The sequence below is a fragment of the Streptomyces sp. CC208A genome (assembly GCF_030010625.1).
GTDB lineage: Bacteria > Actinomycetota > Actinomycetes > Streptomycetales > Streptomycetaceae > Streptomyces.
Genome location: NZ_JASCXN010000024.1, coordinates 1 through 56,226, shown reverse-complemented (window position 1 = coordinate 56,226; position 56,226 = coordinate 1). Strand labels below are relative to the sequence as shown.

The 56,226-nt window shown below is 71.7% G+C and carries 52 protein-coding genes, 1 tRNA gene and 2 pseudogenes (1 of these 55 only partly in view); 30 read left to right on the top strand and 25 right to left on the bottom strand.

Annotation, left to right across the window (positions count from 1 at the left end):
• The 3 genes from QK442_RS24065 to QK442_RS24055 all read right to left on the bottom strand — a co-directional run.
• Positions 1–58: transfer RNA gene (locus tag QK442_RS24065), tRNA-Pro, on the bottom strand (it extends 16 nt beyond the left edge of the window).
• Between the two features lie 38 nt (positions 59–96).
• Complete coding sequence (locus QK442_RS24060) at positions 97–780, bottom strand: Pr6Pr family membrane protein (RefSeq protein WP_282696124.1); 684 nt, start codon at positions 778–780, stop codon at positions 97–99.
• Positions 781–860: 80 nt separating this feature from the next.
• Entirely contained in the window at positions 861–1,799 is a 939-nt protein-coding gene (locus tag QK442_RS24055) for a metallophosphoesterase (protein ID WP_282696123.1), read from the bottom strand.
• Positions 1,800–1,873: 74 nt separating this feature from the next.
• Between QK442_RS24055 and QK442_RS24050 the strand changes: the two genes are divergently transcribed.
• The gene (locus tag QK442_RS24050) at positions 1,874–2,338 is read left to right on the top strand and encodes a GatB/YqeY domain-containing protein (RefSeq protein ID WP_282696122.1); all 465 of its coding nucleotides are present in this window, start codon (positions 1,874–1,876) and stop codon (positions 2,336–2,338) included.
• Between the two features lie 90 nt (positions 2,339–2,428).
• Here the strand turns inward: QK442_RS24050 and QK442_RS24045 are convergent, their stop codons facing one another.
• Positions 2,429–4,669 (bottom strand): transglycosylase domain-containing protein, encoded by a 2,241-nt coding sequence (locus QK442_RS24045; protein ID WP_282696121.1) that lies wholly within the window; start codon positions 4,667–4,669, stop codon positions 2,429–2,431.
• Positions 4,670–5,055: 386 nt separating this feature from the next.
• Between QK442_RS24045 and QK442_RS24040 the strand changes: the two genes are divergently transcribed.
• Entirely contained in the window at positions 5,056–5,400 is a 345-nt protein-coding gene (locus QK442_RS24040) for a WhiB family transcriptional regulator (protein ID WP_030749207.1), read from the top strand.
• Between the two features lie 24 nt (positions 5,401–5,424).
• Here QK442_RS24040 and QK442_RS24035 read toward each other — a convergent pair whose 3' ends face one another.
• Both QK442_RS24035 and QK442_RS24030 read right to left on the bottom strand, forming a co-directional pair.
• A complete protein-coding gene (locus QK442_RS24035; RefSeq protein WP_282696186.1) occupies positions 5,425–6,792 on the bottom strand; it encodes an ArsA-related P-loop ATPase in 1,368 nt (455 codons plus the stop codon).
• Positions 6,793–6,932: 140 nt separating this feature from the next.
• Complete coding sequence (locus tag QK442_RS24030) at positions 6,933–7,898, bottom strand: ArsA-related P-loop ATPase (protein ID WP_282696120.1); 966 nt, start codon at positions 7,896–7,898, stop codon at positions 6,933–6,935.
• A 123-nt stretch (positions 7,899–8,021) separates the two neighbouring features.
• On the opposite strand from QK442_RS24030, the gene QK442_RS24025 reads away from it, so the two are divergent.
• The 5 genes from QK442_RS24025 (at position 8,022) to QK442_RS24005 (ending at position 12,134) form a co-directional block, all read left to right on the top strand.
• Entirely contained in the window at positions 8,022–8,177 is a 156-nt protein-coding gene (locus QK442_RS24025; RefSeq protein ID WP_158821993.1) for a DUF4177 domain-containing protein, read from the top strand.
• Positions 8,174–8,644 carry a RidA family protein gene (locus tag QK442_RS24020; protein ID WP_282696119.1) on the top strand — a complete coding sequence of 157 codons (471 nt, stop codon included), beginning with the start codon at positions 8,174–8,176 and terminating at the stop codon, positions 8,642–8,644. The genes QK442_RS24025 and QK442_RS24020 overlap by 4 nt, the downstream gene beginning before the upstream one ends.
• A gap of 477 nt (positions 8,645–9,121) precedes the next feature.
• A complete protein-coding gene (locus QK442_RS24015) occupies positions 9,122–9,985 on the top strand; it encodes an NUDIX domain-containing protein (RefSeq protein ID WP_282696118.1) in 864 nt (287 codons plus the stop codon).
• A complete protein-coding gene (locus QK442_RS24010) occupies positions 9,982–10,812 on the top strand; it encodes an MBL fold metallo-hydrolase (protein WP_282696117.1) in 831 nt (276 codons plus the stop codon). Before QK442_RS24015 ends, QK442_RS24010 begins: the two co-directional genes overlap by 4 nt.
• A 437-nt stretch (positions 10,813–11,249) precedes the next feature.
• Positions 11,250–12,134: a prohibitin family protein gene (locus QK442_RS24005; RefSeq protein ID WP_282696116.1), complete on the top strand. Its 885-nt coding sequence runs from the start codon at positions 11,250–11,252 to the stop codon at positions 12,132–12,134.
• Between the two features lie 94 nt (positions 12,135–12,228).
• Here the strand turns inward: QK442_RS24005 and QK442_RS24000 are convergent, their stop codons facing one another.
• Positions 12,229–12,903: a Crp/Fnr family transcriptional regulator gene (locus tag QK442_RS24000; RefSeq protein ID WP_030495802.1), complete on the bottom strand. Its 675-nt coding sequence runs from the start codon at positions 12,901–12,903 to the stop codon at positions 12,229–12,231.
• A 548-nt stretch (positions 12,904–13,451) separates the two neighbouring features.
• On the opposite strand from QK442_RS24000, the pseudogene nth reads away from it, so the two are divergent.
• The 3 genes and pseudogenes from nth to QK442_RS23985 form a co-directional block, all read left to right on the top strand.
• Positions 13,452–14,255 (top strand): annotated as a pseudogene (gene nth, locus QK442_RS23995) (endonuclease III); the annotation flags it as partial.
• 64 nt (positions 14,256–14,319) lie between these two features.
• Positions 14,320–15,024: a CoA pyrophosphatase gene (locus tag QK442_RS23990; RefSeq protein ID WP_282696115.1), complete on the top strand. Its 705-nt coding sequence runs from the start codon at positions 14,320–14,322 to the stop codon at positions 15,022–15,024.
• Positions 15,025–15,207: 183 nt separating this feature from the next.
• Complete coding sequence (locus QK442_RS23985; protein ID WP_282696114.1) at positions 15,208–16,407, top strand: MarP family serine protease; 1,200 nt, start codon at positions 15,208–15,210, stop codon at positions 16,405–16,407.
• 17 nt (positions 16,408–16,424) lie between these two features.
• On the opposite strand, the gene QK442_RS23980 is transcribed toward QK442_RS23985, so the two are convergent.
• The 6 genes from QK442_RS23980 to QK442_RS23955 all read right to left on the bottom strand — a co-directional run bounded on the left by QK442_RS23980 (position 16,425) and on the right by QK442_RS23955 (position 24,625).
• The gene (locus QK442_RS23980; protein WP_282696113.1) at positions 16,425–16,616 is read right to left on the bottom strand and encodes a hypothetical protein; all 192 of its coding nucleotides are present in this window, start codon (positions 16,614–16,616) and stop codon (positions 16,425–16,427) included.
• A 160-nt stretch (positions 16,617–16,776) separates the two neighbouring features.
• Positions 16,777–17,721: an alpha/beta hydrolase gene (locus QK442_RS23975; RefSeq protein WP_282696112.1), complete on the bottom strand. Its 945-nt coding sequence runs from the start codon at positions 17,719–17,721 to the stop codon at positions 16,777–16,779.
• Positions 17,718–18,215 (bottom strand): phage holin family protein, encoded by a 498-nt coding sequence (locus QK442_RS23970; protein WP_282696111.1) that lies wholly within the window; start codon positions 18,213–18,215, stop codon positions 17,718–17,720. Before QK442_RS23970 ends, QK442_RS23975 begins: the two co-directional genes overlap by 4 nt.
• 36 nt (positions 18,216–18,251) lie before the next feature.
• Positions 18,252–19,640: a Na+/H+ antiporter NhaA gene (gene nhaA / locus QK442_RS23965; RefSeq protein ID WP_282696110.1), complete on the bottom strand. Its 1,389-nt coding sequence runs from the start codon at positions 19,638–19,640 to the stop codon at positions 18,252–18,254.
• Positions 19,641–19,902: 262 nt separating this feature from the next.
• Entirely contained in the window at positions 19,903–21,858 is a 1,956-nt protein-coding gene (gene acs / locus QK442_RS23960) for an acetate--CoA ligase (protein WP_282696109.1), read from the bottom strand.
• A 325-nt stretch (positions 21,859–22,183) separates the two neighbouring features.
• A complete protein-coding gene (locus QK442_RS23955; protein WP_282696108.1) occupies positions 22,184–24,625 on the bottom strand; it encodes a SulP family inorganic anion transporter in 2,442 nt (813 codons plus the stop codon).
• Between the two features lie 352 nt (positions 24,626–24,977).
• Here QK442_RS23955 and QK442_RS23950 point away from each other — a divergent pair, with 352 nt between their 5' ends.
• Positions 24,978–26,291, top strand: coding sequence for a hypothetical protein (locus QK442_RS23950; protein ID WP_282696107.1), 1,314 nt, complete (start codon positions 24,978–24,980; stop codon positions 26,289–26,291).
• Between the two features lie 49 nt (positions 26,292–26,340).
• Here QK442_RS23950 and QK442_RS23945 read toward each other — a convergent pair whose 3' ends face one another.
• Positions 26,341–27,327, bottom strand: a complete 987-nt coding sequence (locus tag QK442_RS23945) for an ATP-binding protein (RefSeq protein ID WP_282696106.1) — start codon at positions 27,325–27,327, stop codon at positions 26,341–26,343.
• A 102-nt stretch (positions 27,328–27,429) separates the two neighbouring features.
• Here QK442_RS23945 and QK442_RS23940 point away from each other — a divergent pair, with 102 nt between their 5' ends.
• Entirely contained in the window at positions 27,430–28,248 is an 819-nt protein-coding gene (locus tag QK442_RS23940) for a Fic family protein (RefSeq protein WP_282696105.1), read from the top strand.
• 359 nt (positions 28,249–28,607) lie between these two features.
• On the opposite strand, the gene QK442_RS23935 is transcribed toward QK442_RS23940, so the two are convergent.
• Positions 28,608–29,465 carry an HAD-IB family hydrolase gene (locus tag QK442_RS23935; RefSeq protein WP_282696104.1) on the bottom strand — a complete coding sequence of 286 codons (858 nt, stop codon included), beginning with the start codon at positions 29,463–29,465 and terminating at the stop codon, positions 28,608–28,610.
• A 450-nt stretch (positions 29,466–29,915) separates the two neighbouring features.
• Here QK442_RS23935 and ssd point away from each other — a divergent pair, with 450 nt between their 5' ends.
• From ssd to QK442_RS23900, 7 genes are all read left to right on the top strand, one after another.
• On the top strand, positions 29,916–31,061 hold the full coding sequence (ssd, locus tag QK442_RS23930) for a septum site-determining protein Ssd (protein WP_282696103.1): 1,146 nt from the start codon (positions 29,916–29,918) through the stop codon (positions 31,059–31,061).
• Entirely contained in the window at positions 31,058–32,275 is a 1,218-nt protein-coding gene (locus QK442_RS23925; protein ID WP_282696102.1) for a TadA family conjugal transfer-associated ATPase, read from the top strand. Before ssd ends, QK442_RS23925 begins: the two co-directional genes overlap by 4 nt.
• Entirely contained in the window at positions 32,272–33,144 is an 873-nt protein-coding gene (locus tag QK442_RS23920) for a type II secretion system F family protein (protein ID WP_282696101.1), read from the top strand. Before QK442_RS23925 ends, QK442_RS23920 begins: the two co-directional genes overlap by 4 nt.
• Positions 33,134–33,964 (top strand): type II secretion system F family protein, encoded by an 831-nt coding sequence (locus tag QK442_RS23915; RefSeq protein ID WP_282696100.1) that lies wholly within the window; start codon positions 33,134–33,136, stop codon positions 33,962–33,964. The genes QK442_RS23920 and QK442_RS23915 overlap by 11 nt, the downstream gene beginning before the upstream one ends.
• Positions 33,965–34,042: 78 nt before the next feature.
• Positions 34,043–34,177, top strand: a complete 135-nt coding sequence (locus QK442_RS23910; protein WP_282696099.1) for a hypothetical protein — start codon at positions 34,043–34,045, stop codon at positions 34,175–34,177.
• A 234-nt stretch (positions 34,178–34,411) separates the two neighbouring features.
• A complete protein-coding gene (locus tag QK442_RS23905) occupies positions 34,412–35,170 on the top strand; it encodes a hypothetical protein (RefSeq protein WP_282696098.1) in 759 nt (252 codons plus the stop codon).
• 115 nt (positions 35,171–35,285) lie between these two features.
• Entirely contained in the window at positions 35,286–36,884 is a 1,599-nt protein-coding gene (locus QK442_RS23900; protein ID WP_282696097.1) for a hypothetical protein, read from the top strand.
• 97 nt (positions 36,885–36,981) lie between these two features.
• On the opposite strand, the gene QK442_RS23895 is transcribed toward QK442_RS23900, so the two are convergent.
• Complete coding sequence (locus QK442_RS23895) at positions 36,982–37,458, bottom strand: NUDIX hydrolase (RefSeq protein ID WP_282696096.1); 477 nt, start codon at positions 37,456–37,458, stop codon at positions 36,982–36,984.
• An 86-nt stretch (positions 37,459–37,544) separates the two neighbouring features.
• Positions 37,545–38,462 carry an FkbM family methyltransferase gene (locus QK442_RS23890; RefSeq protein ID WP_282696095.1) on the bottom strand — a complete coding sequence of 306 codons (918 nt, stop codon included), beginning with the start codon at positions 38,460–38,462 and terminating at the stop codon, positions 37,545–37,547.
• Positions 38,463–38,563: 101 nt separating this feature from the next.
• On the opposite strand from QK442_RS23890, the gene QK442_RS23885 reads away from it, so the two are divergent.
• Positions 38,564–39,064 (top strand): ATP-binding protein, encoded by a 501-nt coding sequence (locus tag QK442_RS23885; protein ID WP_282696094.1) that lies wholly within the window; start codon positions 38,564–38,566, stop codon positions 39,062–39,064.
• Here QK442_RS23885 and QK442_RS23880 read toward each other — a convergent pair.
• The 4 genes from QK442_RS23880 to QK442_RS23865 are packed head-to-tail and all read right to left on the bottom strand — an operon-like array spanning position 39,022 to position 42,999.
• The gene (locus tag QK442_RS23880; protein WP_282696093.1) at positions 39,022–39,915 is read right to left on the bottom strand and encodes a glycosyltransferase family 2 protein; all 894 of its coding nucleotides are present in this window, start codon (positions 39,913–39,915) and stop codon (positions 39,022–39,024) included. The genes QK442_RS23885 and QK442_RS23880 overlap by 43 nt on opposite strands.
• Positions 39,912–41,147: a hypothetical protein gene (locus tag QK442_RS23875; RefSeq protein ID WP_282696092.1), complete on the bottom strand. Its 1,236-nt coding sequence runs from the start codon at positions 41,145–41,147 to the stop codon at positions 39,912–39,914. The genes QK442_RS23880 and QK442_RS23875 overlap by 4 nt, the downstream gene beginning before the upstream one ends.
• Positions 41,144–41,848, bottom strand: a complete 705-nt coding sequence (locus tag QK442_RS23870) for a hypothetical protein (RefSeq protein ID WP_282696091.1) — start codon at positions 41,846–41,848, stop codon at positions 41,144–41,146. Before QK442_RS23870 ends, QK442_RS23875 begins: the two co-directional genes overlap by 4 nt.
• Positions 41,845–42,999: a glycosyltransferase family 1 protein gene (locus tag QK442_RS23865; protein ID WP_282696090.1), complete on the bottom strand. Its 1,155-nt coding sequence runs from the start codon at positions 42,997–42,999 to the stop codon at positions 41,845–41,847. Before QK442_RS23865 ends, QK442_RS23870 begins: the two co-directional genes overlap by 4 nt.
• Positions 43,000–43,142: 143 nt before the next feature.
• On the opposite strand from QK442_RS23865, the gene QK442_RS23860 reads away from it, so the two are divergent.
• The 5 genes from QK442_RS23860 (at position 43,143) to QK442_RS23840 (ending at position 47,344) form a co-directional block, all read left to right on the top strand.
• Entirely contained in the window at positions 43,143–44,114 is a 972-nt protein-coding gene (locus tag QK442_RS23860) for a helix-turn-helix transcriptional regulator (RefSeq protein WP_282696089.1), read from the top strand.
• Positions 44,111–44,680, top strand: coding sequence for a peptide deformylase (locus QK442_RS23855; protein ID WP_282696088.1), 570 nt, complete (start codon positions 44,111–44,113; stop codon positions 44,678–44,680). Before QK442_RS23860 ends, QK442_RS23855 begins: the two co-directional genes overlap by 4 nt.
• A gap of 284 nt (positions 44,681–44,964) precedes the next feature.
• A complete protein-coding gene (locus tag QK442_RS23850) occupies positions 44,965–45,801 on the top strand; it encodes a hypothetical protein (protein WP_282696087.1) in 837 nt (278 codons plus the stop codon).
• Entirely contained in the window at positions 45,801–46,778 is a 978-nt protein-coding gene (locus QK442_RS23845) for a hypothetical protein (RefSeq protein WP_282696185.1), read from the top strand. The genes QK442_RS23850 and QK442_RS23845 overlap by 1 nt, the downstream gene beginning before the upstream one ends.
• Positions 46,775–47,344, top strand: a complete 570-nt coding sequence (locus tag QK442_RS23840; protein WP_282696086.1) for a hypothetical protein — start codon at positions 46,775–46,777, stop codon at positions 47,342–47,344. The genes QK442_RS23845 and QK442_RS23840 overlap by 4 nt, the downstream gene beginning before the upstream one ends.
• Positions 47,345–47,412: 68 nt before the next feature.
• On the opposite strand, the gene QK442_RS23835 is transcribed toward QK442_RS23840, so the two are convergent.
• Genes QK442_RS23835 through QK442_RS23825 form a run of 3 tightly spaced genes read right to left on the bottom strand, consistent with a single transcriptional unit; the run spans position 47,413 to position 51,556 of the window.
• The gene (locus QK442_RS23835) at positions 47,413–47,982 is read right to left on the bottom strand and encodes a DUF6262 family protein (RefSeq protein ID WP_282696085.1); all 570 of its coding nucleotides are present in this window, start codon (positions 47,980–47,982) and stop codon (positions 47,413–47,415) included.
• Positions 47,979–50,513 carry a tyrosine-type recombinase/integrase gene (locus QK442_RS23830; protein ID WP_282696084.1) on the bottom strand — a complete coding sequence of 845 codons (2,535 nt, stop codon included), beginning with the start codon at positions 50,511–50,513 and terminating at the stop codon, positions 47,979–47,981. Before QK442_RS23830 ends, QK442_RS23835 begins: the two co-directional genes overlap by 4 nt.
• Positions 50,510–51,556 carry a tyrosine-type recombinase/integrase gene (locus QK442_RS23825; RefSeq protein WP_282696184.1) on the bottom strand — a complete coding sequence of 349 codons (1,047 nt, stop codon included), beginning with the start codon at positions 51,554–51,556 and terminating at the stop codon, positions 50,510–50,512. Before QK442_RS23825 ends, QK442_RS23830 begins: the two co-directional genes overlap by 4 nt.
• Positions 51,557–51,739: 183 nt before the next feature.
• Here QK442_RS23825 and QK442_RS23820 point away from each other — a divergent pair, with 183 nt between their 5' ends.
• The 3 genes and pseudogenes from QK442_RS23820 to QK442_RS23810 form a co-directional block, all read left to right on the top strand.
• Positions 51,740–51,880, top strand: a complete 141-nt coding sequence (locus tag QK442_RS23820) for a DUF4244 domain-containing protein (protein ID WP_282696083.1) — start codon at positions 51,740–51,742, stop codon at positions 51,878–51,880.
• Entirely contained in the window at positions 51,867–52,226 is a 360-nt protein-coding gene (locus tag QK442_RS23815) for a TadE family type IV pilus minor pilin (protein WP_282696082.1), read from the top strand. Before QK442_RS23820 ends, QK442_RS23815 begins: the two co-directional genes overlap by 14 nt.
• Positions 52,223–52,492 (top strand): annotated as a pseudogene (locus tag QK442_RS23810) (Rv3654c family TadE-like protein); the annotation flags it as partial. The gene QK442_RS23815 and the pseudogene QK442_RS23810, both read left to right, overlap by 4 nt.
• Before the next feature lie 40 nt (positions 52,493–52,532).
• On the opposite strand, the gene QK442_RS23805 reads toward QK442_RS23810, so the two are convergent.
• A complete protein-coding gene (locus tag QK442_RS23805; RefSeq protein ID WP_282696081.1) occupies positions 52,533–55,148 on the bottom strand; it encodes a DEAD/DEAH box helicase in 2,616 nt (871 codons plus the stop codon).
• A 79-nt stretch (positions 55,149–55,227) separates the two neighbouring features.
• Between QK442_RS23805 and QK442_RS23800 the strand changes: the two genes are divergently transcribed.
• Both QK442_RS23800 and QK442_RS23795 read left to right on the top strand, forming a co-directional pair.
• The gene (locus tag QK442_RS23800) at positions 55,228–55,581 is read left to right on the top strand and encodes an STAS domain-containing protein (RefSeq protein WP_030749286.1); all 354 of its coding nucleotides are present in this window, start codon (positions 55,228–55,230) and stop codon (positions 55,579–55,581) included.
• Positions 55,582–55,595: 14 nt separating this feature from the next.
• Entirely contained in the window at positions 55,596–56,054 is a 459-nt protein-coding gene (locus QK442_RS23795) for an ATP-binding protein (protein WP_282696080.1), read from the top strand.
• Positions 56,055–56,226: the final 172 nt, after the last annotated feature.

Sequence of the window (56,226 nt, the reverse complement as noted above, 5' to 3'; positions counted from 1 at the left end):
TGAACCCACGACCTCTTCGTCCCGAACGAAGCGCGCTGCCAAGCTGCGCTACACCCCGATGTCGCTGCTCTGTTCTTCACGTCGCGGCGACATCGATTACTTTAGCCCACCCGCGCCCAGAGACGAAATCCGGTTACGGCGGCCCGCCACCGCAGGTCGGAAGCGGTCGGCCAGGACGAGGAGGAGGCCGAGGGCGGAGAAGGCGAGACCGAGGGCGAGGGCGTTGACCAGGACGCCGGCGTAGCCGTGGGCGGCGACGTCGAGGAAGGGGTACGTGTACCGGGTCCGGGCGTCGGCGGGCAGCAGGGCGCCGCGGGCGAGGGCGAAGAGCAGGTACGCGCCGGGGGCGGCGAGCCAGAGGGCCGCGAAGCGGGGGCGGAAGGCGCCGGGGTGGGTGAGCAGCAGCCAGTCCAGGGCGACGCCGAGCGGGGTGACGGTGTGCAGGAGCTGGTTGGAGACGGCCCGGGCGCCGGTGAGCGCGTCGACGGCGGCGGCCTGGTTGAAGGGGCTCGACGGGTTGGCGAGCACCAGGTGGAAGACGAGCCCCACGACGCAGATGCAGAGCAGCGCTCCGCCGCTCCACACGGCGGGCAGCGGCGGCCGGCCGGTCCAGGCGCGGGCGGCGCCCAGGCCGAGGACGACGGCGACGGCGGTGTTGGACCAGATCGTGAAGAAGCTGAAGACGACCAGCGGGTCGCCCTGGACGCAGTCGATCGTGATGCCGGTGGCCGCGGCCAGGGCGATCAGACCGCGTACGACGGCGGCGAGACGATTCGGCATGCCGCTCACCGTACGGGGGCGCCCCCACCCCCGTACGGAGTCACGGAGTCACGGATCACAGGGGCACGGGGCCATGGCGTTCAGGCGTGGGCCGTCAGGGTCAGCAGTGTCGCCTCGGGCGGGCAGGCGAAGCGGACCGGCGTGTAGCGGTTGGTGCCGCAGCCCGCCGAGACGTGCAGGTAGGAGGTGTGGTCGCCGGCGGTGTGGGTGGAGAGGCCCCTCGCGCGGTCGGTGTCCAGGTCGCAGTTGGTGACGAGGGCCCCGTGGAAGGGGACGCGCAGCTGCCCGCCGTGGGTGTGCCCGGCGAGCACCAGCCCGTAGCCGTCGGAGGCGAAGGCGTCGAGGGCGCGCAGGTACGGGGCGTGCACGACGCCCAGGGAGAAGTCCGCCGACGCGTCGGGGCCGCCGGCCACCCGCTCGTACCGGTCCCGCTTGATGTGCGGGTCGTCGAGGCCGGTGAAGGCCAGGTCGCCCTGGGGCAGCTTGAGCCGGCCGCGGGTGTTGGTGAGGTCCACCCAGCCGGCCGCGTCGAAGGCCTCCTTCATGCCCTCCCAGGGGTTGTGCACGGCGCCGACGACCGGCTTGTTGCCGTTGAGCCCGTGCCGGCCCTGCGCCTTCTCCAGCAGGTAGCGGGCGGGGTTGCGCAGTCGGGGGCCGTAGTAGTCGTTGGAGCCGAAGACGTACACGCCGGGGAACTCCATCAGCGGGCCCAGCGCGTCGAGGAGCTCCGGCACGGCGTCGGTGTCGGAGAGGTTGTCGCCGGTGTTCACGACGAAGTCGGGGCGGAGCCCGGCGAGCTTCTGCAGCCAGGCGCGCTTCTTGCGCTGGCCGCACACCATGTGGACGTCGGAGACCTGGAGGACCCGCAGGTCGTCCATGCCCGGCGGGAGGACGGGGACGGTCACCCGGCGGAGCCGGAAGGACCGGGCCTCGAAGCCCGCCGCGTAGACGAGTCCGGCCGCGGCGGTCGCCGCGACGCCCGCCGTGATCTTCAGGGGGATGCCGTACCGTGCGCGCATCCCCCCATCGTTCCAGACCCGGGGGGCGTAAATGCACGGGCGGTACGGACCCGGCACCTGCCACACTTGATGCCATGACCACGCTCAAGGCAAGGCTTCAGGACGACCTCAACGCCGCGATCAAGGAGCGCGACGAGCTGCGCTCCTCGACCCTGCGGCTGACCATCGCCGCGATCACCAAGGAGGAGGTCGCGGGCAAGACCAAGCGCGAACTCTCCGACGACGAGGTGCAGAAGGTGATCGCCAAGGAGGCGAAGAAGCGGCGCGAGGCCGCGGACGCCTTCGAGCAGGGCGGTCGCGCCGAGTCGGCCGAGCGCGAGCGGGCGGAGGGCCTCGTCCTCGACGCGTACCTGCCGAAGCAGCTCTCCGACGAGGAGCTGGAGGGGATCGTCGCCGCCGCCGTCGAGGAGGCGAAGGCCGCCGGAGCCGAGGGCCCGCGCGCCATGGGCGCCGTCATGAAGATCGTGAACCCGAAGGTCGCGGGCCAGGCCGAGGGCGGCCGGGTCGCCGCCGCGGTGAAGAAGCTCCTGGCGGGCTGAGCCCGGGACGCACGCGTACGAGAAGGGCGCCCCCACCGGATCCGGTTCGGTTTCCGGTGGGGGCGCCCTCTTGCTCTCTTCCCCGCCTCGCTAGTCGCGGCCGCCGCGGCCGTTGCCCGGCCGGGTGGCGTCGCCGCCGGTCAGACCGGGGAACGTGATGTCCGGGAAGGGGTTGGTCGGCTGGTCGCCCGGCTTGTCGTCGCCCCGCTTGCGCGGCTTGTCGTCGTCCCGCTTCTCGTCCCTCTTCGGGTCCTTCGGCTTCTCGGCCCGCGGGACGGCGATGTCGACGAAGGACGGCTTGTCGTCGCCGAGTGCGCCGGTCATCGCGATCCGCCAGATCGGACCGGGGAGGCAGCCGCCGCAGACCTTGTCGTAGTAGACGCCGCCGATGGTGAGGTTGAACATCTCCTCGCGCTCGCCGACGTCGTCGCCGACCCAGACGGCGGTGGACAGGTCCGGGGTGTAGCCGACGAACCAGGCGTCTTTGCGGCCCTCGGTGGTACCGGTCTTGCCCGCGTTGTCCCGGTCGCTCAGACCTGCCCGCGTACCGGTGCCGTCCTCGACCACACCCTTCAGCATCTGGTTGATCATGTCTGCGGTGCGGTCGGACATCGCACGCGTGCACTTGGTCTGCGGCACGTTCAGCTTGTCGCCGTTGGCGGCCCTGATGGAGTCGATGACCACCGGGACGCAGTAGATGCCGCGGTTGGCGAAAGTCGCGTAGACGTTTGCCATGTCGAGCGGGGTGCTCTCCAGGGAGCCGAGGGTCGCGGACGGGCTCTGCTCCATCGGCTTGCCCAGCTCGCGCTCGTAGCCGACCTTCTTCGCCATCGTCAGCGTCTCGCAGAGGCCGACCGTCAGCTCCAGCTTGGCGAAGTAGGTGTTGATGGACTTGCCGAGGGCGCTCGTCATGTCGTACGCCCCCTTCTCCGACTTGAGCTCGTTCTGGACCGACCAGTCACCGTAGTCCGCGGGCTTGCCGTCGCAGCGCTTGTAGTCACTCTTCTTCAACGAGATCTTCCACGGCGTGTCGTAGCTCGTGGCGGGGCTCAGCCCCTGCTCCAGGGCGGCGGCGGCCGTGATCGGCTTGAAGGTCGAGCCGACCGGGAAGCCGTACGTCGTGCCGCCCATCTTGCTGCCGACGGCGAGGTTGAGCGTCGTCTCGTGCTTCTTCTGGTCCAGACCGTACGGGCGGGACTGGCCCATCGACAGGATCCTGCCGGTGCCCGGCTGGACCTGGACGACGGCGGCGGCGACCGGGTCGTCCTTGTTGACCTTCGCGATCGCGGCCTCGTTGGCGGCGGCCTGCGCCTTCGGGTCGAGGGTGGTCCGGATGGTCAGACCGCCCAGGTTCCACAGCTTCTGCCGCTCCTCGACGGTCTTGCCGAAGACCGGATTGGTCAGGATCGTCTTGCGGACGTAGTCGCAGAAGAAGCCGGAGCCCTCGACGGCGGTGATGCAGCCGTTCCTCGGCGTCTTCACCTTCAGCTTGATGGGGGCGGCCTTGGCCTTCTCCATCTCGGCCTGGCTGATGTCGCCGACGTCCGCCATGCGCTGGAGGACGATGTTGCGCCGCTTGGTGGCTTCCTCCAGGTCGTTGATGGGGTCGAAGCGGCTCGGCGACTGCACCAGACCGGCCATCATCGCGGCCTCGCCCAGGTCGAGCTTCGCGGCGGGCTTGGAGAAGTAGCGCTGCGAGGCGGCCTCGATGCCGTACGCCTGCTGCCCGAAGAACGTGATGTTGAGGTAGTTCTCCAGGATCTTCTTCTTGCCCAGCTCCTCCTCGACCTGGATCGCGTACTTCAGTTCGCGGACCTTGCGGCCGATCGTCTGCTGGGTGGCCTGCGCGACCTTCTCCGGGTCGTCACCGGCCTCCTCGACGAAGACGTTCTTCACGTACTGCTGGGTGAGCGTGGACGCGCCCTCCGAGACACCGCCCGACTGCGCGTTCTTGTTGATCGCGCGCAGCACGCCCTTGAGGTCGACCGCCCCGTGCTCGTAGAAGCGCGCGTCCTCGATCGCGACGATCGCCTTCTGCATGTAGGGGGAGATCTTCTCCAGCGGCACCACCTTGCGGTCCCGGGAGTAGACGGTGGCGATCAGCCCGCCCTCGGAGTCCAGGATGGTGGTGCGCTGACTGAGCGGCGGGGTCTTCAGGTTGGAGGGGATCTCGTCGAACCCCTCGACCGTCCCCTTCGCCGCCAGACCCAGTGCGCCGGCCGCGGGCAGGGCGATACCCGCCAGCACGGCTCCGGAGAGCACACTGACACCGAGGAACTTGGCGGCCTGCTGGGTCCCGGTCAGACCACCGCCCGAGCGCTTCTTTGCCATGGGGGCAGCCTACGTTCTCAATCACCGGACACGCGTATATGCCTTGGCCTAAGCTGCTCACAACTGTCACAGGAGTGCGGTCCCGTATCAACCCCCATGCGTGACATTCGCCTGATTTCCGGCATGAGTTCCCGCGTCCCCGAATCCGCGGGCAAGGCATGTCCGATTCCGGCGCGTGTGTCGTGGGGTGTCCCATAACACACGCATGTCCTTCGGTCACTCCCCTGGGTGATCTGACGCGCACGCATAGTCCGTTCGGACCATTCAAGATTGGGCCCGAAGGGGGTGTTGCGCTGTCCCCACCTTCCGTAACGTCCCAACTGGCAGCGGTGAATATGCCGCTGCCGCCGTGGGGGAGCCTCGATTCGGGAGAGGACGGCGCCGGTATGGGCTGGGTAGCTGACTGGAGTGCGCAGGCGGCCTGCCGCACTACCGATCCGGATGAACTTTTCGTGCAGGGAGCGGCACAGAACAGGGCGAAGGCGGTGTGCACCGGGTGCCCGGTGCGCACCGAGTGCCTCGCCGATGCCCTGGACAACCGTGTGGAGTTCGGCGTGTGGGGCGGCATGACGGAGCGCGAGCGCCGTGCCCTGCTGCGCCGGCGCCCCACGGTCACCTCGTGGCGGCGGCTCCTGGAGACCGCGCGCACGGAGTACGAGCGCGGCGCGGGCCTGCTGCCCGTCGCCATGCAGGACGACGCGACGTACGAGGAGTACGCCGCGGTCGGATAGCCCCGACCGTCCCGTGAGGTCCCGTCAGGACGGGTCGCGCGGGGAGGAGAGGCGCTCACCGATGGCCCGCAGCCCGGCGAGGTCGTGCACATCGCCGGGCAGGGCGGCCACCTCGGTCACCGCCACCTCGGGGTGGAGGGCCGTGAAGCGGTCGCGCGTGCGCTGCTCGCGCGCGAGCACCTGCATCCGCTCGGCATGCAGCCGGAGCAGACCGGCGGTCAGCCGGGCGAGGTCGGGACCGGGGGCGGGATCGATGCCTGTGCCTGTGCTGCTGGGGTTCACGCTGTCGCCGTGCTCGGTGGTGCTGCGGTGCGCTTCGATCGTCGCGTCGGCTGTGGGGGCAGCCTGGGATGCGGCGGAGGGGCGTGCGGGGAAGTCGGCGGCGGTGGCGGGATGCGACGGCCCGGGCGAGACGGCCGGAGCGCCACGCACTCCAGTCTTCCCGCCCCCCTGATCCACCATGCGGCCCTCGTCAAGATTTTCCGCGGCCGCCCGCGCCCGCTCGGCCGAGAGCCGCGCCGCCCCGCTGCCGTGCACCCGGTTGAGGACGAGACCGGCCAGCGGCATGCCCTCGGCGGCCAGCCGCTCCACGAAGTACGCCGCCTCCCGCAGCGCGTCCCGCTCCGGTGCCGCGACGACGAGGAAGGCCGTGCCGGGCGCCTGGAGCAGCCGGTACGTGGCGTCCGCCCGCGTCCGGAAACCGCCGAACATCGTGTCCATCGCGGAGACGAACGTCTGCACGTCGACCAGGAACTGACCCCCCAGCAGCTTCCCCAGCGTCCCCGACATCATCGACATGCCGACGTTGAGGAACTTCATCCCGGCCCGGCCGCCCACCTTCGCCGGCGCCATCAGCAGCTTGATGAACTTCCCGTCCAGGAAGGACCCAAGGCGCTTCGGCGCGTCCAGGAAGTCGAGCGCCGAGCGGGACGGCGGGGTGTCGACGACGATCAGGTCCCACTCGTCCCGGGCCCGCAGCTGGCCCAGCTTCTCCATCGCCATGTACTCCTGCGTACCGGCGAAACCGGCCGACAGGGACTGGTAGAAGGGGTTCTCCAGGATCGCCCGCGCCCGCGCGGGATCGGCGTGCGCCTCGACGATCTCGTCGAAGGTCCGCTTCATGTCCAGCATCATCGCGTGCAGCTCCCCGCCGTCGGAGCCCTTGATGCCGTCCACCTTGCGCGGGGTGTTGTCGAGCGCGTCGATGCCCATCGACTGGGCGAGCCGGCGCGCCGGATCGATGGTGAGGACGACCACCCGCCGCCCCCGCTCCGCCGCCCGCACGCCCAGCGCCGCCGCCGTGGTCGTCTTGCCGACCCCGCCGGAACCGCAGCAGACGATGATCCGGGTGCCCCGGTCGTCGAGGAGCGGGTCGATCTCCAAGGCGGGCACGGTGTCCAGGCCGTTCGAGACGGGGTCGGCCGCGCCTCCGGTGCCGTGCGAGGCGGCGCGGGTCTCGGCCCTGGTGCCGTTCGGGACGGCGCCGGTCTCGCTTCCGGCGCCGCTCGTGGCGATCCTCGGGGTCTTCTCCGTCACGCCGCACCCACCCCTTGCCTCCGCAGTTCCTTCGCCAGGCGGTACAGGCCCGCGATGTCCGCCCCGTCGCCCAGGTAGGGCAGCTCGTACGCGGGCACCCCGATGCCGTCCAGGACGGCCCGCTGGCTCCGCTCCAGCTCCACCCGGCGGGCGTGCTCGGCCGCCTCGTCGAGCAGCGGCTCGACCAGGCCTGCGGCACCCGTGACCCCGACGGACGCCAGCGTCCGCGCGATCGCCTCGCGGTGGTCGCCGGAGGCGGCCCGTACCGCCGCCCCGTCGAGGAGCTGCGGGCGGACCATGTTCACCACCACCCGGCCCACCGGCAGCCCCGCGGCGCGCAGCTCGGCGATGCCGTCCGCCGTCTCCTGGACCGGCATCTCCTCAAGGAGGGTCACCAAGTGCACGGCCGTCTCGGGGGACTTGAGGACCCCCATCACCGCCTGCGCCTGGTTGTGTATCGGGCCGATCCGGGCCAGCCCCGCCACCTCGTCGTTCACGTTGAGGAAGCGGGTGATGCGGCCGGTCGGCGGGGCGTCCATCACCACGTGGTCGTAGACCGGGCGGCCGTCGCGCTCCCGCCGCCGGACCGCCTCGCACGCCTTGCCGGTGAGCAGGACGTCCCGCACCCCCGGCGCTATCGTCGTCGCGAAGTCGATCGCGCCGAGCTTCTTCAGGGCCCGGCCCGCGCCGCCCAGTTTGTAGAACATCTGGAGGTAGTCGAGGAGGGCGCGCTCGGCGTCGATCGCCAGCGCGTACACCTCGCCGCCGCCCGGAGCCACGGCGATCTTGCGCTCCTCGTAGGGAAGCGCCTCCGTCTCGAAGAGCTGTGCGATGCCCTGTCTGCCTTCGACCTCGACGAGGAGCGTCCGCTTCCCCTCCGTCGCGAGGGCGAGGGCGAGGGCGGCGGCGACCGTCGTCTTACCGGTACCGCCCTTGCCGCTGACGACCTGGAGCCTGCTCACGCTGTCGAGCCTAACCACTGGCGGGCCCGCGCAATCAGCGGACCGCCCCGGAGAAGCCCCCTAGGGGGAGCGTCGGGGGGAGCCTCGGGAAAGCCCCCCGCCGCAGCGGCTACAGTCGGCTCCATGACCAAGTGGGAGTACGTCACGGTGCCGCTTCTGGTGCACGCGACCAAGCAGATTCTCGACAACTGGGGCCAGGACGGCTGGGAGCTCGTCCAGGTCGTGCCCGGCCCGAACCCGGAGCAGCTCGTGGCCTACATGAAGCGGCCGCAGTCGTGAGCGGGGCCGTCGAAGCCCGGATCGCGGAGCTGGGCCTGAAGCTGCCCGAGGTCGTCCCGCCGCTCGCCGCCTACCAGCCGGCCGTCCAGTCCGGCGTGTACGTCTACACCGCGGGCCAGCTCCCGATGGTGGGGGGCAAGCTTCCGGTGACCGGCAAGGTCGGCGCCGAGGTGACCGCCGAGGAGGCCAAGGAGCTCGCCGCCACCTGCGCGCTGAACGCGCTCGCGGCCGTGAAGTCGGTCGCCGGTGACCTCGACCGGATCAAGCGCGTCGTGAAGGTCGTCGGCTTCGTCGCCTCCGCCGCCGACTTCACCGGTCAGCCCGCGGTCCTCAACGGCGCCAGCGAGCTGCTCGGCGAGATCCTCGGTGACAAGGGCGTGCACGCCCGCAGCGCCGTCGGCGTCGCCGTCCTCCCGCTCGACGCCCCCGTCGAGGTCGAGGTCCAGGTCGAGCTGACCGAGGCCTGATCCCGCCCACCACGCGCGCGAAGCCGGCCACCCCTCCGAAAGAAGGGACTGGCCGGCTTCTCGTACGTCCGCCCCTTGAGCGGGCGGCTTCCCGCCCGTCCGACCTTTGAGTGACTGGCTCCTCGCCCGTCCGCCCTTTGAGCGGCTGGCTTCCGGTACGTCCTCCGCCCTTTGAGCGGGCGGCTTCCCGTACGTCCTCCGCCCCTTGAGCGGGCGGCTTTCCGTACGTCCGTCCCCTGAGCGGCCGGCCCCCCGCGTGAGTTCCCGCCTCCCCGGGCGGGAGGCTCCCGCGCGGGTCGGTCCCTTGGCGGCCGGGTCCGGCGCGTGCCGCGCCGTGTGGCCGACTTCACAGGCGTTCCGCCGCTCCGGGGCTGCCGGCCCCCAGCGGCAGCCGGCAACCCCACGTGGCTCCCGCGCGTACCGCCCCCCACGCGGGCAGCTCTCGTGCATTCCGTTCGTTGCGCATAGCATCCGCCCATGTCGAATGGTCAGTGGTACCCGCCGGAATGGCCCGACCGCATCCGCGCCCTCGCCGCCGGAGAGCTCGTGCCGGTGACGCCCCGGCGCGCCGCCACCGTGCTCCTGCTGCGCGACGCGGACGGCGGGCCCGAGGTCCACATGCTGCGCCGTCGCACCTCGATGGCCTTCGCCGGAGGCGCGTACGCCTATCCCGGCGGCGGGGTCGACCCGCGCGACGAGCAGCCGGTGCGCTGGGCCGGGCCCTCCCTGGAGGAGTGGGCGGAGCGGCTCGGGCTCGACGACCCCGCGCAGGCCCAGGCCGTGGTCTGCGCCGCCGTCCGCGAGACCTTCGAGGAGGCGGGCGTGCTGCTCGCCGGAGAGAGCCCGGACACCGTCGTCGGCGACACCACCGGCGAGGACTGGGAGCGCGACCGGCAGGCGCTGGTCGCCCGCGAGCTGGCCTTCGCGGACTTCCTCGACCGGCGCGGGCTCGTCCTCCGTTCCGACCTGCTCGGCGCGTGGGCCCGCTGGATCACCCCCGAGTTCGAGCAGCGGCGGTACGACACCTGGTTCTTCGTCGCCGCGCTGCCGGCCGGGCAGCGTACTCGGGACGTCTCCGGCGAGGCCGACCGCACGGTCTGGATCCGTCCGGCCGAGGCCGCGGCCGGCTACGACCGGGGCGAGCTGACGATGATGCCGCCGACCATCGCCACCCTGCGGTCCCTTCAGCCCTGCGGCACGGCCGCGGAGGCCCTGACGGCGGCCGGAAAGCAGTCCATGACGCCGGTCCTGGCACGCGCGCGCGTGGAGGACGGTCAGGTGGTGCTCACCTGGCCGGGGCACGACGAGTTCACCAAGCGGGTCGGGGGCGGTTCCGCGTGACCGACGCCGCCGCCCTCCCCGGCCGGCCGCGCGGGCTCGTCACCTCCGGTCCCGCGACCGAGCGGGCCGTGAACGTGCTCGCGCCCAACCCGTCCGCGATGACCCTGGACGGCACCAACACCTGGCTGCTGTCCGAGCCCGGCTCCGACCTGGCCGTGGTCGTCGACCCCGGCCCGCTCGACGAGGGCCACCTCCGGCACGTGATCGACACCGCGGAGAAGCTGGGCAAGCGGATCGCGCTGACCCTGCTGACGCACGGTCACCCGGACCACGCCGAGGGCGCGGGCCGGTTCGCCGAGCTGACCGGGACGGCCGTCCGTGCCCTCGACCCGGCGCTCCGCCTCGGCGACGAGGGCCTGGGCGCGGGCGAGGTGATCACCGTCGGCGGTCTGGAGCTGCGGGTGGTACCGACGCCCGGCCACACCTCCGACTCGCTCTCCTTCCACCTCCCCGCCGACCGCGCGGTGCTGACCGGCGACACGGTCCTGGGACGCGGCACGACGATGGTGGCGCACCCCGACGGGCGGCTCGGCGACTACCTGGACTCGCTGCGGCGCCTGCGCTCCCTGACCGTGGACGACGGCGTGCACACCGTCCTGCCGGGCCACGGCCCGGTCCTGGAAGACGCCCAGGGAGCCGTGGACTTCTACCTGGCGCACCGGGCGAGCCGACTGGCGCAGGTGGAGACGGCGGTCGAAGCGGGACACCGTACGGCCTCCGAGGTGGTGGCGCACGTCTACGCAGACGTACACCGCTCCCTCTGGCCGGCGGCGGAACTGTCCGTCCGGGCACAGCTGGAGTACCTGCGGGAACGCGGCCTGATCTGACCGCCCCTCACACCGAGAAGAACCCCCGCCCGCCCCGGGAAGCCGAAGCGGGAAGGACGCCCGGCCGCCCCGCCACCCCCGGCCCCGCATCGGGGAGCGTTGCCGTCCCCGGGAACCCCGCGCCGAGGGGAACGAGCGGCACCAGGACTTCGCGGCGGGAGCCCGACCAGTCCACCGCCCCCGGCCCCGCGCCGGGAAGCGCCGCCGCCCCGGGATCCCTCCCAGCGGGGGGACGGCCGGCGTCAGGACCCCGTGGAGGGAGGACCGACCGACCCCGCCACGACGGGCGTTGCCGACTCCAGGAACCCCGCGTCGGCGGGAATGGCCGAGACCAGGAACTCCGCGGCGGGCAGAATTGCCGACCCCTGGCATTCTGCGGCTTCCCGGAGTGCTTTACGCTCCGTTTACACCAGACCGTAGTTCTCAGGGGGAAGCCCGTGTTCGTCATAGCCATCCTGTTGGTCATCGCCGCGGTGGTGCTCTACTTCGTCGGCCGGTCGCAGGACTCGACCGGCCTGAAGATGGGCTCCGTCGGCGCGCTGGTGGCCGGCGTCTTCTCGCTGATCGTGAGCATGGTCTACGTGGTCAGCGCGTACGAGGTCGGCGTCCCGGTCGCCTTCGGCAAGGTCGGTACGCCGATGACCTCCGGCATGCACGTGAAGTCGCCGTTCACCGACGTCACCACCTTCTCGACCCGCCCGGTCGACCTCAACCTCTCCGACAAGGACGTGGTCGAGGTCCGCTCCTCGCAGGGCGGCGTCATGTACGCCGAGGTCACGGTGAAGTGGGCCGTCGTCCCGACCAAGGCCGTCGAGCTCTACAAGCTCGCGGGCAGCGCGGACGCCATCCAGCAGCGGCTGGTCTACCCGGACAGCCGGGAGATCGTCCGCAACGTCTTCGCCCGCTACACCAGCGAGCAGGGGTACACCTCCGACCGCGAGAAGATCAACGCCGAGATCGGCGCCCTGATCAAGGAGCGCCTGGCCCCGCGCGGCATCGACGTCACCACCGTCAACCTGCGGAACGTGAAGCCCTCGGACGCGCTCCAGGACCAGATCGACCGCAAGATCCAGCAGCAGCAGGCCACCGAGCGGGCCCTTGAGGCGGCCCGTACGGCCAAGGCGGAGTCGGACCGGCGCCGGATCGAGGCGGAGGGCATCGCCCGCGCCAACAAGATCCTCAACGACTCGCTGACCGACAAGGTCCTGACGAACCAGTGCATCGACGCCTACAAGGCGGCCGCGGAGAAGAACCCGGTCTACGCGGTGCCCTGCGGCAACGGCAACTCGGCCCCGGTGATCGTGGACGGCTCCAAGCGCTGACCCGCCCGCCCGGAACGCGTCCGCACGGAACGCGGAAGGGGGCCGCCCGGTCGAACCGGGCGGCCCCCTTTTCCGTACCGTACGCGCGCGTGGGTTACCGCGAGCGCTTCGCGAGGCGCTCCACGTCCAGCAGGATCACGGCACGGGCCTCAAGGCGCAGCCAGCCGCGCTGGGCGAAGTCGGCGAGCGCCTTGTTCACGGTCTCGCGGGAGGCGCCGACGAGCTGGGCCAGCTCCTCCTGGGTGAGGTCGTGGACGACGTGGATGCCCTCCTCCGACTGCACGCCGAAGCGGCGCGACAGGTCGAGGAGCGCGCGGGCGACCCGGCCCGGCACGTCGGAGAAGACCAGGTCGGACATCTGGTCGTTGGTCTTGCGCAGACGGCGGGCGACGGCCCGCAGCAGGGCGCCGGCCACCTCGGGCCGGGCGTTCAGCCAGGGCTGGAGGTCGCCGTGACCGAGGCCGAGCAGCTTGACCTCGGTCAGCGCCGTCGCGGTCGCGGTGCGCGGGCCCGGGTCGAAGAGGGACAGTTCGCCGATGAGCTCGCCGGGGCCGAGGACGGCCAGCATGTTCTCGCGGCCGTCGGGGGAGGTGCGGTGCAGCTTCACCTTGCCCTCGGTGACCACGTACAGGCGGTCGCCGGGGTCGCCCTCGTGGAAGAGCGCGTCGCCACGGGCGAGCGTCACCTCACTCATCGAGGCGCGCAGCTCGGCGGCCTGCTCGTCATCGAGCGCCGCGAAGAGCGGGGCGCGCCGCAGAACGTCGTCCACGAGTTCACTCCTACTGTCGACCTGCTCACGGGACCTGGCTCCCATGATGCCGGACGTGCCAAACAGTGCGATCAATCACAACAAGTTTGACGCACCGGACGCCATTGCCGAACGTCAGGGGCCCGATCGGGGTCCGATGGGCGGTGGGCGGGGCGGATGTCGGCCCCGGCGCCTAGGCTGGCCGGGTGTCCAACTCGCCGGTGAGAACGCAGGCCAAGGGGGCTGGAAGAGTGTCGGCCGAAGGTAATTCCGCTGTGGGCGAACGCGGCGTGTCGAAACGTTCGAAAGGCGCCGATCGGGGCGATTCGCACGCGCAGGAGCGCACGACGGACCGTGCCCGGGAACGCCCGAAGAAAGCCGCCGCGAAGAAGCCCACCGGAGCCACCGGAGCCGCCAGAACCTCCCGGGCCGCCGGAGCCACCAGAACCTCCCGGGCCGCCGGAGCCGCTGGAACCCCCCGAGCCGCCGGAGCCACCAGAACCTCCCGGGCCGCCGGAGCCGCTGGAACCCCCCGAGCCGCCGGGGCCCCCAAAACCGCCCGCGTCGCCAAGCCCGAGTCGCGGCTCGCCCTGGTCCGGAGGGCCCGGCGGATCAACCGGGAGCTCGCGGAGGTGTACCCGTACGCCCACCCCGAGCTCGACTTCCGGAACCCCTTCGAGCTGCTGGTCGCCACGGTCCTCTCCGCGCAGACCACCGACCTGCGGGTGAACCAGACGACCCCCGCGCTCTTCGGCCGGTACCCGACCCCCGAGGACCTGGCCGCCGCCGTCCCCGAGGAGGTCGAGGAGCTGATCCGCCCGACCGGCTTCTTCCGCGCGAAGACCAAGTCGATCATGGGCCTGGCCGCCGCCCTGAGGGACGACTTCGGCGGCGAGGTCCCCGGCCGTCTGGAGGACCTGGTCAAGCTCCCCGGCGTCGGCCGCAAGACCGCCTTCGTCGTCCTCGGCAACGCCTTCGGCGTCCCCGGCATCACCGTCGACACCCACTTCATGCGCCTCGCCCGCCGCTTCCGGTGGACGGAGTCCGACGACCCGGTCAAGATCGAGGCCGAGATCGCGGAGATCTTCCCGAAGAGCGACTGGACGATGCTCTCGCACCGGGTGATCTTCCACGGCCGCCGCATCTGCCACGCCCGCAAGCCCGCCTGCGGCGCCTGCCCCATCACCCACCTCTGCCCCGCCTACGGCGAGGGCGAGACCGACCCGGAGAAGGCGCGGAAGCTGCTCAAGTACGAGAAGGGCGGCTATCCCGGCCAGCGGCTCAACCCGCCCGCCGACTACCCCGGCCGCCCCGCGCCGCCCGCCCCCGGCGTGGCCCCCGGAGCCGTACAGAGCCCCTCGGGTGCGGAATGAGCGCGGGAGGGGCCGCCGGGAACGAAGGGGGACGGCGGTGGCGTTGGACGACACGGGGGTGCCCATGACGCGCACGGACGAAGAGATCTACGGCCCCGGGGCCGGCGGCCTGCTGGACCGGGACGGCCTGCCCGACTGGCTCGCGCCGGTCGACCGGGCCGCGCGCACGGTCGCGCCCGAGCAGCTGAGCCGGTTCCTGCCGCCCGAGAGCGGCGCGGGGCGCCAGTCCGCCGTCCTCGTCCTCTTCGGCGAGGGCGAGCGCGGGCCCGAGCTGCTGCTCATGGAGCGGTCCGGCAGCCTCCGCTCGCACGCGGGACAGCCCTCCTTCCCCGGCGGCGCCCTCGACCCCGAGGACGGCTCCCCGGACGACGGCGGGCTGCTGCGGGCCGCCCTGCGCGAGGCCGAGGAGGAGACCGGCCTCGACCCGGCCGGCGTCCAGCTCTTCGGTGTGCTGCCCCGGCTCTACATCCCGGTCAGCGGCTTCGTCGTCACCCCCGTGCTCGGCTGGTGGCGCGAACCGAGCCCGGTCGGCGTCGTCGACCCCGCCGAGACGGCCCGGGTCTTCACCGTGCCCGTGGCGGATCTCACGGATCCCGCCAACCGCGCCACCGCCGTCCACCCGGCCGGACACGCCGGCCCCGCCTTCCTCGTCGCATCCGCTCTGGTCTGGGGTTTCACCGCCGGAGTGATCGACCGGCTGCTGCACTTCGCGGGCTGGGAGCGCCCCTGGGACCCCTCCCGCAGGATCCCGCTCGACCGGCGGTCATGACAGGCTGACCCCTCGGGCGACCGCCGAAGAGGCGGCCCCGGGGACGAGACCGCGACCGAGGACCAAGACCGCGACCGAGGACCAAGACCGCGATCGCGACCGAAGACGAGACCGCGACCGAAGAACAAGACGGCGACCGGGGACGAGACGGCGACCGGAAACGAATCTGCGAGGCTGACGACCGTGAACGTGCTGGACATCCTGCTGCTGCTCGCGGCCGTGTGGTTCGCGATCATCGGCTACCGCCAGGGCTTCGTGGTCGGCGTCCTCTCGGTGATCGGCTTCCTCGGCGGCGGCCTCCTCGCCATGTGGCTGCTGCCGATCCTGTGGGACCAGCTCACCGACAAGAGCGAGGTCTCCATGTCGGTCACCGTGATCTTCGTGATGGCGGTCATCGTGAGCGCCTCCATCGGCCAGGCCCTCACCACCCACCTCGGCAACAAGGTCCGCCGTCACATCACCTGGTCACCGGCCCGCGCCCTCGACGCCACCGGCGGCGCGCTGGTCAACGTGGTCGCCATGCTGCTCGTGGCCTGGCTGATCGGCTCCGCCCTCGCCGGCACCTCGCTGCCCACCCTCGGCAAGGAGGTGCGCGGCTCCAAGGTGCTCCAGGGCGTCTCCCGGGTGATGCCCGATCAGGTCAGCGCCTGGTTCGCCGACTTCAGCTCCACCCTCGCCCGCAGCGGCTTCCCGCAGGTCTTCAGCCCCTTCGCCAACGAGCCCATCACCGAGGTCCTTCCCCCGGACCCGGCGCTCGCCGGCAGCCCCGTCGCGACCCTCGCCCAGCGCTCCATCGTCAAGGTCGTCGGTACGGCTCCGAGCTGCGGCAAGGTCCTGGAGGGCACAGGCTTCGTCTTCTCCGACCGGCGGGTGATGACCAACGCCCACGTGGTCGGCGGCGTCGACGAGCCCACCGTGCAGATCGGCGGCGAGGGCCGGCTCTACGACGCCACGGTCGTGCTCTACGACTGGCGCCGTGACATCGCCGTCCTCGACGTGCCGGACCTCCGCGCCACCCCGCTGCGCTTCACCGAGGAGGAGGCCCACAGCGGTGACGACGCCATCGTCGCCGGCTTCCCCGAGAACGGCTCGTACGACGTCCGTTCGGCCCGCGTCCGCGGCCGGATCACCGCCGACGGCCCCGACATCTACCACCGGGGCGAGGTGCGCAGGGAGGTCTACTCGCTGTACACGACGGTCCGGCAGGGCAACTCCGGCGGACCGCTGCTCACCGAGGACGGCACGGTCTCGGGCGTGATCTTCGCCCGCTCCCGCGACGACGCGAACACGGGGTACGCGCTGACGGTCGAGGAGATCCGCGAGGACATCGAGCTCGGCCGCACGGCGAACCAGGAAGTGGACACCGACGGCTGCGCCCTCTGAGGACCCCTCCGAGGCCCCTACGCGCTGTCGCGCGGGTGGCGGAGCCGGGCCGACACCCAGCGGGCCCGCCGTCTGAGGATGCGCGAGATCCCGACCTGCCCGCCGGGAGCGCGGCCCGCCTCCGGGGGGCCTCCCCGCTCGCGGGAGCCCGGCCCGGAGGCGGAGCGGCGGTCGCGTGCCGTGTCACCGTAGTCGTACGTCCAGCCCATACCGGGACGTCTGCCCGGGGGCCGGGGTCGGTAACCGCCCCGGGGCCCGCCAATCGGAGTATGCGCGGGGCACATGGCCGTTCGACGCAAACCCGTGCGGGCGGGCTGTGAAAGGACCGTAGGAGGCTCGTGAGAGGCCCGTAAGGGGCCTGTGCGGGTGTCAGCGGTCGGGCTCGGGGTCCTTCAGCCAGTTGACCAGCTCCGTCGTGAAGGCGGCCGGGTCCTCCTCGTGCGGGAAGTGCCCGAGACCGTCGAAGAGCCGCCAGCGGTACGGCGCCTCCACGTACTCGCCCGAACCGGCCGCGCTGCGGGTCCTCATCACCGGGTCCAGCGAGCCGTGCAGATGCAGTGTCGGCACCCGCACCGGCCGCTTCATGCGGCGGTTGAACTGGATGCCGTCGGGACGGGCCAGCGAGCGGACCAGCCAGCGGTACGGCTCGATCGAGCAGTGCGCGGTGGACGGCACGAGCATCGCCCGCCGGTACACCTCGATCGCCTCCTCGTCGGCCGGATCGCCGGACCGCGGACCCGACCAGTCCCGGATCAGACGCCCCACCAGCTCGGCGTCCTCCGCGACCAGCTGACGCTCCGGCAGCCAAGGCCGCTGGAAGCCCCAGATGTGCGAGCCGGCCCTGGACTGGGCGAAGTCGGAGAGCATCGCCGAGCGCCAGCGGCGCGGGTGCGGCATCGAGGAGACCACCAGGCGGCGGACCAGCTTGGGCCGCATGACCGCGGCCGTCCAGGCCAGGTAACCGCCCAGGTCGTGGCCGACGAGCGCGGCGTCCGGCTCGCCGAGCGAGCGGACCACGCCGGTGATGTCGAGGGCCAGGTTGGCGGGGTCGTAACCCCGCGGGGTGCGGTCGCTGCCGCCGACCCCGCGCAGGTCCATCGCGACCGCCCGGAAACCGGCCTCGGCGAGCGCCGGCAGCTGGTGGCGCCAGGTCCACCAGAACTGCGGGAAGCCGTGCAGCAGCAGCACCAGGGGGCCGTCGCCCATCTCGGCGATGTGGAAGCGGGCGCCGTTGGCCGCGACGTCACGGTGGGTCCACGGACCGTCGAGGCGTACGGGCCCGCCGCCGGGGGTGCTGCTCTCGGGGAGGGTCATACGGACGAGCGTGCCACAGACTCGGCCTTGGCCATCGTCACCTCAGCGGCCGTGACGCCCTCCGGGCGGGGGTGCGGCTTGGCGTTCGGGAGGATCGCGGCGGTCTCCTTGGCGGAGGCGATGGACTTCTTCGGCGGCTTCACCTTCTTGAGCTGTGCCCGGGCGATCAGCCCGAGCAGGACCGCGACGAGCACATTGAAGAGGAAGGACAACACGAAGCAGACAGCGAGGTTCAAGCCGCCCTCGCCGTTGTGCCCGCCGGTCCAGGCGTTGATGCCGTACGCGAGCGCGAAGCTCAGCATCGGCAGCGAGAACAGCAGCACCACCACGGCGCCGATGCCCAGGATCGCGCCGATCCCGCCGCGCTTGACGTCCTGCCGGAGTTCGGCCTTGGCCAGGGCGATCTCGTCGTGCACCAGTGCTGACATCTCGGCGGTCGCCGAGGCGACCAGCTGGCCGAGGCTGCGCTCGGTTCCGTCGAACGGGTCGCTCATCGCTCTTCCCTCTCCTCTTGTACGGTCCGAGTCAGATCATGCCGGACGGTCGGCCTCGTCGCTCGGTGCGCTCGCCAGTCGGGCGCGCTCCCGGTGCTCCGCGGCCTTCCGCTCGCAGATCTCGGCCATGCGGAGGTGGTACGCCGCGGTGCCCTCCTCGTACACGTCCGGGATGCCGTCGTGGTCGTCGTCCCGGTTCTCCTCGGTGACGAGGGCCTGGTACTTCCGGACGCGCAGCTTCAGCAGGACGGTGGCGCACAGGGCGGCGATCAGCGAGCCCACGAGGACGGCGGCCTTGACCTCGTCGGCGAGGGCCTCGTCCCCCTTGAAGGCGAGTTCGCCGATGAGGAGGGAGACGGTGAAGCCGATGCCGGCGAGGGTGGCGACGGCGAAGACGTCCGGCCAGGACAGCTCGGGGTTGAGCTCCGCCTTGGTGAAGCGGGCCGCCAGCCAGGTGCCGCCGAAGATGCCGAAGGCCTTGCCGACGACCAGGCCGAGGACGACGCCGAGGGTGACGGGCTGGGTGAAGACGTCGCCCAGCGCCCCGCCGGAGACGCTCACCCCGGCGGAGAAGAGCGCGAAGAGGGGGACGGCGAGACCGGCGGAGATCGGACGGACCAGGTGCTCGATGTGCTCGCCGGGGGAGTGCTCCTCGCCCTCCCGGATGGAGCAGCGGAGCATCAGGCCCATGGCGACGCCGGCGATGGTGGCGTGGACGCCGCTGTTGTACATCAGGCCCCAGATGACCAGGGCCAGCGGCACGTACACGTACCAGCCGCGGACCTCCTTGCGGAGGAGGAACCAGAAGAGGGCGAGGCCGGCGACGGCGCCGCCGAGCGCGGCGAAGTTCAGGCTGTCGGTGAAGAAGACCGCGATGATCAGGATCGCGAAGAGGTCGTCGACGACGGCGAGGGTGAGGAGGAAGGCGCGCAGGGCGGAGGGGAGCGAGGTGCCGATGACGGCGAGGACCGCGAGCGCGAAGGCGATGTCGGTGGCGGTGGGCACCGCCCAGCCGTCCGTGGAGCCGCCGCCGACGGCGTTGACCAGGAGGTAGACCAGGGCCGGGGTGGCCATGCCGCAGATAGCGGCGACGACCGGGAGAGCGGCGGCCTTCGGGTCCCGCAGCTCGCCGGCGACCAGTTCGCGCTTCAGCTCGATGCCGGCGACGAAGAAGAAGATCGCGAGGAGGCCGTCGGCGGCCCAGTGCTGGACGGAGAGGTCGAGGTGGAGGGAGGCGGGGCCTATGTGGAAGTCGGAGACGGACTCGTAACTGCCGTGGAAGGTGTTGGCCCAGATGAGCGCGACGACGGCGGCGACGAGCAGCAGGACACCGCCGACGGTCTCGGTGCGCAGGGCGTCGGTGAGGAAACGGCGCTCGGGGAGGGAGAGCCGGCCGAGGAACTTGCGGTCGGTGGGGGTGGACACCTGGGAACCTCCGGTCGGGTGGGCAGGGCGAAGCGCATGCCGACCAGACTTCCCGGCGCACCTAGATCTTCCTGTCGCGTCCTTGACGCACTCTTTACCTTACCTAACAAGCCTGGGGCGGGTCCGGCGAGGATTACTTTAGGCAGGTATGCGTCTTTCGTCGCGTCAAAGCGGGCGCCGGGAGCGGGTGTCGGAAGGACGGACGTGCGAAGGCCCGCCCCGGGGCGCGGGGCGGGCCTTCGCGTCTGCTGCGCCCGGGGGCTCAGTCCTCGCTGGCGGCGGCCGGCAGCTTCGACTGGATGAGCGACATCACGGACGAGTCGGTCAGCGTGGTCACGTCGCCCAGCTCGCGGTTCTCGGCGACGTCGCGCAGCAGACGGCGCATGATCTTGCCGGAGCGGGTCTTCGGCAGCTCCGCCACCGGCAGGATCCGCTTGGGCTTGGCGATCGGGCCGAGGGTGGCGCCGACGTGGTTGCGGAGCTCCGCGACCAGCGCCTCGTCCTCGCTCGCCGTACCGCGCAGGATGACGAAGGCGACGATCGCCTGTCCCGTGGTCTCGTCGGCGGCGCCGACGACGGCCGCCTCGGCCACCGACGGGTGGGAGACGAGCGCGGACTCGACCTCGGTGGTCGAGATGTTGTGGCCGGAGACCAGCATGACGTCGTCGACGCGGCCGAGCAGCCAGATGTCGCCGTCGTCGTCCTTCTTGGCGCCGTCGCCCGCGAAGTACCGGCCCTCGAAGCGGGACCAGTAGGTGTCGACGAAGCGCTGGTCGTCGCCCCAGATGGTGCGGAGCATCGACGGCCACGGCTCGGTGAGCACCAGGTAGCCGCCACCGCCGTTCGCCACCTCGTTCGCCTCGTCGTCGACGACGGTGGCGGAGATGCCCGGCAGCGGGCGCTGGGCGGATCCCGGCTTGGTCTCGGTGACGCCGGGGAGCGGGCTGATCATCATCGCGCCCGTCTCGGTCTGCCACCAGGTGTCGACGATCGGGCACCGGTCGGCGCCGATGTGCTTGCGGTACCAGATCCACGCCTCGGGGTTGATCGGCTCGCCGACCGAGCCAAGGACCCGCAGGCTGGAGAGGTCGAACTTGGCGGGGATGTCGTCTCCCCACTTCATGAAGGTGCGGATCGCGGTGGGCGCCGTGTAGAGGATGGTGACGCCGTACTTCTGCACGATCTCCCAGAACCGGCCCTGGTGCGGGGTGTCCGGGGTGCCCTCGTACATGACCTGCGTCGCGCCGTTGGCCAGCGGGCCGTAGACGATGTACGAGTGGCCGGTGACCCAGCCGATGTCGGCGGTGCACCAGTAGACGTCGGTCTCCGGCTTGAGGTCGAAGACGGCGTGGTGGGTGTACGCGGCCTGGGTGAGGTAGCCGCCGGAGGTGTGCAGGATGCCCTTCGGCTTACCCGTCGTGCCCGAGGTGTAGAGGATGAAGAGCGGGTGCTCGGCCGGGAACGCCTCGGGGGTGTGCTCGGTGGACTGGCGGGCGACGAGCTCGTCCCACCACACGTCGCGGCCCTCGGTGAAGGCGGTCTCCTGGCCCGTACGGCGGACCACGAGGACGTGCTCGACCTGCGGGCACTTGGTGACGGCCTCGTCGATGGCCGGCTTGAGGGCGGACGGCTTGCCGCGGCGGTAGCCGCCGTCGGCGGTGACGACCACCTTGGCGTCGGCGTCCTGGATGCGGGAGGCCACGGCGTCGGCGGAGAAGCCGCCGAAGACGACCGAGTGGGCGGCGCCGATCCGGGCGCAGGCCAGCATGGTGACGGCGGCCTCGGGGATCATCGGCAGGTAGACGGCGACCCGGTCGCCCTTCCGGACGCCCAGCTCGGTCAGGGCGTTGGCGGCCCGGGAGACCTCGTCCTTGAGCTCGGCGTAGGTGATCGCGCGGCTGTCACCCGGCTCGCCCTCGAAGTGGATCGCGACCCGGTCGCCGTGGCCGGCCTCGACGTGCCGGTCGACGCAGTTGTACGCCACGTTGAGCTCGCCGTCGGCGAACCACTTGGCGAACGGCGGGTTCGACCAGTCCAGGGTCTCGGTCGGCTCGGTGGCCCAGGTCAGGCGCTTGGCCTGCTCGGCCCAGAAGCCCAGCCTGTCCGCCTCGGCCTGCTCGTACGCCTCGGCCGTCACGTTGGCGTGCGCGGCCAGCTCGGCGGGCGGCGCGAACCGGCGCTCTTCCCGGAGCAGATTGGCCAGGCTCTCGTTGCTCACGACATCTCCCTTTCCCAGGGCGTCCTCTGTGCGTATGTGTCCCGCGTCATAGCTCATCAGCCCGATGCCCCGGGTGACAAGAGCCTCCGGCGAATTGGTTTAGACCTGTGAGCGGCTTGACGGACGGGGGCCCCTTCGTCCCGAGCGGAGGGAGAAGGGGCCACACAGTCTCACGGACGCACGCCGGGAAAGGTTCAGGGCGCGCGGCAGGGGTACGGGGTGCCGGTTTCAGAAGGCCCGGGCGGTCAGGGCGGCGAGCGGCGGCTCAGAAGGCCCGGGCGGTCAGGGCGGCGGCTCAGGAGGCCCGGGCGGTCAGGGCGGCGGCTCAGGAGGCCCGGGTTGTCAGCGCGGTGGGCGGGACGCCGTGGAAGACGTCGTCGTAGCCGCGCACCTCGTCCGCGTCGGAGAGCAGATACGCCTGCGCCTCGCCCACGTGGAAGTACATCCCCTGGAGGGTGAGGCTGCCGTCCGCCAGTCGGCGCGCCACCGACTCGTACGCCCGCAGGTGCTCCAGCTGCTGCACCACATTGGTGAGGCACAGCTGCTCGACCGCGTCCGCCGGCAGCCGCCCGGAGATCCGCGCCCAGGCGTGCCGGCGGCTCGCCATCCGCTCCAGGCTCGGTCGGCCGTGCCGCAGCCAGCGGCGCAGCGGGGTCTCCGGATCGTCCGGTCCGGCGCCGAGCAGGGCCTGCATGGCGCCGCACCCCGAGTGACCGCACACCGTGATCGACTGCACCCGCAGCACGTCCACCGCGTACTCGATCGCCGCCGCCACCGAGTCGTCCCCGCCCTTCTCGCCGGGCAGCGGCACCAGATTGCCGACGTTGCGCACGGTGAAGAGGTCGCCGGGGCCGCTGGAGGTGATCATGCTGGTGACCAGCCGGGAGTCGGCGCAGGTGAGGAAGAGCTGGGAGGGTCTCTGGCCCTCCCGGGCGAGCCGGGCCAGCTCGTCACGGACCAGCGGGGCGGTGTTCCGCTGGAACTTTCCGATGCCGTGCGCCAGCTGATGGCCCGTCGGGCGCGGGGGATCCCCGGCCGGGGCGGCGGGCGCCGGCTGCTCGACGCACTGGTGGTTGTGCCAGGGAGTCCAGGGGCGACAGCAGGCGTGGGGGGAGGGACCGCCCGGGTCCCGGCTCCCTTCCGGCTCCGCGTCCGGGGCGGGGGCGGTGGAGGCCGCGGAGACACGGTCTCCGGTGGGGGCCGCAGGGGTACGGCCCCCGGTGGGGATCCCCGGGATGCGGCCTCCGGTGGGGCCGGTCAGCTCGACCGTGCCGCCGTGGGCCAGGTGGCCGGCCGTCCAGTCGTTCAGCGTCTCGTACGCGGCGTGGTCCATGAACGAGCCGTCCAGCTCCACGGTCACCTCCGCGCCCGCGGGGATCTGGTGCAGCGCCCGGCTCAGCCGGGGCACCGCGAGGAAGGTCAGCTGACCGCGCACCCGCAGCAGTTGACGCCCGTCGCGGTCCTCCCGGGTGATCCGGGTCCGGGCCAGCCGGTGCAGCGAGACGGCGACGGCGACGGCGATGCCGAGGGCGACGCCCTCCAGGACGCCGGCCAGCACGACCCCGGCCAACGTCACCGCGTACACCACGACCTCGCGGTGCCGGGTGACCGTACGGATGTGGGTGATGCTCACCATCTGGACGCCGACCACCATGACGAGCGCGGCGAGCGCGGCCAGCGGGATCAGGTCGATGGCGGGTACGAGGAGCAGTGCGGCGAGCACGATCCACAGGCCGTGCAGCATGGTCGAGGCGCGGCTGACCGCGCCCGCCGAGACGTTGGCGACGCTGCGGACCGCGACCCCGGCGACCGGGAGGCCGCCGAGCGCACCGGAGACCACGTTGGCCGCGCCCTGGCCGGCCAGTTCGCGGTCGAGGTCGGTACGCGGGACGCCCCGGCCCCCGTCGGGGCGCGCGGCCACCAGCTTGTCCACGGCGACGGCGGAGAGCAGCGACTGCACGCTGGTCACCAGGGTGATGGTCAGGACGCCCGCGGCGATGCCGAGGACCGGTCCGTCGGGCAGCCCCGGCAGTGCGTGGCTGCTCCAGGAGGGCAGGTCGACGCGGGGCACGCTGAGTCCGGCGGCCACCGCGAGCACGGTCGCGCCGCCGACGCCGACCAGCGCGGCCGGCGCCTTCCGCAGGAACCGGCCCGCCCGGCCCGGCAGCCGGGGCCAGCAGAGCAGGACCGCGACGGTCAGCCCGCTGATGACGAGCGCGGCGGGTCTGACGTCCGCCAACTGGGCCGGAAGACCGAGGACGTTGGCCACGACGGAGCTCTGCGGGGTGCCGCCGAGGACGATGTGGAGCTGGGCCAGGGCGATGGTGACGCCGATGCCGGCCACCATGCCGTGCACGATGGCGGGCGAGACCATGAGCGCCGAACGGGCCACCTTCATGGCGGACAGGGCGAGTTGGGCGAGTCCGGCGAGGACCGTGATGGCGCAGGTGGTGCGCCAGCCGTACCGCTGGATCAGCTCGGCGGTGACGACGGTGAGGCCGGCGGCGGGACCGCTCACCTGGAGCGGGGAGCCGCCGAGCCGGCCGGCGACCAGCCCGCCGACGGCGGCGGCGACCAGTCCGGCCTGGAGCGGGGCGCCGGTGGCGAGGGCGATGCCGAGCGAGAGCGGCAGCGCGATCAGGAAGACGGCGACCGACGCGGAGACGTCCACGCCGGCGGGGCGGAAGCGATGGGAGCGCCCGGGCGGACTGTGGGGCCGCTGGACACGGGGTCGGTTGGGGGTGCGGGCAGGGGTCACGAGGGTCATCCGGTCTCCTCCAAGGCCGAACGGGTACCTCAACTCTGAGTAAACGAATCGTAATGGAGAGTAAAGACTCCGGCATTATTTTCGAGGCAAACAGGGCAATTGTTCACCGGTTCCGGTGATTGGAGGGCGTATTGCCGCTTGTCGTTTCATCGTCCCGGTGGCCGGGGTGGGAGGTTGGCGCCGCTCGTAGCCCGTAGGTCGTAGCACTTGGCCCGTGTCCGTGCTCGGCAAGCCCTCGGGGATTCCTGGGGAGCCCTCGGGGAGCCAGAGCCCGGGGAAGCCAGAGCCTCGGGAAGCCAGGGCTTCGGGAAGCCAGAGTCTCGGGAAGCCGGAAAAGAGAGAGGTGGGCGGGATGTCAGCCGCCGTGCGAGGAAGTACGTTCCGGAGGAAGGCGCTGGCCGCAGGCGTCCTCACCGTCGCCCTGGTCGGCGGCCTGGCCGGCTGCTCGGAGCCGTCCGGCCCGCCGGCGAAGGGCGCGGCGGGAGCCGAGGAGGGCGCCGCCGGCGCGGGGGGCGCCGGCGCGAAGAAGAAGCCCGCCGCGGCGCCGGAGAACCCGGTCCGGCTGATCGGCGACGGCTCCACCGCCTACACCGGTGCCCAGCCGCACCAGCGGGTGTGGAAGAAGCTCAAGCCGGGCGAGGCCCCGCCGCAGTTCGTGGTCTTCTCCTGGGACGGCGCCGGCGAGGACAGCCAGAAACTCTTCTCGCACTTCCGGAACGTCGGCAAGAAGTACGACGCGACCATGACGTACTTCCTCAGCGGGGTGTACCTCCTGCCGGAGGACAAGCGGACGATGTACGACCCGCCGAGGCACCCCGCCGGCCGCTCCGACATCGGCTTCAACGACGTCGAGGGCATCCGCGACACCGTCCGCGAACTGCGCGGCGCGTGGCTGGAGGGCAACGAGATCGGCACCCACTTCAACGGGCATTTCTGCGGCCCTCAGGGCGGCGTCGGCACCTGGTCCGTGGAGGAGTGGAAGAGCGAGATCCGGCAGGCCAAGTCCTTCGTCAAGAACTGGAAGACCAACGCCGGCCTGCGCACCGAGCAGCCGCTGCCCTTCGACTACGACAAGGAGCTCGTCGGCGCCCGCACCCCGTGCCTGGAAGGCCGCGCGAACTTCGTGAAGGCCGCCTCCGAACTCGGCTTCCGCTACGACACCAGCGGCGTCAACGACCAGATCTGGCCGAAGAAGGACCACGGCCTCTGGGACCTGTCCATGCACCTGGTCCCGGTCCCGGGCCGCGCCTTCCAGACCCTGTCCATGGACTACAACTTCATGGTCAACCAGTCGCCCGGTACCACCCAGGGCGACCCGGGCATGCACCGCTACTGGGGCGACCAGATGCGCGACGGCCTCGTCCAGGCCTTCGAGCGCTCGTACCACGGCAACCGGGCGCCGGTCATCATCGGCAACCACTTCGAGTCCTGGAACGGCGGCACCTACATGCGCGCCATCGAGGAGACCATCGCCACGGTCTGCGTCCAGAAGGACGTCAACTGCGTCTCCTTCCGCCAGCTCGCGGACTGGCTCGATGCCCAGGACCCCGCCGTCATCGCCAAACTGCGCACCCTGAAGGTGGGCGAAGCCCCCACCGCCGGCTGGCCCACCTTCCTGGCCCCCCAGCCCGCCACCCCGGCAACCCAGCAGACCGCCCGCGGCTGACCGGACGGCAGTACGGGCGCCGACGCCAGGGCGGGGCGGGGCGGGGCGGTCAGCGGGCGGCCGTGGCGGTGGCCGGTTCGCCGAGGACGTAGTCGGGGTCGACCTGAGCCGCCAGGTCGGCCCCCGTCTTCGCGTTGCCCCAGCTCTCCGCGTTGCGGAGGTGGAAGTGGACCATCTGGCTCGTGTAGCGCCGCCAGTCGCGGCGCGCGTACGAGTCGTCCGCCGCCGCCCGCAGGGTCCGCAGCGCGCGGTGGTTCTCGGGCTCCAGCTGCTCGAAGCGCGGCGGGCGGCCCTTCTCCATCGCGCGGACCCAGTCCGAGTGGCCGACCGTGACGAGCAGGTCCTCGCCGACCTCCTGGTGCAGGAAGTCCAGGTCGTCCGGGCCCTGCACCTTGTTGCCGACGACCTTGAGCGCGACGCCGAAGTCCCGTGCGTACTCCTTGTACTGGCGGTACACCGACACCCCCTTGCGGGTCGGCTCGGCGACCAGGAAGGTCATGTCGAAGCGGGTGAACATGCCTGACGCGAAGGAGTCCGAGCCGGCCGTCATGTCGACGACGACGTACTCGTCGGGTCCATCCACCAGGTGGTTCAGGCACAGCTCCACCGCGCCGACCTTCGAGTGGTAGCAGGCCACCCCGAGGTCCGCCTCGGTGAAGGGACCGGTCGCCATGAGCCGGACCTCACCCGGGTCGAGCCGGACCGGCCGCGCGCACGCCTCGTACACCGGGTTCTCCTCGCGGACCCGCAGCAGCCGCGAACCCTCCCCGGGCGGCGTCGTCTTGATCATCGTCTCGGCCGAGACGATCCGCGGGTTGCTGCCGCGCAGGTACTCCTTGATGAGCGGCAGGTGCGCCCCCATCGCGGGCAGCGCGGCCGCCTCCGCCTCGGTGAGGCCGAGCGCGGCCCCCAGGTGCTGGTTGATGTCCGCGTCGACGGCGACGACCGGCGACTCGGTGGCGGCGAGGTGGCGGACGAAGAGCGAGGACAGCGTCGTCTTGCCGCTGCCGCCCTTCCCGACGAAAGCGATCTTCATGTTCACCTAGCGTAGTGGTATGAGCGCGGCCCGCGGTCAAGGTCTATGAAGAAGACCACTCCATCGTGGGGCGGGCCCTCGGGGCGCGTAGCCTCCTTACTTATGAGTACGCACGCCTCTGACCCCTTGGCCGCCCTCGGCACCCTGCCGGGCGTCGCCGATGCGGTGGACTCCGTACGCAAGGCCGTCGACCGGGTCTACGGCCACCGCGTGATGCGCCGCCGCAGCAACGAGATCGCCTCCGAGGCTGCGCTCCGCGGCGCCCGCGGCTCGGCCGCCCTCGCCGGTGCCGATTGGGCCCTGGAAGAGGTCCGCCGCCGCACCGACTTCAGCGCCGACCCCGAGGCCCGTACCGTCGGCGCCGCCCTGCGGCTGAGCGCCGAGGCGGGTCAACTGCTCTCCATCTGGCGCCAGTCGCCGCTCCGGGTCCTCGCCCGGCTGCACCTGGTCGCCGCGGGCGAGCACGAGGACTCCGTGGGCCGGCCGCGCCAGGCCGGCGAAGCCGTGACCGAGCCGTTGATCGAGGCCCCCCTGCCGGACCCCGACGAGGTCGCCGCCCGCCTCGACGGCCTCGCGGACCTCGTCGTCGCGGGCAGCGAGGCGCCGGCGCTCGTCGTCTCCGCGGTGGTCCACGGCGAACTGCTCGCCCTGCGCCCCTTCACCTCGCACAACGGCCTGGTCGCCCGCGCTGCGGAGCGGATCGTCCTGGAGGGCAGCGGCCTCGACCCCAAGGGCATCTGCCCCGCCGAGGTCGGCCACGCCGAGCAGGGCCGGGCCGCCTACGCGGCCGCCTTCGAGGGCTACCTGTCCGGCACCCCGGAGGGCGTCGGCGCGTGGATCGCGCACTGTGGGCGCGCGGTGGAACTCGGCGTCCGGGAGTCGACGGCGGTCTGCGAGGCGCTCCAGCGCGGCGCGGCCTGACGGCACCCCCTGACATGGGTTGCGGCGGTACTGAAATCAGTACCGCCGCTGGCACGTCCACCCAGTTACCAAGCGTCCTCGATATGTGCCCATCAGGCGGGGTACTTTGCCCTTCGCCTGGTGCGGCTGGCCCGTAATCGACGGGTCGACGTCGCGTGGGTGCCAGGTTTTTGTGCGTCAGGTCCGTGGGGCCTTGATGCTCAACAGGTGATCCTCTCGGATGTCCCAGGTCTCGCGGGCCTGATTCCTTTCTACTCCTGTCCGCCGGTAAGCGAAAGTGGTGGATCCGCTTCTTTGTGGTCTTTCGGGTCTTTCCGGGCGGGGCGGTCTCTCTGGACGGGTGGAAACGGGGCGAGCGGTCAGCCGGTGGCGAGGGCGGCCGCCGCCGCGGCCCGGTGACGCCGACGTGTGGCGTACCAGACCAGCCCCGCGGTGGCCGCCGCCGCACCCACGGCCGCCGCGGCCATGAGCGCCGGACGGGGCGGCATCCGGAACTCCGGCAGCCGCTGCTTGAGTCGCACCGGCCGGTTGAACACCAGCACCGGCCACTCCCGGGCGGCCGCCTCGCGGCGCAGCGCCCGGTCCGGGTTGACCGCGTGCGGGTGTCCGACGGCCTCCAGCATGGGGACATCCGTCGCCGAGTCGCTGTAGGCGTAGCAGCGGGCCAGGTCGTACCCCTCCGACGCCGCCAGTGACCGGACCGCCTCGGCCTTCGTCGGGCCGTAGGCGTAGTACTCCACCTCGCCGGTGAAGCAGCCGTCCTCGCCGACCACCATCCGGGTGGCGACGACCCGGTCCGCCCCGAGCATCTCTCCGATCGGCTCGACCACCTCGGCACCGGAGGTGGACACGATCACCACGTCACGGCCGGCTGCATGGTGCTCCTCGATGAGGGAGGCGGCCTCGTCATAGATGATCGGGTCGATCAGGTCGTGCAGGGTCTCGGCGACCAGTTCCCTGACCTGGGCGACGTTCCAGCCTTTGCAGAGCGCGGAAAGATATTCGCGCATCCGCTCCATCTGGTCGTGATCGGCCCCACCGACGAGGAACACGAACTGGATGTAGGCCGTCCGCAGGGCGGCGCGGCGGCTGATCAGCCCGCCCCGGTAGAAGGACTTGCTGAAGGTCAGCGTCGAGGACTTCGCAATGACCGTCTTGTCCAGGTCGAAGAAGGCGGCTGCGCGCGGCAAGGAGTGGTTTTCCACAACGCTGAGCATAGGTGCCCGCCATTCGGCGTACGCTGGGGCGCGTGGGTTTGCCTGAGAAGGCTCTCGGGTACACCATGGAAGTCACGGATCGTTCGCGACCGTGCTAACCCGGACCGGCTCCTCCCCCCCCGAGTCGGCCGGAGAGACGACCCCCGCTCTCCCCCCCGGCGGGGGTCGTCGCATGTCCGGGCCCGTTTTTCCGCGTCGATCCATCGCTCGCTCCTTTCTCTCGCGTCGCCGTACATCCGGCCGCCCTCGGCCCGGCGATCCCCTCACTCGTCACACAGCGTAACCGGCAGGCTGCGCTCCGGGCAGTCCCCGGGAGGGTGGTCGAGATATTCACAGGCAGTCACTTATCCACAGTTTTTCGGTGGACTCCGCACGATTTCCCCGGCGGCCTCACCGTGATTCCCGTCGCGAAGTTCGCGGCCGGCAGGAATCACGAGAGGGGTGTGCGCGATGCAGGGACCGACGACTTCCCGCACGGGCGGGGCGGAGCACGAGGGCGCGGAGCACGAGGGTGCGGCGCACGGCGGGGAAGGGGTGCGCGGGCCCGGCCCGCTGATCGTCACCGAGGACGTCGCCCTCCTCGACGACCTGTTGCGGCTGTGCGCCGCGGCCGGGGTCGAGCCCCAGGTGCACCACCGGGTGCCCGAGCGACGGGCGAGCTGGACCGATCCGCCGCTCGTGCTGGTCGGGGAGGATGCCGCGGCGCGCTGCCGGGGCGCCACGCGCCGGCCCGGCGTCGCCCTCGTCGGCCGCGGGCAGGACGATCCGGCGGCGTGGCGGCTCGCCGTCGAGATCGGCGCGGACAGCGTGCTCCGGCTGCCAGGAGCCGAATCCCTGCTCGTCGACCGGATCGCCGACGCCGCCGAAGGCGCCGACCGGACGGCGCTGACCGTCGGCGTCGTCGGCGGGCGCGGCGGGGCGGGCGCCTCCACCCTCGCCTGCGGGCTTGCGCTCGCCGCCGCCCGCACCGGCCGACGGACCCTGCTCGTCGACGGCGACCCGCTCGGCGGAGGGCTCGACGTACTCCTCGGCGCCGAGCGGGAGAAGGGCCGGAGGTGGGGCGACTTCGCCGCCTCGAAGGGGCGGCTGGCCGGCGGCGCCCTGGAAGAGTCGCTGCCCGCCGCCCGAGGGGTGCGCGTGCTCAGCTGGGGCCGGGAGCCGACCGGCGCCGTCCCGCCCGAAGCGGTCCGGTCCGTGCTGGCCGCGGCACGCCGCAGGGGCGGTGTCGTCGTGGTCGATCTGCCGCGTGCCGTCGACGAGGCCGGGGCCGAGGCCCTGGCCCAGCTCGACCTCGGACTCCTCGTCGTCCCCGGCGAACTGCGGGCGGTCGCCGCCGCCCACCGGATCACCGGCACCCTCTCCATGATCGTGCGCGACCTGCGGGCCGTGGTGCGGGGGCCGTACGCGGCGGGACTCGACGAGCGTTGGATCGCCGAGGCCCTGCGGCTGCCGCTCGCCGGCGAACTCCCCTACGACCCCGGCATCGTGCCGGACCAGGAAGCGGGCACCCCGCCGGGTGCCGAGCCCCGGGGACCGCTCGGTCGCTTCTGCGCCGCGTTCTGGGACCGTGCGCTGCCCGCCGGGGGTGCGGCATGACGGGGCCGGGCGCGGTGGAGACCGCGACGCCGGCCGTCCCGCCCGGCGGGCCGGCGGCGCGGCCGGGTGGAGCCGGGCTGCTCGACGCGGTGCGGCAGCGGCTCGCGGCCAGCGGTGCCGAGCCGACCCCGGCCCGGGTGGCGGCCGCCCTGCGGGCCCAGGGGCGCCTGCTCGGGGACGCCGAGGTGTTGGGCGCCGCCGAGGAGCTGCGGTGCGAGCTGACCGGCGCCGGGCCGCTGGAGGCCCTCCTGGCGGACCCCGACGTCACCGACGTCCTCGTCTCGGCACCCGACCGGGTCTGGGTCGACCGGGGCTCCGGCCTGGAGCGGGCACCCGTCGTCTTCCCCGACGCCGCCGCCGTGCGGAGGCTCGCCCAGCGGCTCGCGGCGGTGGCAGGACGCCGCCTCGACGACGCCCGCCCCTGGGTCGACGCCAGGCTGCCCGACGGCACCCGCATGCACGCCGTCCTGCCGCCGGTCGCCGTCGGCTCCACCTGCCTCTCGCTGCGGGTGATGCGCCCCCGGGCCTTCACCCTGGAGGAGCTGACCGCCGCCGGGACGGTGCCGCCCGGCGGAGACCGGATCCTGCGCGCCCTGATCGAGGCCCGCGTGTCGTACCTGGTCAGCGGGGGCACCGGGACGGGCAAGACGACGCTCCTCGCCGCCCTGCTCGGCCTGGTCGGCGAGCGGGAGCGGATCGTCCTCGCCGAGGACTCGGCCGAGCTGCGCCCGGACCATCCCCACGTGGTGCGCCTGGAGGCCAGGCCGCCGAACCAGGAGGGCGCCGGTCTCGTCACCCTGCGGGACCTGGTCCGCCAGGCCCTGCGGATGCGGCCCGACCGGCTGGTGGTCGGCGAGGTCCGCGGCGGCGAGGCCGTCGACCTTCTGGCGGCCTTGAACACCGGCCACGAAGGCGGCTCGGGGACCCTGCACGCCAACACGGCTGCCGACGTCCCCGCCCGGCTCGAAGCGCTCGGCACGGCCGCCGGGCTCGACCGGGCCGCCCTGCACAGTCAGCTGGGCGCCGGCCTGTCCGCCGTGCTGCACCTGGTGCGTGACGCCGACGGGCGGCGCCGGATCGCCGAGGTCCACGTCCTGGAGCGGGACCGGGACGGCCTGGTGCGGACGGTGCCCGCCCTCTGCTGGGCCCCCGCCGGATTCGAGCGGGACCGCGGCTGGCCCCGGCTGCACTCGCTCATCGGAGGTGCTCCGTGACGGCCGCGCACCACCTAGGGGTCCTCTGCCTCGTCGCGGGCGTCCTGCTCGCCCTGGGCCGGGCGGCCGGGCGCCGCAGGGCGGTGCGGCGGGCGCGGGCCCTGTTCCCGGGGCCGAGGACGGCGTATGGGAGCGGGGACGCCGCCCGGGCGGCCGCGGCGCGCGGGTGGGCGGCGGCCCTGGCGCGGCCCGAATGGCTGTGCCTGCCCGCCGCCGGACTGATCGCGTTCCTCGGGGAGTCGCCGCTGCCGCTGGCCGCCGGTGCCGTGGCCGTCCCGCTCGTGCGGCGTCGGCTGCGGGCGGCGGCCCGGCGCAAGGAGCGTGAGGCGCTGGCCGGGCGGGTGGTGGCCCTGTGCGAGGCAGTCGCCGGCGAGCTGAGAGCCGGCTGGCAGCCCGGCCGGGCCCTCGCCTACGCGGCCCGCCGCACCGGCGCCCTCGGCCCGGAGGAGGCGCGGGTCCTCGCCGCGGCCGGCTTCGGCGGAGACGTGCCGGAGGCGTTGCGGACGGCGGCCCGCCGGGACGGCGCCGAAGGGCTCGCGGGGATGGCGGCCTGCTGGCAGGTGGCCGTGGACGGCGGCGCGGGACTGGCCGCGGGACTCGACCGACTGGAGGCGGCCCTGCGCGAGCAGAACGACCGGCGCGAGGCCCTGCGGGCCGAGCTGGCCGGGGCCTGGGCGACCGTGGCCGTGCTCGCGACCCTCCCCGTGGCCGGTATCGGCCTCGGCGCGGCCCTGGGCGCCGAACCGCTCCGGATCCTGCTGCACACCCCCGCCGGAGGGGCCTGCCTGCTCCTCGGCGGCGCGCTGGAGGCGGCCGGACTGTGGTGGGCCGCGCGGATCGTACGAGGAGGGAACGGCGATGAGGAGTGACCTGACGCGGACGGCCGAGCTGCTGCTCCTGGGCTGCTGGCTGTGCGCCCTGACCTGGCTGCGGCTGACGCGCGCCCGGCGGGAACGGAGCGGCCGACGCCGGCTCGGCACCTTGCTCGGAACCGGAACCGGAACCGGCACCGGGGCCGGGGCCGGTATGGGGCCTGGGGTCGCCAGGGCTCGGGCATGGGGCAGCCGGATGAGGGCGGGGGCGCGGGAGGTGCCGGGGCCGGTGCGGGCCGCCGTGGTGGGAGGGGCGCTCTGCGCGGGGGTGTTCCTCGGGCCGGTGGCGGGGGTCCTGGTGGGTACGGCCGGGGTGCTCGGCGTCCGGTGGCGGCCGCGGCGGCCCGGGATCTCCCGGACGACGGCCTTGGACCGGGAACAAGCGCGGCAACTTCCGCTGGCGGCCGATCTGCTGGCGGCCTGCGCCTCGGCCGGGGCCGGTCCCGGGGAGGCGGCGGAGGCGGTGGGGCGGTCGATGGGCGGACCGCTCGGCGAGCGGCTGCTGCGGACAGCAGCTGAACTGCGGCTCGGCGGCGAACCGGCCGAGGTGTGGGGGAGGTTCGGCGCGATACCGGGCGCCGAGGGCCTCGCCCGCTGCATGGAGCGGGCCGGCGCCTCCGGGGCGCCCGCCGCGGAGGCGGTGGCCCGGCACGCGGCCGGGCTGCGGGCGGCGAGCGCCAGGACCGCCGCCGCCCGGGCCCGCCGGGCCCAGGTGCTGATCAGCGCCCCCGTGGGGCTGTGCTTCCTGCCCGCGTTCCTCGCGGTCGGAGTGGCCCCGGTGGTGATCGGCCTGGCATCGGGCCTGCTCGGCCGCTGAGAGCGGCACAGCAAGCAGGACAGGAAGGAAGCCGGGCTGGAGATGCGTACGAAAACGGAAACGGAAGGGAAGAGCGAGATGGGAAAGACCAGGATGTGGGTGCGGAAGGCGAGGGAAGCGCTGGGGGCGTTCTGGGCGGCCCGGCAGGCCGCGCTGCGGAACGACGGCGGGATGAGCACCGTCGAGTACGCGCTGGGCACTCGGTTTATCTAGTGCTGTCAAGCTTCTCTGCAGGTCAATTGACTAGCAGAGAGTAAGGCAAGTAAGGCATGTGGGGCTGAGATCCGTGTGGTCGCTACGGTGAGAGCGTGATCGTCCACGTTGGGTACAGGAGGGAAGCGGCGACGTGCCGGCTGGCGCACTCATGGTGACCGGGGCGGGCAACCGGCAAGACCCGATCAGCCACATCCGGCCCTCTCAGGCCGCCTAACAACTTACGGAGACCTGATGACCGGCTGCGTGTTCTGCGGGGCGTCCCCCACGAGCAGGGAACACATCCTGCCAAGCTGGCTACGCGAGGGCCCAGGCAAGGTCAATTCCGTCCCGTATCAGAAGACGGTCATCGTCGACCCCGACGACACGATCCTCAGGGCTGCCCGTCACAAGTTCGGGGAGATGGTCGTCAAATGCGTGTGCGAGCCCTGCAACAACGGCTGGATGCAGGAGATGGCGGGAGATGTCAAGGGATTCCTTCTCGCCCTCATCATCGGCGGCGACATCGGCGTCAGGCTGGACCGGAAGATGCAGTCGGACCTCGCCGCCTGGTCGTTCAAGACCATCCTCATGTACTCCTTCCTCAACCCGAAGGAGTACCACGGGGTGATACCCGCGGCCGACTTCCGCTTCCTCTACCGGCACCGTCGCCTGTCCACCCGCCGCATGATCGCCCGTACCTTCCACATGCCAATCCCCTCGTACGACACGGACGAGATAGTGGCCATCGAGAGCAGCGTGCGTAAGACGGTCAACCCCAGGGGCATCAGCGGCTTTCTGCGCATCGGACACTTCGGTATCCAGGTGTGCTCGGTGCGCCTTCCTGGCGACAGGCGGCTCGACCCGTTCGCAGAGTTCCCCAACGCGACTCCCCTGTGGCCGCCGACCGAGATGTGGGAGTGGCCCCCGGAAGAGAAGTGCACCGAACAGGAAATCCGGGGCGTGCAGTTCGGTGGCATCCACAGACCCCTCGGCACGAGCAAGAGACAGTGACCCGCACCCCTGTCCCCAGCTCAGCAGACCCAGGGGCGTTCTGGCAAGTTAGGCAAGTTGGAGGCGTAGCTCGAACCCATCACCCTCGTTGCTGGATGCGTCTAGCCTTCCCCTCATGTCAGCTCTCTCGCCACTGAACCGCGCCTTCAACCAGATCCCGAAGCGAGCGGAGAAGCAGGAAGGCCCCCAGCTACACGAGACCTTCGTTGACTCGGGGGTGGTCGATGTGATCAACACGGTTGACCATCAGGTGATCTACGGCCGACGTGGCACCGGGAAGACGCATGCCCTCAGCTACTTGGGGTCCGAAGCCTCCGGAACCGGTGATCTGGCCTTGTACATCGACCTGCGCACTATCGGGTCGGCGAGTGGCCTGCTCGATCCGCAGTCGGCTCCGATCACCGAGAGGGCCGCCCGCCTCCTTGTCGACCTGCTCGGGCAGTTGCACGATTCGCTGCTCATCTCAGTGCTCGAAGACGGCTCATTGATCGACGACAGCAACTTCGTGGACAAGGCCGACCAGCTTCTCAACGCGATCACCTCGGTCCGAGTTCTGGGCGAGGTGGAGCGGACAGATGAGGCCGAGAGCAAGGCCGGAAGCAAGGACGGCGTCTCAGCTGAGGCGGCACTCGCTCAGGGTGGTCCGAGGGTTTCCGGCAGGCTGACTTCGGAGTCTTCGGTTGAAGACCGCGGCCTCCAGCGGGAGACCCGGAAGGGCACGGAGCAGATCAGCCTCAACTTCGGTGACGTGGCCAGGGCTCTTCGTGACCTCGGCAACGCGCTCACCAGCCGACGAGTATGGCTGCTGCTTGACGAGTGGAGCAGCGTGCCGCGAGACCTCCAGCCTTATCTGGCCCACTTCTTGACTCGCTGTGTTCTCCCGGTCCAGAAGTTCACCGTCAAGATCGCCGCCATTGAACAGCAGTCGAACTTCAGGGCCCATGTCGATGGCAGCACCATCGGGATCGAGCTCGGTGCGGACATGGGGGCCCACGTAAACCTCGATGACTTCCTGGTCTACGAAGGGAACGAGGAGCGTGCACGGTCGTTCTTTCAGGGGCTGTTCGCCAAGCACCTTCAGAGCGTCGGCGCGGCTTCGGCCAACTCGGATCTTGCCCACCTGTCAGGGAACCTCGTCTCCGATGGGTTCACCGACAAGCGGGCATTCGACGAGTTGGTCCGCGCATCCGAAGGCGTTCCCAGGGACGCTCTGTATATCGCTGCCAAGGCTGCCATGAAAGCCGGGCAAGGGAAGATCTCCGTTCCGCTCGTCCGTGACGCGGCCCGCAGTTGGTACCACGGCGACAAGATGAACGGTCTCGCAAGCTTGGTCCAGGCACGCCGGCTGCTCGAATGGATCATCTCCGAGGTGATCCGTGGGAAGCGAGCGCGAGCATTTTTGGTCAACTCGGCCGACGCCCGCGACGATGTCCTGCTCGCACTCTTCGACGCCCGCGTGCTCCACATCCTCCGGCGTGGGTATTCCGCCCAGGACCAGCCTGGAGAGCGGTTCGACATCTGGGGGATCGACTACGGGGCCTATGTAGACCTGATCCAGACCCAGAGTGCGCCACTCGGCGCGCTGCCGGTCAACGACGGTGAGACTGAGGGGTACGTCGATGTCGATGTGCCCATGCAGGATCACAGGGCAATCCGAAGGGCCGTCCTTGACCTGCGGCAGTTCTACGCAATAGAAGAGCAGACGACGTCGTAGCGGCGGAACGGGCCATGATCGAGGCAGGCGAGGCCGCGGCCGTACACGTTGGTCGCGGCCTCGCTAGTCAGGCCTCAGCGGCCCCTGCGCCCGCTCATCACGCTGCGGTGGCTGACCATCCGTGGCGGGAGAAGGAGGGGCCGCCGTCCCGGTACGCGGCCAAGGCCTGCATAGTGGTCGGGAACGCGGGCTCGGGCAGGCGGTTCGCGGCGACCCACTCGGCCGTCAGGTGCTTGTCCGGCTCGGTGTTGGTCAGTTCGCCGGTCCACGTCTCGGCGGCGAAGACGAAGAGGACGAACTGCCCGGCCTGGTCCCAGCCCTGTTCGACGTGGATGACGTGGACGAGTACGAGATCCGCCGGGTCGACGAGCAGGCCGGTCTCCTCCTTGAGTTCGCGGGCTGCGGCCTCGTCGAGGGCTTCGCCGGGTTCGGCCTTGCCACCCGGGAGGGACCAGGCCGGCTGCGGGGACCAGTTGCGGGCTCCGTAGAGCACGGCGGCGATCGTGTCGGCGTCCTTGTCGTGGACGATCACGCAGACTGCGTTGCGGCTGTTCATCACGCTGCTGTTCTTCACAGTGCCCACTCCTTGGTGCCGGAAGATGTCGGTGGTCCTGGCGGGTGGCTCGGGCTGCCGGGCCGCTCGGAACGTGTGGGTGTTGCTCAGCGCCCGAGCGTCAGGCGGTCGGCGTTGATGCGGGAGAAGACCAGGTCGGTCATGTCCTCCGGGGTTTCGTTGCACCGGACGGGCGGCTGCGGGCGGCGCATGGCCCGGGGATAGGTCGCCGGGTCGTAGTCGTTGGTGAGCGTGTACGCGTGGAAGCCGTGCTCGTGCAGGGAGTCGATGATGCCGACGGCGCTCTCACCCTGCTTGGCCAGGAGTCTGGGTGTGACTTCCACGACGAGTTCCGCGTCGTCACGCAGGTGCGAGAGCGCGGGCAGCAGCCCACGGATGACCGCTGCTTCGGCGCCTTCGACGTCGATCTTGATGATTCGGGTGGTGTCGAGCTCGGTCTGGCTGACCAGGTCGGCCAGGGGTGCGGTGGGCACGTCGAAGGCCGTGTGGACGTGGCGGGGCCGGACGGCGGTGGTGTGGCCGAGGTTGGCGGGGTCCTCCAGGTACAGGGTCAGGGTGCCGTGGGTGTCGGAGGCGGCGGAGCGGACGGCCCGGATGTTGGTGCGGTGGTTGGCGGTGGCCGCTGCGGTCAGGTCGTCGTGGAACTGCGGGGAGGGCTCGATGGCGACGACGCGGCCGTGGGGGCCGACGGCGTGGGAGGCCAGTAGGCTGAAGGCGCCGCGGTGGGCTCCGACGTCGATGAAGGTGTCCCCGGACCGAAGCCTGGCCCGCAGGAAGGCGCTCAGGTTCGGCTCCCACTCGCCGAACAGGTACTGGTAGCGCTGGATGACGTCGCTAGTGGTGACGCCGACCTTGTCGCCGAACCGCAGCCGGACAGCGGCGTGGACGGGGTGGGTTCGCAGGTGCTCGTCGAGGTAGCGGCCGATGAGCCGCGCCTTGCCGAGGGTGCCGGGTACGTGGCGGACGTAGGCCCGCAGCAGGCGGGCGGGGACGGAGGCGGACACGGGCGGCTCCTTCAGGTGGCGGCGGTGGGCAACAGGGCTCTGGGCCGGCCGGCGGTGGCAGACTGGCCAGAGAACGTTGGTGGTGTTGAGGGGAGTTGGCGGTGGCCGAGCGCACTCCGGTGGTGTTCCTGCTGGTGGGGCTCACCGGTTCGGGGAAGACCACCTATGCCCATCGGAAGCTGGAGCCTCAGGGTGCTGTGCGGCTGTCGGTGGACGAGGTCGTTTTCGAGCGACACGGCCGGTACGGCGTCGACTACCCGGAGAACACCTACTTCGAGAAGGAGGCCCCGGTCGTCGCCGAGCTGCACGAGCGGCTTGCCGAACTGATCGCGGAGGGCCGGGACGTGGTGTGGGACCACGGGCTGTGGCCGCGTAAGGACCGCGACGCGATGAAGGAGCTGGTGGAGTCGGCCGGCGGGCGGTGGCGGCTGCTGTACTTCCCGGTGGAGCGCGAGGAACTGCTGCGCAGGCTTGCAGAGCGCAACGAGCGGGAGGACGCCAACGCGCTCGTCGTCACGCCGGAGGCCTTGGACGACTTCTTCGCCCGCTTCGAGGCGCCTCAGGGCGAGGGCGAGGAGATCGTGGAGCCGGACTGGCTCTGAGCCGTGTGCGGGCGCCAGGTGGTGGCGATCTTGGCGGCTTCGGCGGCCCAGCCGTCCGGCAGGCGGTCGAGAGTGACGCGACGGAAGGCCAGACGGGGATCGGCGACGTCGATGCGGCCGTTGTGACGGTCGATGTGCTGCAACAGGCGGGACGCCTCGCTGCGGACGGCCGGGGTGTGCTCGTCCCACTCGCCGGAGGTGAACCGGTCGACCCGCCGGCGCAGGTCGTCCAGGACGCCCGAGCGCCACTTGAAGTGGTGCACGCACGCGAGCGTGTCCGGGTCGGGCTTGTGGCCCGGTGCCCGGTGGTTGCCGGACGCCACGGTCACCGAGGAGTGGGCGAGGACGATCTTGCGCGGGTCGCCCTTGAGGAGCCGGTGGGTGAGGTGCCCGCCGAGAGGGAAAGCCCGGTCCAGCCCGGTTTCCGGACGCCAGAGAGCCAGGCGGCCGTCGTTCGTGACGCGGTCGAGCATCAGCCCGCCGATCACCTTGTGCCTGGCGGCCTCGGCCTGGGCGATCATCTCGTCGAGCGGGGCGGGATAGGTCTGGAACTCGTCGGAGTCGGCGATCAGGTGCCAGCCGGTCCCGGCCTGCTCGCGCAAGAAGTCGCGGAGCTGGGTGTTGGTGTGCTCGTGCCACGGCCCGGTGCTGATCCGGGCGGGGACGATGCCGAGGTCGTGGCTGGCCGCGATGAGCTGGTGCCGCCAGGCGTCGTGGACGTGGTCGGGGAAGTGGAAGGCGAGGAGGAACCGCTCGATGCCGAGCCGGCGGTAGTGGGTGGTCCAGGCGGTCAGCAGGGCCGGTTCGACCGGGCCGACGACCGCGACCAGGGTGGGAGGAATGAACGTCATCGGCGGCACTCCTTGGTCAGACGGGTGTAGGTGTCGGTGAGGAAGGCGGCCTGATCGGCCGCCGAGTTCATGTCCAGTGCCCCGGGCGCCGACGGTCCCGGGCGGACGGGCGCCTGGTCCGTGAGGTGGTCCAGCGTCTTGGCGAGGGTGTCCGGATCGCCTGCAGGGAAGAGCCGGGCCCATGGTTCCCCGGTGAGGCGGGCGGTCAGCGCGGGGTCGTGTGCGGAGACGATCAGCGGGACGGCGAGGCGGGCGGCGTCCATGACCAGTCCTGATTCCTTGCCCACGCCGGGCTTCCGGGTGACGAGGGCCGCGTCGGCGGCGGCGTAGACGAGCCGCAGGACCTGGTCGCCGACCGGGCCGGGCACGGTGTGAAGGCGGACGTGGGGGAGCTGGTGCCAGCGGGTGAGGACGGCGTCGTCCAGCGGGGCGCCGCACACCAGGACGTGCAGCGGGGTGGTGAGGCGGGCGAGGGCGGCGTCGATGGTGGCGATGTCCTTGTACGGCCACCAGCCGCCGACCACGCACACCGCCTTCGCGTCGGCGGGGATCGTGAAGGCAGTGCGGGCACCGTCGCGCTCGGCGTCGGTCAGCGGCCGGCCGTCGTCGACCGCGAACGCCCGCACCTCACCAGGAAGGTGAGGGAAGGCCGCCATGATCTGGTCGCGGACAGCGGTGGTCGGGTACAGCGCGATCACCCGCTTCTCGCCCCTGCGAGCGAGCCGGCCCAGCCACCGGACCGGACGGTCTTCGGTGGTGACCGCCTCGTGGATGAACCGCAGGTGCGGGGTGCCGCCGAGCAGGGCGGCCACGCCGTGCAGGGCCTCGTTCGCGCTGAGGATCACCACTGCCGAGGCCCGCGGGGCGAGGCGGCGTGCGGTGCGAAGGCAGGCGGCCTCGGTCAGGCACCGGGCGAGAAGGGTGACCTGGTGCGGGGACCTGCGGACCGCCAGCGGCCAGCGCCGGGAGGCGAAGATCTGCTGGCCGGCGGCGGAGACCCGTGCTGCCGCCCGCGCAACGGCCAGAAGGATCTTCGCCGCGGGCCCGGCCGGACCGACGGCGACCCGGGAACCGGACTGAACCGGGCCCACGTCCTCGCTCAGACCGCCGGGGGCGATGACGAGGCTGTCCGGCCGCGCGGTGGCGAGCGCCGCCAGCGTGCGCTGGTGGTGTCCGCCGCCCCGGTGCGCGTACGGCTCGATCAGCACCAGAGGCCCGGTGGTGGTGTTCATCCGGTGACCGCCTGCTCGCCGTGCAGGGTGGTGAAGTGCTGGTACAGCCAGGGTGGGTCGTTGAGCGCCTCGAAGCGCTGCGGGTCGCGGGCGGCGGCCTTGGCGAAGGCGATTCCGTCGCGGGCTCCGGCCGCCGCGTAGGCGGCGAATTCGCCGTCGCGGCTGGCCGTCCAGGCGGCGATCCGTTCCTGGGCGGAGGCGTCGGTCATGCCGTACTCGCTGCCGCGCGCGAGCATCGCGCACTCGCGGAAACCCGCCTTCCACGCGTGGAACGGGCTCTGGTTGAACCGCGTGACCCCGGCGGTCTGGCGGCAGAACTCGACCCGACCGGGCAGTGCGGCCAGCACGTCGACGGCCTGGCCCATCTCCCTCAGCGCCGAGCGGCGGATCAGCTTGAGCCCGCCGTAGCCGTAAGTCAGGCCGTTGACCGGGTTGACCGCCTGCCAGACCCGCATCGCCACCCCGTCGGCCAGCGGCTGGACCGTGACGGCGGGGAACTCGGGGTCGATGGCGAAGTCCCCGTCGGCGAGGAAGAACTGCTCGGTGTCGACCAGCTCGGCGGTGAGCCGGTAGGCGCGTCGCATCCCGCGGACTCCGTGCAGGCGCTTGACGGTGCCGCCCAGCACCCGGGCGAGACGGGTGTGCAAGGAGTCGGCCAGCGGCTCGTCGTAGGAGAGCTGGACGGCGTCGAAGCCGGTCACTTGATCGCCTCCAGGTAGCGGGCGGCCACCGCGGCGGGCGTGAGGTCGGCGGTGGAGGCGTACGCGCGCTTGGCGTGCACCAGGTAGAACTCGGTGTCCGTGGCGAGGCGTGCGGCGATCTGGACTGCCTGCTCGTCGGTGTCGAACAGCAGCTCGTGGTCGATGTGCTCGGCCAGCCAGCCGGTACGCGGGCCGATCACGGGCAGGCCCATCGCCTGGCAGTCGATCACCGACATGGACCAGGGACAGCCAGGGCGGAAGGGGGCGATGCCGAAGTGGGCGCTGGCCAGCAGGTTGCGATAGCGGATGCGGTCGCCGCGGTCGGAGGCGATGGTGACGCCGTCCGTGGTCGCCAGCTCCTCTAGGTGCCGTTCGGGGCTGGGGTCGAGGCGGATGCGCTCGGGGCTGCGGGTGCCGAACAGGTCCATCACCGTCAGCCGCACCGGGGCGTCGGCGACGAGGCGGCGGGCGAGCTGGGTGAAGCGGGCGGTGCCGTAGTGCCGGTACAGGCGGTGGTTGTAGATGCCGTTGGCCCGGCCTTCCGGCGGGGCGATGCCGGCCGGGTCGCGCACCAGCCGTACGTCCCTGGGGGCGGGGACGATGTGCAGCTTGTCGCCGAGGTCGACGCCGGTGCGGGCGGCAGCCGCGGTGGTCCAGGAGGCGGCGGTGGAGGAGTGGACCAGGACACGGTCGCAGGCCGCGAGGCCGGCGGCGAAGGCCAGCAGCACGCTGCGACCGAGGCTGCCGTCGTTCATCGCGGGGTCCAGCTCCAGGGCGCCGGTGTCGGTGAAGGAGAACGGCAGGTAGTGGCAGTAGCCGGCGATCAGCGCGTCCACCCCGGCTTCCAGGAGCGCGGCCCGGATCGCGGGGGCGGCCTCGATCTGGTTGGCCACCACCACCTCGGGCCGCCGGTCGCGGATCAGGGTGACCAAGGCGTCCATGCCGGGGTCGAAGCGGGCCCGGTACTTGGTGGACGGCGAGACGGCGGGCGCGAAGTGCACGCGGGCGTCACCGACCGGGACCGGCGAGGCCACGGTCACCTCGGCCCCGGCGTCGGTCAGGGTCGGGGCGAGCAGGTCGGCGAAGGTGAAGCCGGAGTCGGCGGACAGCTGACTGGAGTTGGAGACGTTGAGCAGATACAGCACGCGCATCGCTGGGACCCTCCTTCTTGAGGCCCGGGGGTCGACCTGGGCCGGTGAAGGAAGGAAACTGGCGGCCGGGACCGTGACAGAATGGTGAATCGAGATCACTCACGGTTCATTCATCTCATTCGACGGCCAGGGCGGGGGCTTTGATGGACGCGCGGGACGACGCTCTGACGGTCGAGCAGGCCGCCGAGGCGTTCGCGGCGGAAGTCGCCTACTGGCGCGAGGTGCGGGGTTTGGCCAAGCGGGAGTTAGCCCGGCGGATGGGCTTCGACCCGTCCTACGTGAGCCATGTCGAGTCGGGCCGGCACAAGCCGACCGAGGACTTCGCACGCCGTGCGGAGGAGGCCCTGAACGCGGGCAAGGCCATCTGGAAGCGCTGGCTGGACTACGAGGCGGCCAAGGCCCCCGCGGTGCCAGTGGCGGCCGTGCCGGCCCCTCGCAGGGCCGAGCAACCGTACGCGACCGGCTCGGCGATCGTCGTGGAGCACGATGCGGCCCGTCTGGACTACGACGGCAGTCTCTACCGGCTCACGATGCGTCGGCTGCTGCGGAACACCGGCAGCGAGCCGATCACCCGCTACCTGATCCGCATCAGCGTCGACCGCTACCCGGGCGAGCCGGAGCGGTCCAACACCCACTACCGCGAGCACCCGCTGACCTGGGACGAGCTCGCTCTGACCGCGACCTGCCGCGGTGAGGCGATGCGCTGGCAGGCCAAGCACGACCGCGACGCCTTCAAGGAGGTGTGGCTGCTGTTCGAGAACGAGCAGGGCCGCTTCCCCCTGTACCCGGGCGAGTCGGTGTGGATCGAGTACGCCTACTCGGTGGGCGATGAGAAGTGGGGCCGCTGGTTCCAGCGTGCGGTCCGCCTGCCCACCGAGCACCTGGCGGTCGAACTCGCCTTCCCCGCCGTCCTCGACCCCGCCGTGTGGGGCACCGAGACGTCCATGACCGCCGAGGCGGCACCGCTGCGGACGGCACCGGTCCGGCGCGAGGAGGACGGGATGCGCGTCTTCTCCTGGAGCACGTCCACACCCGCACTCCATGCCCGGTACCGTCTGGAATGGCGGTTTCGGGCCCGACCCGAACGTGACGCGACCCAAGGGGAGTTCAGGTGATCCAGGTGCGGCCCAGCGAGCAGATGCGTGACCTCGGCGTCGTGCAGTACGGAGCCCCCGTTCTCGCCGAGCCCGCGCGTGCCTTCGACCTGCCGGCCGAGCGTGAGACGGCCGAGCAGGTCATCGAGCGGCTGTTCTCCTCGATGGAGCGGATCGGCCAGGTCCACCCCTTCGCCAAGGGCATGGGCATCGCCGCCCCGCAGATCGGGATCGGCCGGGCTGCCGCCGTGGTCCAGCCCCCCGACCCCGGCGCCCCTGCGATCGTCCTGCTGAACCCCCGCATCACCGACCGCTCCAGCGACGCGGACGAGCAGTACGAGGGCTGCCTCAGCTTCTTCGACGTCCGCGGCCTGGTCCCCCGGCCGCTGCGGATCACCGTGGAGACCACGACGCTGGAGGGCCAGGTGGTGACCACCACCTACGAACGCGGCCTCGCCCGGCTGGTCCACCACGAGATCGACCACCTGGACGGCCTGCTCTACACCGCGCGGATGCGGACGGGCGTCGCCCCCATTCCTGTCGAGCAGTACCGCCAGACCGGCCGCTCGTGGGCCTACGAGCAGTAACGGCCGACACGGCTGCCTGCCCGTCGGCCGGGCTCACCCCGCCGGGCCATCCTCACCCGTACTCGCGTCTCGTCCGCCACCGCGCGACTCCTCCTCGGTGCGGAACCGGTGGCGAGCCCGTCACTGGTGCGAGTGAAGATCCACCCTGGCTTGACGCGCCAGCTGTGCTGTTCACCGCCGGATCGCGTCAACTCGCTGTGACAGGCGGCATCTTGGAGGCCGAACGGTGTGCATTCACCCGATTACCCTGTGTGCTCGTCCTATCGGTTCAATGAGGAATCCGTATGAGCTACACAGAGCAGGACGTACGCGACGGCCGTCGGCTGATGGACGACGGCCGGGAGAACCGGCTGGTGATCGGGGACAAACTGCTGTCCGTCACGGCCTCGGGCGGCGACAGTGTCCTGGACCGGTACTGCGACGAGATCAGCCTGAACCCGCGTACGGCCCGCCAGTACCGCCACACCGCCCGGATGTGCACTCCGCCCGTGCGGCAGCTCGTGGCCGACAGCGGTGTGCACGTCTGTTGGAGTGTTCTTCGAGAAGGCGCCCGCTTGGCTCCCTCTGGGAAGCCGTACGACGAGGGCTACAGCACGTTGCGGTCGATGCTGAAAGAGGCGTATGACGCGGGGACCGGCCGCATCACGACGCCCCAGTATCAGCGTGCCCTGGGCATGGGGCCGGCTCTGCAGGATCTGCTGGACCCCTCCAGCGACACGTCCCTGGCCGACTACCTCGCCTCCCTGCCGCCCCAGGAGCGTGACCAGGCCCTTCGGGATCTGGTGGAGAAGAAGGCGGAGGTGCACGACGCCCTCAAGCGGGTCATGGACGAAAAGCGCCGCCGGGACCGCGAGACCCGCGGCCCGGAGTGCGGTGGAGGCAAGCCCGACAAGGCCGCTGCCGTGGCCCGGGACCTGGTGCGGCTCAGTGACCAGGGGGCCGCTTTCATGAGTCGCTACCCGCCGTCCGCCTCGCTGGACTTCACCAACGAACAGAAGATCGCCTGCAAGGAAGTTCTGGGGACCCTGGACGTGCTGGCCACGTGGATCAGGGTCAGGGTCCTCGACGACCGGGCCCCCGTCGGCAGCCGGGCCGAGACCCGCGATCTGGTAGGTGTGTGATGGAACCGATCGCAGACGACGGCGAGGACCACCTCAACGCCGACATCGAGGAGTTCGCCACCCACGACCGCAAAGGCGGCTGGGCACGGGCACTCTTGATCGCACGACGCGTCGAACCGCACGAGGGGCAGGGCGAGCGGACGGACCTGCAACCTCGGTTCGACCGAACCAAGGTCTTCCGCCGCATCAGCGCACGAGAGTTCGCTCGCCGGTCAAGCACCACCCACAAGCGCATCATGGCCTTTCATGAGGCGTGGAGGCGGGCGGCTGCGGACGGCATCGTTCCACCAGTCCACGATCTCGCGCCGGGCGTCCATGTCGACCTGCCGGACGAGGAGGAGGTCCCGTTCTTCGGCGAGCACGGCTACTACCGCAGCTACGAAGCCCGCATGAACAACGGCGAGCGGCGGCAGGCGATCGAGCAGGAGGCCGAACGGGCCGGCATCAAGCCGGGCTCCCCGGTTTACGTCGCCCAGCAGCCGAAGGCCCTGAAGACGGCGATCCTGGCCGACGCCACCGCCCGGGCCGCCGCCAAGGAGGCCATCGAGGAGTTCGAGCGGCGCGAGGCGCGAGCGGACCTCGAAGACCGTGCCGCAGCCCGCCAGGCGGCCGAGGAAAGCGACCGCGACTTCGACGCCGGACAAGCACACGCAGACCGGCAGGAACAGGAGGCGGACACAGCCGAAGTCGAGCGGGCGGTCCGCTCCACGTCGCGGGACCAGTCCGAACCGGATGTGGCCCTCCAGGTCTTCACCGAGATGACGGAGGTCCGCCTCGCCACGCTGCGGGCGCTGTCGCTGCTACAGCGCCACCAGGTGCAGTTCACCGGCGACCGCACCCGGGCCATCACCGATCTGTGTACCGCCTCCGAAGCCGCCATCGCCTTTATCCGTGACCTGGCGGCTGGCCCGTACACGGCGCTGAACGACGACGCCCTGCAAGCGTTCCTGGACGAGAGCGAGAGGAGGCTCGGGTGAGCCCCCGACGCGACAGCGACACACCCTCTCAGCTGGAGCAGGACGCCATCGACGTCCTGCTGTGGCTCGGGCCCAACGCGGGCCGGGAGCTGTCCTACGAGGACATCGCCCGCGGCACCGGCATCCCCGACCGCCGTCTGCGGCGCGCGGTGCCGAAGGCCCGGGCCGCCGCCCACGAACTCGGGCACCGGCTGGAGCAGTTCATGGCCTCCCGCGACCCGCTCAGGCGCGGTGCGAGGGTGACCCGCTTCCATAAGTCCGGCCAGGGCGACGAGTTCGGTGCCCGCGACGCGTTGCTCGCCTGCCGCAAGGCCGTCGCCTACATGGGCGACATGCACCGGGCCTGTTCGTTCGAGGCGGGCAACCCCAACAGCCTTGACCGTGAGGCGTTCGGGCAGATGGCGGAGGCCGCCGAGGGCGGCATCCGGACCTTCAGCGGCGTGGAACGCCTGGGCAGCAAGGTCGTCCAGAACCAGGGGACGATGCGCCGCCAGGCCGAGCGGATCGCGGACCTGGAGGCCCAGATCGCCGAGCTGACCTCGGGCCAGTCCGCCGCCTCGGCCTGACCCCACCCACCCGTGGTTGCCCAGCGGCCCGGCGGCTGTCGCCGCCGGGCCGCTTCGTCTTGCGCCGGTCAGGTCCGGTTGATCCGTTTGAACATCTCCTTGCCCGCGGCCCGGGCGGCGGTCAGGTCGTCCTCGGTCTCGGTGAGCTTGCGCTGAAGGTCGTCCCGTTCAGCGCGTATCTCGTCGCGTTCCAGGGTGAGCCGTTCCACAGCCACCAGAAGCTCGTTGACCCGCGCGGTGAGTTCCTTGGTCCCGGCCTGGTCTAGCTGGGCGCCCAGCGAGCGCTGGACGGCCTTCTTGAGGCGGTCACGCTCCTCGCGCAGGGCCTTGTTCTCCTCACGGACCAGGGCCAGGTCGGTGGCCAGGCTCGCCGCGGAGGCGTCCCGACCGGCCTGCCGACTGCGGCGGTCGGCCTTGGCCTGGCTCTTCATGGCGGCCTCGATGTGCTCGCGGACGCCTTCGGCGTAGACGAGCCACCTCGACACCCCGGCACTCCGGGCGACGGTGAGGAAGGTGATGGGCTCGCCCTTGGCCTTCATCGCGTCCACCGTGGCCAGCACCTTGGCCCGCTTGGTCTGGCTGTCCTTCTTCCGGGTCTCGCGCAGGACGTCGCCGGGAGTGCGCTTGGCCCCACTCATGCCGTGCTCCCGTCCCGCTGGCCCGGCAAGCCCGGCATACCCAGGGCCACGGCGGAGCCGTGGCCCTGGGCGGCCCGGACCTTGCGCAGGACGGCCGACGCCTGCTCGACCTCGTCCCGCTCATCCGGGCTCATCGCTTCCACCAGCTTCCGCATCGTCTCGGCGGTCCCCTTGAAGGCCGCGATCTGGTCGTCCAGGTTCCTCACCACGAACTCGTCCGCCTCCATCATGACCGCCATCTCCCTGTCGGCCTTCAGCGAGCGGACGTGGTCCTCGATGGCGGGCAGGTAGGACGGGTCAGGACGGTACGAGGGGCAGGCGGCACACTGGAAACGGATCGGACACGCCTTCCCGCCCGCCTTGACGTTGGAAGGTTCGGTACAGTTGCCGAACGGCACCGCCACCGAGCGGGCCTCGTACGCGGTCGTGGACGCCATCGGAGCGGACCTGCCCTTGCGGTCCACGGTGTGCAGGCGCATCACGTTGACCGCCTCCCGCTTCCGCTTGTGACTGATCCTGTAGTACCGCTGGGTGGTTTGCATGGATTTGTGATCCATGAGCTCGCGTAGCACCTCGACCCGCACCCCGGCGTCCGCGTACCGCTGGCAAAACGAGTGCCGGAAAGCGTACGGATAGATCAGCGAACGGCCGAACGGCACCCGGTCGCCGTTCCTGTCGAACTCCTCGGACAGCAGGACGGGGATACTGTCGGCCCATTTACGGATCATCGGTGCGATCTGGTCGGAGACCAGGTGGCGGATCTTGCCGTTCTCCCCGGCCGGCGGGAACAGGAACCCCTCGCTGCCGGTGGGCAGGTCGAGCGTGTCACGCACCGCCAGCCACGTGCGGATGGTCTCCACGGTGTCCCGCTCGATTTCCAGGCGCCGGTTCAGGCGGCGTCCCTTGCGGTTGTCCCAGATCAGCAGCCACTCGCCGTCGGCGTGTTCGAGGCAGTCCGTCCGCAGCTCGGCGATCTCGTACGGGCGCCGGCCGGTGTCCCGCAGCAGTTCGTAGACCGCGCGGGCCATCGCCTTGACCTGCTCGGGCGTCATCTTCCCGTGCGTCACGCCCTCGCCCAGGAGGTCCACGTAGTCGTCGAGCTGGGCGATGACCGACTCGGGCAGGGCCTTGCCGACGTCGTCCTCGTCGACCTCCTCGGCCTTGATAACGTGGCTGGAGTGCCGGGCAAAGCTCGCAGACATACCGTCCAGGTGGCCGGCGGCTCGGTTGTAGTCGAGGATCTTGAAGAAGAACGACAGCAGAGCGCCGCGCTGCTTGCTCGACATGGCCCCACCGTCCAGCTTGGGCAGGACGCGGAAGGTGTCGACGACGGCGTTCATGTCGGCGAACACCAGCGCCGAAGGGTCCGCGCCGCCGCCCGGCCGCAGGTCCAGGGCCCGGGAGGCCGCGTTGCACACCCGCAGGCCCCGCCGGGCCTCGGTGGTGTTCGGCTTCGTCTCGGCAATCCAGGTGACCAGGATCTGCCTCAGCCACGACTGGCGGATGTCCGTCACGTCCAGGCCGCCGGGCCGCTGGGTGGTGCCCCCGCGCAGGCTCTTGACGCCGAGTTCGGACAGGTCCAGCACGTCCCGGCCGGTCGGGTCCACGCCCTCGAAGCGGTCGAACGCCGAGCGCAGGACCCGGTGCGTCTCCCGCACCAGCGCGTCCACGTTCGCCTGCATCCCGCCCGGCAACTGCCCGGCTGGCGCGGTCGCGATGGAGTCGACACGCTCCGCGAGGTGTGAGACCGCCTGGCGTACGGCCACGGGGTCGATCTTCTGGCCGCGTTCGTCGCGCTGCTGTAGCGCGTACAGCATCTCCAGGCGGGCTACCGGATGCAGCGGAGCCAGGGAGAACTGGTGGACGTTCAGGAACGGCGCCTGCCGGTCCAGCCACTCGCGTGTCGGCGCGGGCCGTCGTCCCCGGGGGGCGGCAGTGGTCTTCTTCCAGCGGTTGCCGTGTATGCCGCACAGCCCCCAGGTGGCCCGGGCGTCGTAGCGGCAGCCCGCCACTTTGCAGGCGGGCGAGGGCGGATACGGCGTCTGCCGCTCGATCCACTCCTCCAGCCCGGAGCCGGGATCACGCTGCAGATGCTTGTGCCGCAGCGAGCTGTGCGCGTTGCACAGGCCCCACAGGACCGCATCCCGCGGGCACCCCGTTACGCGGCACCCGGCCCGCTCGCCCGAGATCACCCGGTTACGGTCCGGTACGTGGGTGGCCTTGAACTCCTTCAACCTCAGGCCGCCGGCTCGGTGGGCCTTCTCGCAGATGGGGCACAGGCCCCGCCGGGTGCGGGTGAGCGCATCACAGGCCGCCACATCGCACCGGTAGACGGCCGTGCCCGCGTGGTTGACGTCGCCGCTGAACAGGTGGGCGTCGCGGTCCCATTCGCCGGGCCGCCAGCCGGGTTCGGTCCGCTCGCGCAGCCACGCGGTCCACTCGGTCAGGACCTTCGGCGGCAGGCCGCGGGCCGCCTGGTCGGCGTCCCGCCGGGGCTGGTGGAGCGGGACGACGTTGCCGGACACCGTCACTGACGGGCTTCCTTCCTCTTGGCGGCCACCAGCTTGACGGCGTCGCGCTTGTCCTGGTCGGTTGCGTGGGTGTAGGGGTCCATCGACTGCGGCGACTGGTGGCCAGCCATGTTCTGGCACACGTCGCGAGGCACCTTCTGTCGGACCCACCGGGTGATCGCCGAGTGCCGCAGCATGTGGGGGCGGGTGCGGAAACCGGCGCGGGCCGCGAGGCGCTTGAACAGCTCATACGTGCTGGGGTACTTCATCGGCTCGCCGAGCGGGGCGCGGAACAGGTTCACGAACACCATGTCGCAGCCCTCGGCCTCCGGTACCGCGTCGCGCTCGTAGCGGTAGGCGGCGTACAGCTCCACGGTCTCGGATTCCACCGGAATCCACCGCGGATAGGGCGACTTGGCGTACGCGTTGTTGCTGTTCAGGCGACGCCGCACATGCACGTGCGGCCCGGCGACGCGGCAGCCCAGCGAGGTGGAGTCGGGCAGGAAGTGCATGTCCTCGCGCCGCAGCCCCAGCCCCTCGCCGATCCGCATGCCGGTGACCGCCAACAGAGCCACCAGGAACCGGTCACGGGCGTGCGTCGTGCAGTCGAGGGCCTTCTCGATCTGCTCGTCGGACAGCCACTCGTAACCCGGCACGGCGACGCGGTACTTGATCCTCCGGGCCTGGACCGTGCGGTGCTGGCCATCCTCGCCCGGATCGAACCCCGGCGGGGTGTAGTGCAGGAACTTCGGCTGCACGAGCTGACTCACCACGGTCTGCGGCACCCAGCCCTGAAGCGCGGACCACGTCAGGAACTCCCCGACCGTGCCCATGATCGCGTTGGCCGTGCCCTTGTCCCTGAAGCGCGGCTCAGGGTTCGAGCGGCGGCCCTTCGGCGGCAACGGCTCATCCACCAGCCACCGCATCATCGCCATGAGTTGCGCCAAAGAGGGACTGCTCCAGTCGACCCCGTTCTCGGTGCAGTACGACAGGTACAGGGCGACCCGGCCCGCGTACGTCCGCTGGGTGTTGTAGGCCCGATCGTTGCCCTTGAGCCCGGCCAGCCAGGCACACGCCTCGGTGTGCAACTCGAAGGCGTCATCGACCACGACCCAGTACGTAGACCCGTCCCCCGATATGGCCCGCTCGGCTCGGAAGTGCCGGTACAGAGCAGCAGTCGTGGCCAACGTGCCTAACACCCCTTGGATATCGTTAAGGCAAGTGCATGACCACCCTACTTGCCTTACATGCCTGACGTCATTCAGGTACCCAAGATAATGCTCACGGCGGCCGGCTTCGCCGCCCTGCTCTACAAGGTCATGACGGGCGGGGGAGTCTCGGGAGCCCTGCAGTCGCTGGTCGGGAAGGCCCTTGATGCGCCGTTCTGACCGGGGCTCCGTGACCGTGGAGGCGGCGATCGTGCTTCCGGCGCTCGCGCTCTTCGCGATGGCGCTGCTGTGGGCGCTGGTGGCGTCCGCCGCGCAGATCCGGTGCGTGGACGCGGCCAGGGCGGGGGCGCGGGCGGCGGCCCGGTCGGAGCCCTCGGAGGACGTGGTGGCCGCCGCCCGGGCGGCGGCGCCCGAGGGGGCCCGGGTGGCGGTGGCGCGGGAGGGCGAGGTGTGGCGGGTGACGGTGGAGGCCGCCGCGCCGGGGCCCGGCGGCCTGGGGGTGACCCTGCGGGCCGGGGCGGCGGCGCTCGCCGAGGACGCGGTCGGGGGAGGCGGGCCGGTATGAGGCGCGGAGGCGCCGACCGGGGTGCCGCGAGCGTGTGGACGGCCTTCGCGGCCTGCGCCCTGTGCGTGGTCTTCGGGGCGGTGCTCGCACTCGGGCAGGCGGTGGCGGTCCGGCACCGGGCGGGCGGCGCCGCCGACCTCGCGGCCCTCGCCGCCGCCGACCGGGCCCTGTGGGGAGAGGCTGAGGCGTGCGCGGCGGCCGGGCGGGTGGCTGCGGCGCAGGGCGCCGAGCTGGTGCGGTGCCGGGTGGCCGGCGCGGAGGCCGAGGTGACGGCCCGGGTGGTCCGCGGACCGTTCGCTCCGGAGGTCAGGGCGCGGGCGGGGCCTGGCCACCTGGCTCCTCCGCCGCCTCGGATCCTCGGCCCGCCCCCGGCCCTGCCTCCGCCTGAGTCTCCTGCGATGCCGGGGACCCCTGAGACTCCGGGGACCCCTGGGATTCCGGGGACCCCCAAGACTCCGGGGCTTCCTGAGGCTCTCGGGGGGCCTCTCGGAGGAGTTCCGTGAGAAGGCGGACGGCGCCTCGCTTGTGGAGGGGGTCGTTGCCGTTGCCGCACTTGGGGGACTGGATGCAGGAGGGGCAGCCCGTCTCGCACTCGCAGGAGGCGATCGCCTCGCGGGTGGCGGCGAGCCAGGCGCGGGCGGTGCGGAAGGCGCGTTCGGCGAACCCGGCGCCGCCCGGGTGCCCGTCGTACACGAAGACCGTCGGCAGCAGGGTGTCCGGGTGGAGCGGGACGGAGACGCCGCCGATGTCCCAGCGGTCGCAGGTGGCGAAGAGCGGCAGCATGCCGATGGAGGCGTGCTCGGCGGCGTGCAGGGCGCCGCCGAGGATCTCCGGGGGGATGCGGGCGGCGTCGAGCTGGTCCTCGGTGACCGTCCACCACACGGCCCGGGTGCGCAGGGTGCGGGGCGGCAGGTCGAGCTTGGTCTCGCCCAGCACCTCGCCCGTGATCAGCCGGCGGCGCAGGAAGGAGACGACCTGGTTGGTGACCTTGACGGAGCCGTAGCAGAGGCGGCCGGAGCCCCACGGGACCTCCGTGTCGGTCTCCAGGACGCGGATGGAGGTGGTGTCGCGGGCGGTCGTCGAGTACGGCGGGACGGCTTCCTCGACGAGGGCGACGGAGTCCTCCAGGTCCAGTTTCCGCACCAGGTAGGTGCGGCCCTGGTGGAGGTGGACGGCGCCTTCGTGGACGGCGGTGTGGGAGGCGGCCTCGTCGACCGTGCCGAGGAGCCGGCCGGTGCCCTCCTCCACGATCCGGACGGGGCTGCCGCCTCCGCCCCGGATGTCGGCGAGGCCGGCGGCCCGCTCGCGGCGGGTCCAGTACCAGCCGCCGGGGCGGCGGCGCAGCAGCCCGGCCGCCTCCAGCTGGGGCATGAGACCGGGCGCGGCCGGGCCGAAGAGGGCCAGGTCGGTTTCGGTGAGCGGGAGTTCGGACGCGGCGGCGCACAGATGGGGGGCGAGGACGTAGGGGTTGTCGGGGTCCAGAACGGTCGACTCGACCGGCTGGTCGAAGATCGCCTCGGGGTGGTGGACGAGGAAGGTGTCCAGCGGGTCGTCGCGGGCGACCAGGACGGCGAGGGCGCCCTCGCCGGAGCGGCCCGCCCGGCCGGCCTGCTGCCACAGCGAGGCCCGGGTGCCGGGGTAGCCGGCGATGAGGACGGCGTCGAGACCGGAGACGTCCACGCCCAGTTCCAGGGCGGTGGTGGCGGCGAGGCCGAGGAGTTCCCCGGAGTGCAGGGCCCGTTCCAGGGCGCGCCGTTCCTCGGGCAGATAGCCGCCCCGGTAGGCGGCGACCCGTCGGGCGAGGGCGCGGTCGGTCTCGGCGAGTCGCTCCTGGGCGATCACCGAGATCAGTTCGGCACCGCGTCGGGAGCGGACGAAGGCGACCGTGCGGGCGCCCTGCCGGGTGAGGTCGGTGAGGAGGTCGGCGGTCTCGGCGGTGGCGGTGCGGCGGACCGGCGCTCCGCGCTCGCCGTGGAGTTCGGTGAGGGGCGGCTCCCACAGGGCGAAGATCAGTTCGCCGCGCGGGGAGGCATCGTCGGAGACCTCGGTGACGGGCAGGCCGGTGAGGCGGCCGGCCGCGCGGGCCGGGTCGGCGGAGGTGGCGGAGGCGAGGAGGAAGACCGGCTCGGAGCCGTACCGGGCACAGACTCGGCGCAGCCGGCGCAGGACCTGGGCGACGTGGGAGCCGAAGACGCCCCGGTAGGTGTGGCACTCGTCGATGACGACGTAGCGCAGGGAGCGCAGGAAGGAGGACCACCTGGGGTGGGCGGGGAGGATGCCCCGGTGCAGCATGTCGGGGTTGGTGAGCACGTAGTTCGCGTACTGGCGGACCCACTCGCGTTCCTCGACCGGGGTGTCGCCGTCGTAGACGGCGGGCCGGATCCGGTTGCCGAGCGGGGCGGCGAGTTCCCGGACGGCGCGGCGCTGGTCGGCGGCGAGCGCCTTGGTGGGGGCGAGGTAGAGGGCGGTCGTCCCGCGGCCGTTCGCGGCCTCCGCGCCGTCGAGGAGGGTGGAGAGGACGGGGGCGAGGTAGGCGAGCGACTTGCCCGACGCGGTGCCCGTGGCGATCACCACGGATTCGCCGTCGAGGGCGTGCTCGGTGGCCTCGGCCTGGTGGGCCCAGGGGTGCTCGATCCCGGCGGCCTGAATGGCCGCGACCACTTCGGAGCGGATGCGGTCCGGCCAGACGGCATGACGGCCCGTCCGGGCGGGCATGTGCTCCATATGAGTGATGCGCGCGGCCCGGCTGTCACCGGCGGCGAGCCGTTCGAGGAGCCCGTGCGGGGAGGGGCGGCTGCCCCTGTCCCCGGCGGGTCGGACGGTGCGCTGATTCTTGGCCATCGGCACCGAGTGTGTCACCGGCGTGACGGACAATGCTCCCAAGGCGTCGTGCATGGCTGCTGGTAAGTGATTGAATGCCATCGCGGCTGGCGATTCGTTCTCTGACTCCGACCGGGAGATCCGAGGGGCGAACGCCCGATAGCAAGGTGCTGGAGGATCCGTGGACCTGTCCCTGTCGACTCGCACTGTGCCCGGAGCTGGCGGCGACCGTACGGTCGTCGAGGTCGGTGGCGAGATTGATGTTTATACCGCGCCCAAGCTGCGCGAGCAGTTGGTCGAGTTGGTGAACGACGGCAGTTACCACCTGGTCGTCGACATGGAGGGCGTGGACTTTCTCGACTCCACCGGCCTCGGTGTGCTCGTCGGCGGCCTGAAGCGTGTTCGCGCGCACGAGGGCTCGCTGCGTCTGGTCTGCAACCAGGAGCGCATTCTGAAGATCTTCCGGATCACGGGCCTCACCAAGGTCTTCCCGATCCACACCTCGGTCGACGAGGCCGTCAACGCGGTCGACTGACCGGGGGAGATCCCATGGCCACCGTTGAACTCCGCTTCAGCGCCCAGCCCGAGCACGTCCGCACCGCCCGTCTGGTGGCGGCCGCGGTCGCGCGCCGGGCCGGGGTGGACGAGGCGGTCCTCGACGAGGTGCGGCTCGCCGTCGGCGAGGCGTGTTCCCGTGCGGTGGGGCTGCACCGCAGCAACGGCGTCGTCACGCCCATCCGGGTCGTGCTGATCGAGGAGGAGAAGACGTTCTCCATCGAGGTCGGTGACGAGGTGCCCGGTGCGGGTGCGGCGGCCGTCGCCGGGGTCCCCGGCGCGCGTGCCGAGGCTCCGCCCGAGGGCGTCGAGGACGCCGACGGTGAGGACGAGATGGGTCTCGCGGTGATCCGCGGGCTCGTCGACGACGTCGAGGTGCTCGCCGGCGAGGATGGCGGCACCATCCGGATGAGCTGGCCCATCACCCCGGCGGACGCGGACGTCCTGTCCTGACCCCGCGCCCCCAGACGTACGGGAAGAGGCCCTGCCGCACGGCAGGGCCTCTTCCCGTGTGCGGGCCGGTATCCCCGCCGGGCCCGCGTTCCCGCCCGCATCCCGTGTCCCGGCCGTGTCCCGCCTCCCGGCCGCGTCCCGTGTCTCGCCCATCACCCCCGCCGCCCCCGCC

Excerpts from the sequence above, each read along its gene's own strand:
- QK442_RS24060 (WP_282696124.1), bottom strand. The coding sequence starts at position 780 with ATGCCGAATCGTCTCGCCGCCGTCGTACGCGGTCTGATCGCCCTGGCC.
- QK442_RS24055 (WP_282696123.1), bottom strand. The coding sequence starts at position 1,799 with ATGCGCGCACGGTACGGCATCCCCCTGAAGATCACGGCGGGCGTCGCG.
- QK442_RS24050 (WP_282696122.1), top strand. The coding sequence starts at position 1,874 with ATGACCACGCTCAAGGCAAGGCTTCAGGACGACCTCAACGCCGCGATC.
- QK442_RS24045 (WP_282696121.1), bottom strand. The coding sequence starts at position 4,669 with ATGGCAAAGAAGCGCTCGGGCGGTGGTCTGACCGGGACCCAGCAGGCC.
- QK442_RS24040 (WP_030749207.1), top strand. The coding sequence starts at position 5,056 with ATGGGCTGGGTAGCTGACTGGAGTGCGCAGGCGGCCTGCCGCACTACC.
- QK442_RS24025 (WP_158821993.1), top strand. The coding sequence starts at position 8,022 with ATGACCAAGTGGGAGTACGTCACGGTGCCGCTTCTGGTGCACGCGACC.
- QK442_RS24015 (WP_282696118.1), top strand. The coding sequence starts at position 9,122 with ATGTCGAATGGTCAGTGGTACCCGCCGGAATGGCCCGACCGCATCCGC.
- QK442_RS23990 (WP_282696115.1), top strand. The coding sequence starts at position 14,320 with ATGACGCGCACGGACGAAGAGATCTACGGCCCCGGGGCCGGCGGCCTG.
- QK442_RS23980 (WP_282696113.1), bottom strand. The coding sequence starts at position 16,616 with ATGGGCTGGACGTACGACTACGGTGACACGGCACGCGACCGCCGCTCC.
- QK442_RS23975 (WP_282696112.1), bottom strand. The coding sequence starts at position 17,721 with ATGACCCTCCCCGAGAGCAGCACCCCCGGCGGCGGGCCCGTACGCCTC.
- QK442_RS23970 (WP_282696111.1), bottom strand. The coding sequence starts at position 18,215 with ATGAGCGACCCGTTCGACGGAACCGAGCGCAGCCTCGGCCAGCTGGTC.
- QK442_RS23955 (WP_282696108.1), bottom strand. The coding sequence starts at position 24,625 with ATGACCCTCGTGACCCCTGCCCGCACCCCCAACCGACCCCGTGTCCAG.
- QK442_RS23950 (WP_282696107.1), top strand. The coding sequence starts at position 24,978 with ATGTCAGCCGCCGTGCGAGGAAGTACGTTCCGGAGGAAGGCGCTGGCC.
- QK442_RS23945 (WP_282696106.1), bottom strand. The coding sequence starts at position 27,327 with ATGAAGATCGCTTTCGTCGGGAAGGGCGGCAGCGGCAAGACGACGCTG.
- QK442_RS23940 (WP_282696105.1), top strand. The coding sequence starts at position 27,430 with ATGAGTACGCACGCCTCTGACCCCTTGGCCGCCCTCGGCACCCTGCCG.
- QK442_RS23935 (WP_282696104.1), bottom strand. The coding sequence starts at position 29,465 with ATGCTCAGCGTTGTGGAAAACCACTCCTTGCCGCGCGCAGCCGCCTTC.
- ssd (WP_282696103.1), top strand. The coding sequence starts at position 29,916 with ATGCAGGGACCGACGACTTCCCGCACGGGCGGGGCGGAGCACGAGGGC.
- QK442_RS23925 (WP_282696102.1), top strand. The coding sequence starts at position 31,058 with ATGACGGGGCCGGGCGCGGTGGAGACCGCGACGCCGGCCGTCCCGCCC.
- QK442_RS23915 (WP_282696100.1), top strand. The coding sequence starts at position 33,134 with ATGAGGAGTGACCTGACGCGGACGGCCGAGCTGCTGCTCCTGGGCTGC.
- QK442_RS23910 (WP_282696099.1), top strand. The coding sequence starts at position 34,043 with ATGGGAAAGACCAGGATGTGGGTGCGGAAGGCGAGGGAAGCGCTGGGG.
- QK442_RS23905 (WP_282696098.1), top strand. The coding sequence starts at position 34,412 with ATGACCGGCTGCGTGTTCTGCGGGGCGTCCCCCACGAGCAGGGAACAC.
- QK442_RS23900 (WP_282696097.1), top strand. The coding sequence starts at position 35,286 with ATGTCAGCTCTCTCGCCACTGAACCGCGCCTTCAACCAGATCCCGAAG.
- QK442_RS23880 (WP_282696093.1), bottom strand. The coding sequence starts at position 39,915 with ATGACGTTCATTCCTCCCACCCTGGTCGCGGTCGTCGGCCCGGTCGAA.
- QK442_RS23875 (WP_282696092.1), bottom strand. The coding sequence starts at position 41,147 with ATGAACACCACCACCGGGCCTCTGGTGCTGATCGAGCCGTACGCGCAC.
- QK442_RS23865 (WP_282696090.1), bottom strand. The coding sequence starts at position 42,999 with ATGCGCGTGCTGTATCTGCTCAACGTCTCCAACTCCAGTCAGCTGTCC.
- QK442_RS23860 (WP_282696089.1), top strand. The coding sequence starts at position 43,143 with ATGGACGCGCGGGACGACGCTCTGACGGTCGAGCAGGCCGCCGAGGCG.
- QK442_RS23850 (WP_282696087.1), top strand. The coding sequence starts at position 44,965 with ATGAGCTACACAGAGCAGGACGTACGCGACGGCCGTCGGCTGATGGAC.
- QK442_RS23845 (WP_282696185.1), top strand. The coding sequence starts at position 45,801 with ATGGAACCGATCGCAGACGACGGCGAGGACCACCTCAACGCCGACATC.
- QK442_RS23835 (WP_282696085.1), bottom strand. The coding sequence starts at position 47,982 with ATGAGTGGGGCCAAGCGCACTCCCGGCGACGTCCTGCGCGAGACCCGG.
- QK442_RS23820 (WP_282696083.1), top strand. The coding sequence starts at position 51,740 with ATGCCTGACGTCATTCAGGTACCCAAGATAATGCTCACGGCGGCCGGC.
- QK442_RS23815 (WP_282696082.1), top strand. The coding sequence starts at position 51,867 with ATGCGCCGTTCTGACCGGGGCTCCGTGACCGTGGAGGCGGCGATCGTG.
- QK442_RS23805 (WP_282696081.1), bottom strand. The coding sequence starts at position 55,148 with ATGGCATTCAATCACTTACCAGCAGCCATGCACGACGCCTTGGGAGCA.
- QK442_RS23795 (WP_282696080.1), top strand. The coding sequence starts at position 55,596 with ATGGCCACCGTTGAACTCCGCTTCAGCGCCCAGCCCGAGCACGTCCGC.